Genomic DNA, 56,680 nt, shown 5'->3' on the forward strand with positions numbered 1-56,680 from the left:
GCAGTCAGCGCCACCTTTGTCGGGATCTGTCAGGCGATCCTGTTCAATTCCGCCCAGGTCTCCGGTGGCATGAGCTTTATCTTCAACGCCATCGTGTCCGTGGTCGTGGGCGGCGTGCTGCTGACCGGCGGTTTCGGATCGGTGGTGGGTATCTTCGTCGGCACCATCACCTTCGCCATCGTCAGCCAGGGCATCTACTTCACCCAGATTGACCGGAACTGGTCGAACCTGATCATCGGCGTGATGCTTCTGGTGGCGGTGATGATGAACCAGTCCTTCCGCGACCTGGCTCTGTATTTCAGGCCGCGGAGCGAGCGAAGCGTGCCGCGGGAGCCAGCAAACCCATGAAAAATGATCTGCTACAGCAGCCAAGCAATGGGCTCGCATCGATCGACGAGCATCGACCTTCAATTTCCTCGCCGAACAACAGTGTCAGGCCAGCCGGATCGCAGATGGGAGATGTGCCCGCCATGAACGACAAACCTGCCATTCTCGAACTGAGAAACGTCAACAAGTCCTTCGGACCAATCGACGTCCTGCACGATATTTCGCTGACGGTGCGCGCTGGCGAAGTTCTTTGTCTGCTCGGTGACAACGGCGCCGGCAAGTCGACCCTCATCAAAACGCTCGCCGGTGTCCACAAACCCACCAGCGGCCAGATACTGATGGACGGTCAGCCGGTTACCTTCTCTGGACCTCGGGAGGCCCAGGCACAAGGAATCGCTACAGTGCACCAGTTCGGCGGCACCTTCCCGCTGATGAGCATCGGGCGGTCCTTCTTCGTCGGCGTAGAGCCGACCAAAGGCTGGGGACCGTTCAAGATCTACGACCGCAAGCGCGCCAACGAAATCGCGGTGAAAGCGGTACGCGATTTCGGAATCACCCGCATCGATGACGGTGACCGCCTGGTAGGGGGACTGTCCGGCGGCGAACGCCAGTCGCTCGCCATTGCCCGTGCTGTGTATTTTGGAGCGCGCGTACTGATCCTGGACGAACCGACCGCGGCGCTCGGCGTCAAGCAGGCATCGCACGTGTTGCGTATCGTCAACGAGGCGAAGCGGCGCGGCCTGGCCGTGGTCTTCATCACCCACCAGGTCATGCACGCCATGGCCGTCGGCGATCATTTCGCGGTGCTGATCCGCGGCGCCATCGCCGCCGATTTCCGCAAAGGCCAACGGTCCCGCGAGGAGATCACAGATCTGATGGCAGGCGGCGAGACCATGGCCGACCTCGAAGCCCAGGTCGAGGGTTACATGGAAACGCATGAGGGGCACCCGCCGTCCCTCCAGGTGGTGGAGGGATCAGCCGCCCCGTAGACCCTTCCCTGGAGGCCCAGCAAGTCGGCTGCGCATCATGGCGCGCCGCTGCCCGTAAATTCGAAACGCAAGGAATAGGACTGAGATGACAATCCGCATTGCGGTGATCGGCGCCGGCTTAATGGGCGCAGATCATGCCAAGATAGTCGCCGAGGAGCTGCCCGGCGCAAAGCTCCAATTGGTCTGCGACATGGATGAGCAGCGCGCTCGTCTGGTCGCCGATGCATTTGGTGCCTTCGACATTGCCACTGACCCCCAGGGCGCCATCACGCGGCAAGACGTGGACGCCGTGATCATTGCGAGTCCCGATTTCACGCATGCGCCGCTTTCGATGGCCTGCATCGCCGCCGGCAAGCGGGTTCTATGCGAAAAACCGCTGTCACAAGCATCAGCTGACTGCATCGCCGTGATGGAAGCCGAACAGAAAGCGGGGGCGAAATTCGTCCAGCTCGGCTTCATGCGGCGTTACGACCGCTCCTATCAGGAAATGAAGCAAGCGCTTGATGATGGTCATCTCGGCCGGGCGCTGATCATGCACAATTTTCACCGCAATGTTGAAACGCCTGCGGCCGACTTCTCCGGCGCGATGGCTATCACCAATTCGGCCCCGCACGAATTCGATGTCGTGCGATATGTGCTCGGCACCGAATATGCTGCCATCTCCGCATTCCAGCCAAGCCGCTCTGACGCGCGTGTCGCACCTGTCTTCATGGTGTTGGAAACGGTGGACGGGCAGCTCGTCAATATCGAGATCAACAACAACGCCGCCTATGGCTATGACGTTCGTGCCGAGCTGATTGGCGAGAACGGCGCCGTGGCGACGAACAACGTTGCCTACACCCGCAGGGAGTCGGCGCTTGCCCAAAGCACAACCTACGACGCCGACTGGCGGACGCGCTATTACGACGCCTATCGCCGCCAGAACCGCGACTTCCTTCGCTTTGTCATGACTGGCGCGTTCCCCGCGACCGCCTCGGATTGCTGGGACGGCTATTGCGCCGCCGTCGTTGCCGAGGCCGGCGTGGTGGCGCTGAAAGAAGCCCGTCGTACGCCTGTGCAGATGATTGCAAAGCCGGAGTTCTACGCGTGAAGCTGGGTTTCGTATCAGACAGTCTCGGCGGTCTGCCTTTCGACGCGGTGTTGGACCATGCAAAGCGCATGGCGGTATCTGGCATCGAGGTGAATACCTGCGGTTGGTCGACCGCCCCGCATTTCCGGCTTTCGTCCATGCTGGGCGACAGCGAAGCGCAGAAGCGGTTTGCTGGAGCGTTCGAAGAACGTGGGCTGGAGATCATCAGCCTCAACGCCAACGGCAATCCGCTGCACCCGACGGATCCGGCCCAGGGCCAAGGGTTGAAAGACACGATCCGCGTCGCCGGCGAGATGGGCATTCGCACTGTCTGCACCATGAGCGGTCTGCCGGCAGGCAGCGCCAGCGATGTCATGCCGAACTGGGTCGTCTCGTCCTGGCCGCCGGAAACGCAGACCATGCTTAGATATCAATGGGAGGATAAGCTGATACCCTTCTGGACCGAGATCGCGGCGCTGGCGAAGGAAAACGGTGTCGATCGCATCGCGCTCGAACTCCACGGCAATCAGTGCGTATACAACGTGCCCTCGCTCCTGAAGCTTCGAGCAGCGGTAGGACCTGTCCTAGGCGCCAACCTGGACCCCTCGCACTTATTCTGGATGGGTGCTGATCCCCTCGCTGCCGCCGAAGCGCTAGGCGCGGCCGTTTATCATGTCCATGCCAAGGACACGATGCTGAACCGGCCCGTTCAGGCAACGACGTCGCTGCTTGAGAATGGCAGCCTGATGGACATTCCGGCCCGCTCGTGGAGCTACATCACGCTCGGCTTCGGCCATGGTGAGGAGTGGTGGCGTCAGTTCTGCTACCGGCTCAAGATGGCTGGCTACGACGGCTGGCTTTCCATCGAGCACGAGGACGTCCTTCTGAACTCGCTGGAGGGGCTCGAAAAGTCCGTCGCGCTGCTCCAGGGCGTGATGCCGTCAGCTCCCGCAGACTTCAAGCCGCAAGATATCTGAGGAGAGACGCATATGCCCTGGGTTGACGCTTGTGCCGCTGATGAAATCGAAGCCGAGGAAGCCAAACGCTTCGACAGTGGCGGCCGCACCTTCGCCATTTTCCGCAACGACGCGGATGAATACTATTGCACAGACGGGCTTTGCACGCATGAGAAGATCCACCTCGCGGACGGTCTCGTCATGGGGAATACGGTGGAGTGCCCCAAGCACGCTTCCGTTTTTGACTTCACGACCGGCGAAGTAGAGACGCCCCCGGCCTGCGAGAACCTCAAGACTTACAAGACAAAGGTCGAGAATGGCCGCGTCATGGTCGAGGTTTGAGTCATCATGGGCCAAATCTTTCAACTCGCCGCTTGCGCCGAAATGCTCTGGCGCGACAAGCCCATCGAATGGCGCGCCGCTCGCCTGCACGAGATGGGGTTCGAGGTCGGCCTCTGGAATTGGCCCGACCATGATCTGACGAAGCTGGAGAAATCAGGAGCGACCTTCTCCATCATGAACGGCTACCTGCGCGGGCGCCTGACCGATGAGGAGGGGGCTGCGGAGTTGCTGGAAACGGCGCGACAGACCGCCCAGGTGGGAAAACGCCTCGGCGTCGCGCGGTTGAACCTCCACGGAACGGGCCTCGGCGAGGGTGGCTTGCCGGTCATGCCGGTCGAGATGGTCACCGGTGCCATGTGGCTGAAAGCGCGCGATACGCTGCACCGCGTTGCGGAAATGGCCGAGAAGGAGGACGTGACCTTCACGCTGGAAAACCTCAATCTTCCTGTCGATCACCCCGGCGTGCCCTTCGGACGCGCGGAAGACACGCTGGCGCTGGTTTCGTCGATCGACCATCCGCGCTTGCGCCTCAACTTGGATCTCTACCATGCGCAGATCGGCGAAGGGAACTTGATCGAACTCTGCCGGGCCTGCCTGCCGTGGATCGGCGAGGTCCAGGTCGCGGATGTACCGGGCCGCATGGAGCCGGGCACAGGCGAAGTGAACTGGCATGCCATCGCCAAGGCGCTGAGTGCGATGGGCTATGCCGGCCCCATCGGGATGGAAGCCTTTGCCTCGGGCGACCCGGAAGCCGCACTCGAAGCATTCCGCAACGCGTTCACGGTGTAAGACAATGGTCCACAGGAACACACGTCCCACAGTCGCCGACATCCGAGCCATGAAGGCGCGCGGGCAGAAAATCTCGATGCTCTACGTGACGACGCTCGAAGAGGCGGCAGCCGCCGATGCGGCTGGCATCGACATGCTCTCCATCGAGGGCCGTTTCTTCTCCCCCGAAATGCGCGAGGCGGCTGGGCGTTGCTTCGTCCAGGTGGGACTGCCATACGGCGGCTGGGGGACCTTCAACGGCCGCCCCCTGGCGACCGCGGAGGATTATCTGCGCGCAGCCTTCCATTTTGCCGCGATCGGCGGCGACTGCTTTTATTGCGCGGCCGCCTACGACATTCAGAAGGCACTCTGTGACAACCACGTGCCGATCGTCGCGCATGTCGGGCTTGTCCCTTCATACATCACCTGGACCGGGTTCCGCGCCGTGGGCAAGACCGCTCAGGAAGCTCTTAAGGTCTGGCAGCAGGTAAAGCAGCTTGAAGCTATAGGTTGCTTCGGGGCTGAGCTCGAAGTCGTGCCGGACCGGATCGGCGAGTTCATTTCGAAGAACACGTCGATGATCATGCTCGGTATGGGGGCCGGTCCGGGAGCCGATGCGCAATACCTGTTCGCGGAGGACGTGCTGGGCCACACCGACGGCCACAAGCCACGCCACGCCAAGACCTATCGCAATTTCGCGGCTGAGTTTGCGCGGCTCCAACAAGAGCGGATTGCCGCGTTCAAGGAATTCATCGCCGACGTCGGCTCCGGCGCCTACCCGCAGCCGCAGCACAATGTTTCGATCGCGGAGGCGGAATACGGCCAATTCCTGGAACAGGCGAAAGCCTGAACCAGCTCCAGAGCCATCCCTCAAATGGGGAGGGGACGGCCTCGTCCCCATCAGCGGGCAAGCACCTTCAAAGCTTTCTCGCCGATTTGAAGCTTAACCAGACACAGCAAAGCCAGAGGACAACCATGCTCAAAATCGCCCGTCCCTGGTGGCGTCGGCCCAATGACGATCGCCTGCCTGCTTCCAACGCGCTGACAGCGTTTCGTCGCAGCCTTCAGGCGTAGTCCGCTCAGGAAGAGAGCCAATGTTGAACTTTGCACTTCGCGTCAAATGCCGCTCCACCAGGGGGATCGTCGCTGCGATCTCGACCTTTCTCGCCGACCAGACCTGCAACATTACCGACAGCGCGCAGTTCGACGACGCCGACACCTGCAACTTCTTCATGCGGGTGAGCTTCCGCTCCGAAGGCGGGTGGGGGCTGGAAGAACTCCGTTCGGGCTTCAAAACAATCGCCTCGCACTTCGGCATGGAGTGGGAGTTCTTCGACGAGAGCGTCAAGCGCAGGGTCATCATAATGGTTTCGCGCTTTGGCCATTGCCTCAACGATCTTCTCTATCGCTGGCGTATCGGAGCGCTTCCGATCGACATCGTCGCAGTGATCTCCAATCACAAGGATTACCAGAAAGTCGTCGTGAACCACGACATCCCGTTTCACCTCATCAAGGTGACGAAAGAGAACAAGGCCGAGGCAGAGGCACAGCAGATGCGCGTCGTCGAGGACACAGGCGCCGAGTTGGTTGTCCTGGCGCGGTACATGCAGGTTCTCTCGGAAGAGATGTGCCGGAAAATGTCAGGCCGGATCATCAACATCCACCATTCCTTCCTGCCCTCGTTCAAGGGCGCCAATCCCTACAAACAGGCCTACGAGCGAGGTGTAAAGCTGATCGGAGCCACTTCACACTACGTGACGACCGATCTGGACGAGGGCCCGATCATCGAGCAGGACACGATCCGTGTGACGCATGCGCAGTCCAATGAGGACTATGTCAGCCTCGGCCGCGACGTCGAGGCACAGGTGCTCTCCCGGGCTATTCACGCCCATATCCACCGACGGGTTTTCCTCAACGGCAACAAGACCGTCGTTTTCCCTGCCTCGCCCGGATCGTTCGCCTCCGAGCGCTTGGGCTGAGGTGGCTCTTGAAAGCCTTGCCGTCATGGGCTGGATCTCAGGACCGTCTGGCTGCCGGTTCTTCGAAGTTCTGGAGGTTTTCGGATGAAATCGCCTGTACTTGCACACAGACCGAAATGTCTTGATGAGATCAAAACTGCGATCGCGAAGCGCGAGCTTCGATTGACCCCCGCTCTCGAGAAGGTAGCTCGGCAGGCACTCGACAAACCGGAGATCATTGCATTTGAAAGCGCTGAGGCAATCGCCCGCCGTTGTGGCGTCGGCACTACCGCGCTGACAAGGCTTGCCCGCTGTTTTGGATTCACTGCTTTTCGAGAGATGAAGAAGTTTTTTCAGGATAATATGCGCGCTCGAGGCGGGCGCTCTTTGCCGCCAAGCCACCAACGTGGTCGACCAGCGTGAAAATCTTCGACACGCGTGCAGAGCTAGCGTTGGTCGTCAGATTGCTAGGCCGAGTAATCAAATCGCATTGAGTAGCGGGGCGGCATGATCGGGTTGCGCTTACGCCGCAGACCGGCTGGAACTCAATGCCAGAACAGGTCAGGTGGTGGCGAAGTCCACCCCAACCTACGGTCCGCTCTCTAAGGTCAGTAGCACGAGAGCTGCCATTCCGCTCCGGCCCCAAAACTGCCTGACCGGAATGCGCCTCAGTGCGGTCGAAGAGCAATTTGCCGCTGGCCGAAGCTGCCTCTCAGCCGACCTTGACGGTGATGGCCCCTGACCGCTCCCGGGCGGCATGCCGGCTTAGCTAGTACCTCAAGTCGCTGTCTCCCTGCTGACTAGAGTCCCCGTTCGACGGATGCATTCGTCCTAGACCTTCGCATCGCATGACAGATGCTTCCGGTCGATAGCCTGGACCGGCAGCCCGGTGCACTGTCTCGAAGCGATGCGACGGCCAATTGGCCGCTCGATCAGAAAATCGAACCTGAATCACGGACCGAGGAAGTACGTCATGAAGATCGTTGTTATTGGTGGAACCGGACTGATCGGCTCGAAGACAGTCGAGAGGCTGCGTAAGAAGGGCCATGATGTGCTCGCAGCGTCACCTAACGGCGGCGTCAACACGATCACCGGCGAGGGTCTCTCCGAAGCGCTTGCGGGAGCGCAGGTCGTCATCGACCTGGCGAATTCGCCCTCTTTCGAGGACAAGGCCGTTCTGGAGTTCTTCGAAACCTCTGGCCGGAACTTGCTCGCAGCAGAAAAAACCGCCGGCGTGAAGCACCACATCGCCCTTTCGATCGTGGGCGCCGAGCGTCTGCCTGAAAGCGGCTACATGCGCGCCAAGATGGCCCAGGAAAGGCTGATCCGAGGCTCCGCAATCCCATACACGATTGTCCACTCGACGCAGTTTTTCGAATTTCTGAGCGGCATTGCCCAGTCGGGTACTGTCGGAGACGTCACGACAGTTCCGAATGCCTATTTTCAACCAATCGCGTCTGACGACGTCGCGGACATCATGACGGATGTGGCGCTTTCGCCACCGGTCAATGGCGTGATCGAGATTGCAGGCCCAGAGCCGATCCGCATGAGCGACCTCGTTGCTAGATTTCTGAAGGCAACGAACGATCCGCGTAAAGTAACAGCGGATCCCCAGGCACGCTATTTTGGCACGGAACTTAACGATCGCTCCCTCGTGCCAGGCGATCATCCGCGCATCGGTGCAACGGACTTCGAAGACTGGTTCGGCCACGCCCAGCTCCAGCGGAACTGATCTGTGATTTGCGTGCCGCTCGACGGCGGGACACTGAAGGTTTCTGAGAGTGTTCCGCACGTACGTCATGTCACGGCCCAGCGCGACATAGCCAAACTGATCTGCTCGCCTTCATCAGGTCATAGGCTCACGCCGCTCCCCCCGGCAAGAGCCTGATCGCCGGCCGCCCCTCCCATCGGCCGGCGATCCCTTCTTCACCTCATCGCAAACAAGGAACCCAAACCATGATTAAGACCATCCTCTGTACCGCTGCTCTTGCAGCTGTTTTTGCAACCGCGGCCAAGGCCGACGATTCTTCAGGCGCAAAGGTGACCATGGTCTACGACCACCAACTCCCGAATGTGCCCGGCAAGAGCATGCGTGCCGTGCTGGTCGAGTATGGGCCTGGCGGCAGCTCCCCGTCACATACTCACGCGAAGTCGGCCTTTATCTTCGCAACGGTTCTGGAAGGCGCGATCCGCAGTCAGGTCAATAATGGGCCAGTGACCACCTATCGGACTGGCGACAGTTGGTCCGAGTTCCCCGGTGATCATCACGGCGTCAGCGGAAATGCCAGCACCACCGAGCCTGCTCGATTGCTTGCCGTGTTCGTCGTCGATACGGACGACACAAACCTGACGACATTCGAAAAGTGAGGTCGACAGAAGGTAGGGCGATCTCGGAGGACTTTGATGCACATCGAACAACTCAACGCGCCGACAAAGGCTCGCCTTATGGTGATCGAGGCCAACTCGGCGGCGCAAGCCGCGGCGCTTTCGCTTTCGAAGCCTGGCATTGGCCTTGTCGTTGTATGCGGCGAAAACGGAGCGGCGGCTGGCGTGCTAAGCGAAACCGACCTCATCCGCCCACCTCACCAGCCCGATATCGCATCCGCCCTAATGACCAGCCCAGTCGTGTCGTGCGGTCCGGGAGATGATCTCCGCTGGCGGCGCGCAGGGCGCGCGCGAGCCGCTCGTCCCCCAGACGCAGTGATTCCTGCGCGCGGACCTCGTCGTCGATGTCGAAATTGACGCCGTACAAGCGAAGGATTGTTCTGTCTTCGTCGCGCAACGGTTGAACGCGAATCGACGCAGCGATATTCGCCATCCTTGCTGCACAGCCGACCTTTGTGCTGGAGTGGCTCTCCCCGGGCAAATGACTTCTGAAACACGGCCTTGACGCCCGCCTGGTCATTCGGATGAAACAACTCCACATGCGAGGCGAACTGCCGCGTGCCTCGCGGTTCCTCCTTGGCTGAACTGATGCCCGCCCAGTCTGCGAACCGTTTGTTGAAATAGTACGGCAATCCCGCCGGCGTCATCTGCCAGATCATCGTGGGCACCGTATCGATCAGCAGCCTGAGTTCCCTCTCGCTGCTGCGCAGCGCGGTCTCCGCTTTGCGCCGGTCGTCTATGTCCTCGGTATGGCCATGCCAGCCGACGATTCGTCCCTGGTCATCGCGCGAGGCAACACTGGTATCGCCAAACCACTGATAGGTGCCATCAAGCCGGCGCAAACGCTTTTCTTCGATCATAGGCTCGCCCATCTCTAGGCTGTGGCGCCATTGCGCCATGCTCGCCTCGACATCGTCGGGGTGGACAAATCTCCGCCACCGAGACAAGTCGTCGGCATCCATGATCTCGCGCATTTCCTCGACCGTGACGCCAATGTACCCAAAGGGCTGCGGGAGTGAGAAACCGAAGGCGTCCGTCCGGACAGGCGGATCAGGCGATGCCCGGAATATCGGCGATGCCCGACCCGGCACTCTGGTAAAGCCTGTTATAGAAGCTGATGGTCCCGAAGATTCTTACCACCAGCCAAAGTGCAAACGCCCCGAAACAAACGCCGCGAACCGAGCAAGACCGTTCTCTGTGACGTATTCCGGCGACAGCAGGATCGCCGCTGACACCAAGCTCACGGCTGCTACGGCATCCGATCCCGCCTTCCCGCCCATGCAGACGCAGACAATTGCGACCACGACCAACAGGTCAGATGGCTCATGGGTTAAAAGCGTAACCAAAACGCATCCAACGCCAATCGCGGCAGGCCATGGCGTGGCGCTGCCGCAATGAGGTTAGTTCCATCTGAGACCCTCTAGATCCGCTTCCCCGGCCGACCTGTCATCGTGGCCGCGTCTACTCAGTTCGCAAAGCGCCCCGTTTTTTACCGATTCTGCGACTGCTTTCCCGGCAGCCGAAGCCATCTTCAACTGGCACTGAAATAGGTTGGAGGCGGCTGACAATCGTTGAATGGATGTGAGACGGACCGCCAATTTTTTCACAGTCACTCACTTCGCTAAACCCAAGATCGAACGCAATCTCCTTCATCGCACCGGAGACCACGAATTCTGGGCTGAGGAAAACGACAACTTCTCCTCAATATCTGACATGACAGAAGCATTGAGGCCAGTGCAACACGACGAACGATGTAGGCATGGAGGTTTGTTTAGACAGACTTAGCCTGAGTATAGGGCCCCATCTGGTTTGAGCGCTGCAGCCGCGCAGCAGCGTTGGAGGCGCCGAGGCAGCAGGAGGCACAGGAGGCACAGGAGGCAAGCCGAAACTCCCGTTGCCGCGCCGCGGCGCCCTCCGGGCAACAGAGTTAGTTGGAGCTCGAATGAGCTTGCGTCCTGCGACTTGCCACAAGTTGCGCCGCAGCTGTTGTCGCTACGCAAACCCCGACCAGGACATGCGTCCACATCGGCCCCTGCGCAGATCCGAAGCCGAGCAGAAACGGAGCGACCACCGCCCAGCACCCCAAGGTGAGGTTGGACCATTCCGTCCAGTCCCCGTACCGGTAGAGGGCCACGGCAGAGCTGCACACAATCAGCGCGCCCACGACCCCAGCGTCCCAAGCCGCAGCAGGTAGCCCGACGAACATGATTGCGGCGCAGGCCAAGCCTGCGCCGAGAATAAGGTTGGTCCATTCCAACCCCTTGCTTGGTACATCATTTCTCATTTTCATCTCCTTCTTCAGCCGTGCCACGGAGGTGGCCGGTACGCGGAGAATGGGGCAGTCCCAGGTACCCGCCAATTCTACGCAGGCACCTGTTCGTCGATGCTAAAGTCTAGGGCGGCCAGGCGATGATTGTAGAAGACAGCGATGCGCTCGATCATAGTTCGTCAGGGATGTGCGATCCCCGGCATACATGCCAAGTGGCATTCCTCCGCTCCGAGGAGCAAAGACGTTGCCCGGCCAATAGCATTTAGCAGATCGTGTAAGTTGACGTCTGTCCTTACTCTCAAAGCAATCCGTGAGGAGAGCCGGGAACAACCTCGTCCAGCGCGAGAACAGGCTGCTTGCCCTTCTATTCGGGACAGCAGGTCTCAAGTTTCTCGTTGGTCAGGCCCATCGGCATTGTCGCCGACTTCAATGGGCTTTTCCATGTCGTGCACCACGTCGGTCTTATTCAGCGCGATGCGAAAATCGGCAACACGCATCAGCGTGGCGCGCCAGTCGGCGATGCTGCCTACGTTGTTGATGAACCAGCGCAGCGAAGAATTCATCTGGTTAAACGCGCCGACTGCCACCATCAGTCCGCCGAAGCCTATCTGGCCCGAGAAATACACAGGTGCCGCGATAAGGATTGGGACCACGATGCCAATCCAGCCGTAAGTGTTGGTCACCCATGACAGGTTGATCTGGGCGGTGTAGATGCGCCGCATCGCTGCCAGCACCGCACTGAGGTCCATTTCGAGCCGTCGCTTCGCGTCGGCCTCGCCATGGTAGAGCGCGATGGCATCGACATTTTCGTTGATGCGCACCATGGAGGAGCGCAGTTCCGCTTCCCGTGTGTAACGATCACCGTCGAGATTGACCAGCGGGCGCCCCACCAGCCAACTCAGCCACGATGCTATGCCGGCATAAAGCAGCGCCGCCCACACCATGTAACCTGGTATCGCCAAGGGATAACCGCCAATGTGGAAGACGAAGCCAGAAGAAACCCGCCAGAGCACCTCAACAAAAGACGCCAGCAGGATGAACGACTGCAGCAGCCCGATCCCAAGGTCCGTCGACAGATCGGAAAGATGCGCGGCGTCCTGCTGCATGCGCTGATCGGGATTGACGCCGATAGCACCGGCATTTGTCAATCGCAACGCCCACGCCGGGTGCATCCATTGCTCGATCAGGTCGAGCGTCAACGCCTCGCGCAGCTTCAGCCGGATCATCTGGTTAAGCCAGGCCTGGCTAATATTGAGCACCAGAAGGCTGCCGGCAATAAGGGCAAAGATCACAAGCTGATATAGGAGAACCGGCAAGTCGCGGCGCGCCAGCGCGTCGTAGAAGGGCTGGTTCCAGCTGTTGAGCACGACCTGGCCGATCGATGTCGCGCCAATGACTGCCACGATCCCAACCGACGTCCAGAGCAGCCACTTGCGGACCGGCGATGCCTTCAAACCCAGATGGATGGTCGCCAATTGGTCGCCGAGGCTGCTGGCCTCGACCGAGACGGCGGCCATATTGACACCGGGGTTGTCGTCCGCTTGGTCAACCATACATGAGATCCATGCTTACGAGGCGGGTCACGTCGGCGCCAGAGCCGTGCCGCTAACTCGGGATTGCGAGCGGGTTCGTCGCGGTTACCGTGCTGGCCAGGGTTGGGAATACCGTTTGCCGGTTGAGACGGCGGAAAGACCGAGGCCTCGCCCGGTCCTGAAATGAATGCCGTCAGGGTCAATGGCCCCAGTTGCCCCGGCCAGATTCTTCCTTGGGCCGGATCGGCCTGCGGACGGTCTGCGGTACGCCGGCATTTTTGTCTGCTTTTTTGCTCGATGCCGTATGGACGGCGTCGGTCGCAGGCAACTGCGGATCGGTCGGACCCATAATGGTCATCTCCGGCATGATGATGACTCCTGGCTTTGGAAAAAACTGCTTCATTTCGTCGGCGGCACTTCGCGCAAATCCACGCTTCGGTTTTCGCGCCGCATGTCAGCTTGAAATATGCCAACCAAGGCAGGATGTGAGCCATCGTGCCAAGGCCACGCGCTTCCAATACCTTCGTCTATGGTCTCCCGAGCGAAGGACTGGTCGGACTGTCGAGCACGCCATGTCCAGGAGGGCGGGGGGTCTGGTTCCTGCTGACCCATTCCTGATGTGAGCTGAGACGCTCGGCGTTGAGCGTGCGGCAACCACGAACAATTGTTTCAGCTCGACCATACCTCGGCATAGGCGCGCCTAGCTGTCGGTGTCGTAGCCATCCCCACCGCCAAGTGCGAGTTCTCTGGAGCGTCGTTGGCTGCCGACGGCGTGGATGCCGCCGGCAATGATGACCGGCGCATCGCGATGAGCAGTCTCGCGCCCGACGACGGCCAAATTTTCGAAACGTCATCGAGGGTCCAGAAAGGGAAAGACCGTGAAACTCTACTATAGCCCTCTCGCCTGCAGCCTGGCCGACCACATCGCCTTGGAGGAGGCTGGTGCTTCCTTCGAGCGCGAAACTGTCAATCTCAAAACCAAGCGGACCGGTTCCGGGGAGGATTTCACCACCGTGACGCGCAAGGGGTATGTTCCAGCCCTCGTACTGGATAGCGGTGAAACGCTGACAGAAAACATCGCCGTGCTCGATTGGGTCGCATCACAATACCCGGCACTGGGAGTGGAAGGGCCAATGGGCCGTACGCGCGTTCTCGAAGCGCTGACCTACGTCTCCACGGAAATACACCGAAGCTTCAAGCCCATGTGGCACCAAGGCAGCGATGCTGAAAAGGCCAAGGCGCGCGCGACGATTACGACGCAACTCGGCCTGTTCTCGGACGAACTCAAGACCGACTATCTGTTCGGCGACAAACCCAGCGTCGCGGATTTCTATCTTTTCGTGATGCTGCTCTGGGCCGCCCGTTTCCAAGTCGCTGTTCCCGCGCCTTTGGAAGCGCTCCGCGCCCGAATTGCGGCCCGTCCGGCCGTTCGCGCCGCGATGGTTCGCGAGGGTCTCGTCTAACTGCGAAGTTGGCCGGTCGCCCGTCCTAACGCCCCTGAGCCAAGGCATACAACAGAGGAGCTATTCATGCTTGCGTTGCTGCAGAACCTCCACCTGATCGCTGCCAAGCGCGGCGATGGGTTACGCCCCGAATTTCTAAAGACGGAAGCCGAGGCGCCACTCAGCATCGTCTTCCCGCACGTACAAACGCAGCCTCCTACGTTGCCCGGCAAGGGCGTCAAACTTCAGGTGGTGGCGTCACTCACGCCCGGCCGTCCTGAACGATTGCCAGGGCATGCAGCCTGGCACTGCCAAGTCGATGAATGAAGGTGATGCCAAAGCTGCGTCAAACAGCAAGGCATCCGATCTTGCCCTGGAAAGAGGTTGCAACAATGGAAAATGCAGAACCGCCGAAAGAGATCGATCGATATCGCAGGGCCTTTGTCGGCGCCGCGGCAATCGGTCTGGCTGCTACGCAGTTCACGACAGTTCTCACAGCTCAGGCACGACCTGTTTCAGGGTTGGATGGAGCAACGACAGAGCGGTCGACGGCCGCTTCCTTCGCAGTGCTCAGGCAAGCCGACGCTGGCGTCCTGAATGTCGGTTACGCCGAGGCGGGTCCGCCCGACGGTCCCGTGGTTATCCTCCTTCATGGCTGGCCCTACGACATCCACAGCTTTGTCGAAGTCGCTCCGTTATTGGCGATGGCGGGCTATCGCGTGATCATTCCGTATGCACGCGGCCATGGCACGACGCACTTTCTTTCCAGTCAGACGGTCCGCAACGGCCAGCAGTCTGTGCTGGCTGTCGATGTCATCGAGTTGATGGATGCGCTGAAGATCAGCCATGCGATCATCGCCGGCTATGACTGGGGCGCGCGCACGGCCTGCATCGTCGCGGCGCTCTGGCCCGAGCGTTGCAAAGCCCTTGTCTCGGTCAGCGGCTATCTGATCGGCAGCCTCGCGGCAAACAGAATGCCGTTGCCGCCGAAAGCAGAGCTCCAATGGTGGTACCAATACTATTTCGCCACGGAACGCGGGCGGGCTGGCTACGAACGATACCGGCGGGACTTCGCGAATCTTATCTGGCGGATCGCCTCGCCGAAATGGGACTTTGACGACGCCACATTCGATCGCAGTGCAGCGTGCCTCGACAACCCGGATCACGTCAGCATCGTCATCCACAATTACCGCTGGAGGCTCGGCCTGGCACAAGGCGAGCCGGAATTTGACGGCCTGGAAAAACGGCTGGCCGAAAGTCCCCTGATCCCGGTGCCCACCATCACCCTGGAAGGTGATGCCAATGGCGCACCCCATCCCGACAGCAGCGCCTACGCCAAGAAATTTTCAGGCAGATACGACCACCGGCTCATCACCGGCGGTATCGGCCATAACTTGCCGCAGGAAGCCCCACAGGCCTTCGCCCAGGCTATTATCGAAGTCGGGGAATACTAACGAGGCAAGCTGATACCTCGGCTGATGCGAAACTGATCCTGCGCAGCTCGTATCGAACAAATCGCAACTCCGCCTTGCTGCGCCTTGCCCGTCGACCAGCCTCGTACCGAGTGACATATCGGAAGGATCTATTGTGGACTCAACTGTGCCATCTGCTGTTTCGCAACCGGTCGTCGCGCAGCTGACGCGGGCCGCAATATTTCTCGTCGTGACGATCAAATCCGGGCCCGAACATGACGCGGCGGTGCGCGCCTTGTGTGGCGATCTTTCCGCGCTTCTACGCGCAATCGGGTTCCGTGACCTCGAGGGTCGGTTGTCATGTGTCATGGCGTTTGGGTCTGAAGCCTGGGACCGCTTCTTTGGAGCGCCCAGGCCGAAGGACTTGCATCCATTTCGCGAGATCCATGGCCAGCATCACGCTGTCTCGACGCCGGGCGACATCCTCTTTCACATCCGTGCGGCGCATATGGATCTTTGCTTCGAACTGGCGACACAGATCATGTCGCGGCTCGATGGCGCGGTTTCGGTGGCGGATGAGGTGCACGGCTTCAATTACTTCGATGACCGCGACCTGATCGGTTTCGTCGATGGGACCGAAAACCCGATGGATCACGACGCAGTCAAGGCCACGATCATCGGTGAGGAGGACCCCTCCTTTGCGGGAGGAAGCTACGTGATTGTGCAGAAGTACCTGCATGATCTGAAAGCCTGGAACACGCTTCCCATCGAGCAGCAGGAGGGAATTGTCGGCAGAAAAAAACTCTCTGATATCGAACTCGACGATGCCGTGAAACCGATCTTCGCGCACAATGCGCTGACCACGATCGTCGAGGACGGAGAGCAGTTGCAGATCGTGCGCGACAACATGCCGTTCGGCGACGTCGGCAAGGGTGAATTCGGCACGTATTTCATCGGCTACGCCCGCTCGCCGCGCAGAATAGAGCAGATGCTGGAGAACATGTTCGTTGGCCGGCCGCCAGGCAACTACGACCGGCTGCTGGATTTCAGCCGCGCCATCACCGGCACTCTGTTCTTCGTGCCGCCGGCGACATTCCTCGAGAATATTGCGACGGAGTAAGCGGTCACCTCGCTGGCCCGGTCCGTCGGGCGGAGCTCATTCTACGTCGTCTAGATTCGCGGATAGTCTGCGAAAGCATGGGATTCCCCAACAGCTGAATTTCGTCAATGAAATCGCTCTCTAAAGCTGCCATTCCGCTCCCGGCATCGTGAGATAATCCGCGACGATCGCCTCATTCTGCTCTTCGCTCCAGTCACCGGCCATGGATGCCTCAGACAAGGGTAGAGTGGGGAGGGCCCGCTTCATGTCAGCAACCGCGTCGGCACGCCGAGCGCCGGACCGGCCTTGCCGAGGCGCTGGTCGAGCGTGTGCACCGTGGCGCCATGCTCCGATGCAATGGCGAGATGCAGCGCATCGCCGGCCCGAAGCCCAAGCATGTGCTGATCGGCAAACTTCGCCGCGGTCCGGAATTGCCCGCCAGTCACGCCGAGCACGGTGAAGCTCTCGGCGACCAGCTTGTTGAACATGGCGAGCGCCCCGGCGCGCTGTTCAAGGCTGATCTGGCTGGTCCGCAGCTTGATCGCCATGACCGAAGACATCTCGGTGATGGTCCAGTCGCTGATCAGAAGCTGCGCCGCATCCTGCTCCGCCATCCAAGTCTGGACGCGCGGCGTCATCGCTTCATTGGAGAGCGCCGCGACGATCAGCGACGTGTCGAGATAAAGCATCAGTAGCGGTCGCCGTCCCGCATCGCGCGCACCAGATCAGCAGCGCTTTCAGTCTGCGGCGGCACAATCGCCGTCAGAGACCGGAGCAGGGCAGCGTCGATTGGTTTGCGAGGATTGGCCACGGCGGTGAGCCGTGCAACCGGCTTGCCGCGCCGAGTGATGTCGATTGAATGGCCTGCCTCGACCCGGTCGACCAACTCGCTCAGATGGGCCTTGGCTTCTGCCAAATTGATTACATCCATGACATTCTCCTGACCATGTAGGTGGTCATATAGCGGGTTCAACTTAAGAATTCCAGAGCGAACTCCCGACGTCCGTCGTGGCGAGTACTCCTGTAGAACCGGGCGTCGGTTGGTGCGCTTGCAATGCGGGCTTCAACCAGATGCGAATTCCGCGAGTTCGTCGGCCGCTTCACTGATACCGCAGGTAGCCGCGCGCTCGAGCCATAGTCGACCCGCCACCAGGTCAGGCTCGCCGCTGGAACCAGGGGCTGTCGTTGCCACGTTCGGGTTTGGCGGCAGCTTTGCTGCTATATCCCGTGATCAAACTTTGTTCCCTTCTATCGAAGCAGAATTGACTGCCGCTTCTCTTTCTGTCGGGACCATAAAGCCCTCCGCCGCGCAGGGCGCTTGATTTGGGTCAGACGTTCCTTGGTATGTCTTGTGGGGCTTGACCAGCTCGGGTGCCGGTTTCAGCCGGAACAAGGTCGGTCGATCGAGTGGCGCATACCTTTGTATGCCAGTGCCAGACTCAGATCCGAAAGGCGTCGCGAAATCTTCCATTCGACCCTGGCTAGGCGTGGGGTGGGAGTTGAGACCCGCTGGCCTTTGCCCGCAGCCAGTCCGAGACGCGATAGTACCGTAACATCGCGGCGGGAGCGAACGACATGAAGAAGGGTGCCCGCCGGAGTGGTTCGAGCTTCAGCGACAGGTCTTTTTCAGGGACGCCCTTCGCCCATTCGCCGAGTATGCCGCCGAGCATGCTTCCGGTCGGCACGCCACGACCGGACAGTCCTGTCAGGGCGACGACGCCCGGCGCGAGCTCATAGAATCGCGGAATGGTGCGCTTCTGCATGTCCAGCTCGCCGAACCAGAAATACTCCCATCTCAGGTCGCTGCTGATCTGCGGATGAAGCCAGCGCAGGCGATCGGACATGAGGCGGTGTGTGAACGCCATGTCCCTTCCACGACGGCCCATCGGGAACATCGAAGCGACGATGCGTCCCTCGGCGTTGTACTTGTAGACGAAGATGTCGCCGCGGCCGTCATGCATCGTCGTGTTGCGCGGCAAAATGGTTTGGCGTTCGCTGGCCGTCAGCGGTTGGGTGGCGGCGACGAACACCCTCTGGATCTTGTAGGTCCGGTCGAGGCCTGGCCATCCGTCGACGGTGTAGGCGCCAGTCGCAAAGATGACCTTGTCGGCGACGACGGTTCCTTCGCCGGCATGCACTGCCCAGGCACCGTCCTGCCGCACGACGTCGCGGACCCGCGACCCGGTGTGGATTGTACCACCTTCCTTCATGAGAGCACGGGCGAGGCCCCTTGCATATCCCAATGGATTGAGGTGACCAGCCTCGGAATGAAACCAGCCGCCATGATATCGCGGGCTGCCGGTGATTTCCTCGGTCGCCTGTCTGTCGAGCACCCGCGTCTTGGCGCCGACGGCATTGTATTGCTGCGCCTTTAGCTCGAGCTTGGCGACGGCGCCTGGCGTCAGCGCGCCCATGACGTAGCCGTTCTGCTGCCATTCGCAATCGATGCCGTAGCGCTCGATCATCCCGGCGACTTGTCCGTTGGCTCCTGTCTGCCGGGCGATCAGCCTTTCGGCCCACGGGTCGCCCAGCATGGCACGCAGTTCGGGCAGGCTGTAATGGGTGAAGGTTGGCGTACAGTGGCCGGCATTGCGCCCCGAGCCGCCGAACCCGATCTCCTGCGCTTCGAGCAGAACGACGTCTATGCCGTCACGGGCGAGATCGAGTGCGGTGGTCAACCCGGTGTAGCCACCGCCGACGATACAGACGTCCGCCCGCCTGCGTCCTTGCAGAGGGCCGGTCTTTGGCGGCGGCGCTGCGGTCGCATACCAGAGCGAGACTTCAAACGGCGAAAACCTTGCCATTCCGGGCGGCTTCACAGCATGTCGCTTCGAGCGTCGAGCGCATCGCGCAAGCCGTCGCCGATGAAGTTGAAACTGGTGACTGCCAGGGTAATGGCGGCACCGGGAACGATTGCCAGCCACGGCGCGCTGTCGAGATACTGCTGGGCGCCGTTCAGCATGTTGCCCCAACTCGGCAGCGGAGGCTGGATGCCGTAGCCGAGGAAGCTGACATAGGCTTCCAGAAGGATGGCGCGGGCTACGGTAAGCGTGGCCGCGACGATGATCGGGCCGATCGCATTGGGCAACAGTTCGCGAAACATGATGTGGCTGTTGCTCAAGCCCAGCATGCGGGCGGCGACGACGAAGTCGCGTTCGCGCAGCGATCGCACTTCCGCCTCGACGATGCGCGCGATTTCCATCCAGCTCGTTGCTGCGATGATCAGAGTGATCATGATCGGGCTCGGCTTGATGAAGGCCGCCATCGCCAGCAGTAGGAAGATGTTGGGAAAGGACAGCATCGCGTCGACGAAACGCATCAGCACCGTGCCGATGCGGCCGCCGAAGAAGCCGGCAGCGATACCGAGCACGGTTCCAAAGACTGTGCTGATGACCATCGCAGCGAAGCCGACCAGGAGCGAAATGCGTCCAGCCATGAAGAGCCGCGCCGCGATGTCACGGCCAAGCGGATCGGTGCCGAAGAAATGATAGCCCGTGAACGGCGGCGAGAACCGGCCACGCAGGTCGATGTAGAGATCGTCAAAGGGCAGCAGCAAGGGGCCGAAGACGCAGGCCAGCACCAGAACGACGATCATCACCAGGCCGAACATCGCCAGTCGGTGACGGGCAAATCGGCGCACGGAGCGGCTTTGCCACCAGCGGTGCCTGGCGTGGATGGGGATGAGGAAATCCGACTGGGTCATCTATTCGTCCTCAGCTCAATCGAATGCGCGGATCGACGAATGCGACGGTGAGGTCCGCGGCTAGATTGCCGACCAGGACCAGAACCGCAGACATCATCAGCAGACCCATCACGACGGGGTAGTCGCTGTAACCGAGGCTATCGAGGAACAGCCGTCCCATGCCGGGCCAGGTAAAGACCGTTTCCGTCACCAGCGCTCCACCCAGTATTGTTGGCAGCTGCAGCCCCAGCAGGGTGATCATCGGCAGCAGGGCGTTTCGGAGGATGTGGCGGATCAATACGCGCCGGGAACTCAGCCCCTTGGCCCGGGCCGTTCGGACAAAATCCTGACTGATGACGTCGAGCGTGGCGGTGCGCATGTAGCGGCTCCACACGGCGACATTAACCAGCGCAAGAACGATGCTCGGCATGATGAGATGGATCGCGTAGTCGCCGAGCGAGCCATTGCCGATCGTGTACATGTTGCCGGCCGGCAGCCATCTGAGCCGCAGCGAGAATATGTAAATCGCGATCAACCCGAACCAGAAGGTCGGGATCGACAGTGCCACCATCGCGCCGACCGTCGCTGCGTAGTCGAAGATCGAGTATCGTCTAAGCGCGCCCAGGACACCTATCCACGTGCCTACAAAGATGGCGATCGCGGTCGATACGCCCATCAGCAGCAATGTCGCGACAAGGTGCTCCCAGATGATATCAAGCACGGGCCTGCCGTCCCGGTAGGAATGACCCCAGTCACCGCGAAGCAGGTGGCTCAGCCAGTCGAGGTACTGGATGGGAAGGGGGCGATTGAGTCCCATTTGCGTGGCGATCCGGTCAAGATCGGCCTGCGTCATTCCTGGCGTGAGAGTGAATTGCGAGAGCGGTCCGCCCGGAGCCAGGTTCAGGACGGCAAAGCCGATAGCCGAGACCAGCAGGAGCAGGACGAGACTTTGCCAGAAGCGTCCCAGCAGATAGCCAAGCATGCCGGTTGTCTCCGTTTGGTGTCCGTAGATACAGTCGCGCCAGAGGCGCCTTGTCGGCTATGCAGGCCGAGCCGGTGATGGCCGGCTCGGCCTATTCCGGCACTATGCCCAGTGCCAGGTGGCCACGTCCCAGGAGTCGATGCGTACATTGATGTTCGGCTCGACGCCTTCGACACCGGACTTGTGTCCGCGCACCGTCGCGTATTGGAACATCGGCAGGAATGGCAGGTCGTTGCGTACGGTCTCCTGGATTTTCAGGTAGGCTTGCTTGCGCTTCTCCGGCACGAATTCAACGCCACCGGATTCGAGCAGCTTATCCACCTCCGGGCTGGCATACTGCCAGGTGTTCTGGCCGGCGCCACCCTTGGCCGGAATCGACTTCGAGCTGAGATAGTCCGAAGTGTCGGGATCGGAGCCCGTCAGAAAGTTGATGCCGACGACGACAGAATCGAATTCCGACTTCATCCAGTAGTCGCCCCACATCACGGCCGGCGGCAGATTGGAGATCACCACCTCGACGCCGATGTCGCGATATGATTGCTGGATGAACTGCTGCGCCTGCTCGCGGATATGATTGCCCGCCGTGGTCGAATTCCTGAACGAGAGGCGGACACCGTCCTTGACGCGGATGCCGTCCGCACCGGGGACCCACCCCGCGTCGTCCAGCAGTTTCTTTGCCTTGCCCACGTCGTATTCCTGCTTCGGCAAATCCGGATTGTAGTAGAAGGACTGCTGCGGCATGTAGGTTTCGGTCGGGGCCGGCAGCCCATAGTAGAGGGCGTCGATGATCGTTTTCTTGTCCAACGCATGGTACAGCGCCTGGCGAACGGCGAGTTCCTTGAACTGCGGGCGCTCCATGTTGAAGCTGAGCGATTCGACCGTGGCGGCGGGAATGACGGCGACCGACGTTCCGCTCAATGCCTTGGCTTCCTCATAGTGGTCGGCTGTGATCCACTGTAGTCCGATGACGTCGATATCACCGGTCTTGAACTGGGTGTAGAGAACGGTCAGATCCGGAATGTACTTGTAGATCAGGCTCTTCAGGTAGGGGCCGTCGGCGAAGTAGTCGGTGTTGGCGGCCAGTTCGATATGGTCGCCGGCCATGCGTTCCACCCATTTGAACGGGCCAGTGCCAATCGGGGCATTGTTGAACGGCGCGCTGTTCTTGTCCTCCGCCGCACCGAGCACATGTTTGGGAACGATGAAGGTCGCGGCCAGGATCGACGGGTAGGGCGCGTAAGGCTCCTTCATCTTCCATTTGATCTCGGTTGGCGAGACGACAGTCAGGTCCTGGACAAGTTCGTGGCCGGCGCGTCGCCAGCTGCGAAACTTCGGGTCGACCAGCAGTTCGAGCGTGAACTTAACATCCTCGGCGGTGAACGGCTGTCCGTCATGCCACTTCACGTCGTCGCGCAGCTTGACGTGCCACTCGAGCCCGTCGGCGGAGATGCCGCCGTTTTCGACGGTCGGCACCTCCTTGGCGAGCGCGGGGAAGAAATTGCCCTTGGGATCGACACCAAACAGCGGATCGAAGACGCTGAAGTGTATGCCCTCGTCGACCTCGATATGGGGCAAATGCGGGTTGAAGACGGTGGGCTCCTGGGAAAAGCCGACGATCACCTGTCCCTTGGGTTCGCTCGGCGGGGTTGCCGCAAGGGCCCTGCCTGCTCCCGTCAGGTTGGGCATGGTGAGGCCGGCGGCACCGGCGATTGCCATTCCAAGCGCCTGACGACGCGTCGGTCGAAAGATTATGCTGCTGCTGCTCTTGTCTGACATTGGAGGCTCCTTTTCATAGTGTTCCACTTTCGCTGCGTCATGCTCTCTTGTCGGAGCGCTTATAATCCAGTGATCGGCGCGACCTTCGATCCGTCCGAGAACCGCGACCACCGGAAGTCCTTGGGATCGACGATCGGCGGCCGTCCGGTGACGATATCGGCCATCAGCCTGCCTGCCGCGGGGCCGATGCCGAAACCATGGCCCGAGAAACCGGTCGCCACGTGAAAGCCGGGAATGCTGTCGACCGCCGAAATGACGGGAATGGCGTCGGGCGTGACGTCGATATAGCCGGCCCAGCGCTGCGCCACCTGTGCCTTTTCCAGAACCGGAAATGCTTTGCGGGCATTTGCAAGGACGCGCTCCGAGCTTTTCTTGGAAGGCTTTGGATCGAGCACGCGGCAGTATTCGAAGGGGCTCGCCTCATCCATCGCCCAGCGGGTCGGCATCCTTGCCTCGTCTAGGAAACGACCGCCCAGGCGGAATTGCAGCGATCGCCACTCTGTCTTCCAGGCCGGAAGAAAATCGCGCGCATAGCGAAAGGAGTTCGGCACGAGGTCGACGACATTGCTCATGCTGGAGGCGACGGTGTAGCCACCGTCCTGGCGCTTGCGTATGGCGAAGTTGTTTGCCCATACGGCCTGGTCCGGCCCGTTCTCGACCGGCGTCGTGCGAAGAACCGTGTTCATGACCTTCAACTGCGGCAGGTTGAGACCAAGCGTTCCGCAAAACAGGTTCGACCAGGCCCCTCCGGCAAGGACGACCGCCTTGCAGGCAATGAAGCCGCGTTCGGTCACCACGCCCGAGACGGCACCATTCGTCGTCTCCACGCCGCGCACGGCGCATTCCGTCAGTATGGCGGCGCCGCGGTCGCGTGCGGCTTCGGCAATTGCAGGCGCGGCCTTCTGGGGCTCGGCGCGACCGTCGGCGGGCGTGTAGAGCGCCCCTTTGACGTCGAGATTGGAGCCGGGGAGGAGGTCACGCAGTTCACCCGGGCCGATCATTCGCGACTCGAACTGATAGCCTTCGAGATGGCGTCCCCAGCGCTCGTGCTGTTCGTATTCCTTGTCGTCCGCGCATGTGAACACAATTCCGGCCCGGGCATAGCCAGTGTCTCGTCCGGTCCGTTCGGAGAGCCTCGCCCATATGCGCAAGGCCTCCGCCATCAGCGGAACCTCGCGTGGATCCCGCCGGGAAATGCGAACCCAGCCCCAGTTGCGACTGGACTGCTCCTGTCCGATCCCGCCCTTCTCGCACAGGGCGACCCGCAAGCCTGTCTCGGCCAGTTCAAGTGCCGTCGCGGTGCCGATGATGCCGCCGCCGACGACGACACAGTCGACCTCCTTTGGCAGCTCGGTATCTCCATGGACGGGGACGACGAACGGTCCGGGCATGCTCAGTAGGACTCCTCGAGCTGGCAATTGATAGAAAATTCCGCGACGCTCGCATGATCGGGCAGATCGAGAAGCAACCCGATGATCCGTGCGAGGTCGTCCGGATCGGTCATCAGCGCATCGGAGCGATCGGTGATGCCGCGGGCCATGTCGGTGGCGACGAAACCTGGACAGACGGCAGTGGCCCGAATTCCGAGGTCCCACCCCGCCTGCCGGATGCCGTGGGCCAGCGCGACTGCGGCAAATTTGGAGATCGAGTAGGATCCCGCGGTCACGGACTTGACCCGCTTGCCAGACAACGAGGCCAGTATGATCACCCGGCCCGCGGGGCTCGCCGCAAGCGACGCCCATGACGCGCGCACCAGACGGCGCGGAGCCTTGACGTTGATCTCGAACATCAGATCGAGATCAACGTCGTCGATGTCGATGACCGACTTCGGAATCATGATGCCGGCGCTGGCGACAACCGCGTCGATCCGGTTGAAGGCATCAATGGTGCCGTCGACCCACGTTTGTTCACTGCCGGCTTCCGCGGCATCGTACGGGAACACGCGGACGCGTTCGCTATCGGCCCAGTCGGGCTGCACCGATGCGCGCATGCCAAGCGACAATGTCCAGCCCCTCTCGAACAGGTGCCGGGCGCAAGCCGCACCAATGCCGCGGCTGGCACCGGACACGAGTGCCACACGCTGGCCGGCTCGGATTCCCGCGGGTTTCCTCATTGGTCGAGTCCCGCGGTGCGGCGATAGACACGCCGCAATATGTCCAGCAGACGCTTCTGGTCTTTCTCAGGCACATCGACGAAGAAATCGCTGGATTGCTTGGTGGCGATCTTGCGCACCTTGCGGGCGAGGTCTGCCCCCTTTTGGGTGATGTGGAGCTCCTGTGCGCGTCCATCGTCCGGCGCAGCCTGACGCGTGATCAGTTCGTGATCGATCATCTGGTCGACCAGCCTGCCCATGGCGGAGCGATCGCGCATAATGAGCTGCGCGATGACCGATGGCCGTATTCCTGGATGGCTGTCGACAAGGAGCAGGGTGGTGATCTTGCCCGTTCCCCGGGCAACATCGAGACCTTCCAGGCGGTCATCGAGATCGCGAGAAAGCGCTATGTTGATGCTGCGGATATAAAAGCTCAACGTGTCTTCGAGGACATCCAGCCCGACAGTCTCGACAGGATAAGGCGGACCTTTGTTCTTCTTCACCGGCATCGAACACTCTCCAGAGGCTGTCGTGGACAGCCTTCATCGAGATCGCCGCAGCCCCATCCGGGGTTGTCGAGGGTCTTCCAGGGTATGATTGAGCGAGTAGTGGATAAATGCAACTACTTTTAGTGGACAAACGCAACTATTCCGCTCAGCAGGAGACCGGCGCGGCACGCATCGGCAGCCTGATCAAGGAGCAGACATGCGGCCGCGCCTTTGTCGGCACGGTCATTTATTGTTCAGGGGAGGAGAGCTTCAGGGTGGCCGCGGCTCAAGCCGCCGGGATCCAATCCTTGCCGGGAATGGCGGAGATCAGTTGCCTCGTATAGGGGTGATGTGGCGACCGGAATATCTGCGACGGCGGGCCACACTCCACGACTTCGCCGCGGTTCATCACCAGAATTTCGTCGCAGATCCGGCTTGCCACCCGCAGGTCGTGAGTGATGAAGATCATGGCGATCTTTATTTCTTCCTGGATGCTCGCCAGCAGATCGAGAATCTGCGCCTGGATGGAGACATCGAGAGCCGAGACCGCTTCGTCGGCGACCAGGACCTTGGGGTCCATCATCAGGGCTCGTGCGATGCCGATCCGCTGACGCTGGCCGCCAGAGAATTCGTGCGGAAAGCGGTCGTAGGCACCCTCGTCGAGGCCGACCAGACGCAGCAGCCGCAGCGCCTTCGCGCGCGCTTCCGGGGCGGACAGGCCGTGCGCCATCGGGCCGACGGTGAGGATCTTGGCGATCGTCTGGCGCGGATTGAGCGAGGCGAACGGATCCTGGAAGATCATCTGGATGTGCGGCCGCATCGGTCGGAACTCGGAGTCCGAAAGCGCCGCGATATCCTTGCCGTCGAACAGGATGCTGCCTCCGTCGCTGTCCAGGAGTTTCAGCAGGACGCGGCCCAGCGACGATTTCCCCGAGCCGGACTCGCCGACGATGCCGAGCGTTCTGCCCTGGCGAACCTCAAAGCTGACCTGCTTGACGGCGTGCACGATGCGGGACCTCGAGAAGAAACCGATGCCCGGCCGATATGTCTTGTCGAGTTTCTGCACCTCCAGCACGATCGGAGTATCCTCACGCGCCTTCGTTTCGCTCTCGATCATATGCGGGACGGCGGCGATCAGCCGCCTGGTGTAGGGATGGCTTGGATTGCCCAGAACGGCGGCGGCGGCGCCTTGTTCGACCATCGCGCCTTTCTCCATGACGATGACGCGATCGGCGATTTCCGCGACGACGCCAAAATCGTGCGTGATGAACATGACGCTCATGTTCCTTTCGCGCTGCAGCCGCCGGATCAGGGCAAGTATCTGCGCCTGGGTGGTTACGTCGAGAGCGGTGGTCGGCTCGTCGGCGATCAAAAGATCAGGCTTGAGCGCCAACGCCATGGCGATCATGACGCGCTGGCGTTGCCCGCCAGAGAGCTGGAACGGATACTGGTGGCGCAAGACCTCCGGTTCCGGCAGGCCGACTTCGCCAAGCAGGTCGACAACCGCCTTGGCGCGGGTCGCCGAGGTGCCGGACCGGTGTGCTTCCATGACCTCCGCCACCTGCTGGCCGACAGTCATCAGCGGATTGAGCGCGGAAAGCGGATCCTGGAAGATGATGGAGACCGAACGGCCACGCAGACTGCGCATCACGTCTTCCGCGGCGCTGGCGAGATCGTGACCCTTGAAGCGGATGCTTCCCTGCGCGATCCGCACCGAAGACGGCAGCAGGCCCATGATCGCGTTTGCGGTGACGGACTTGCCGGAGCCGGATTCGCCGACGATGCAGAGCATCTCACCCTTCCGCATGTCGAAGGATATGTTTTCGACCGCGTTCTGCCGCTCCATGTTCTTTGGCAGGCGGACGGTCAGATTTCGAACAGAGAGAACAGTTTGCTCGCTCGGCTCGTGGGTGGTCATTTCGCTCGGCGGCATTGCTTGGCCCTTCAAAGTCCAATGATCTGACAGCATACTAGCCGCACGCCCTGCCATCAGCGCAAGCCCCGACGTGAAGTCGCGTGGTAAGCGGTCTAATACTACAGTTGCGGCAGGGCAATCGGGTGAGTTAACGCGTGACAAGGGGTTTAGGAGCTGAATCTGTCGAGAGCATCTGATTCTTTGGAGGATGCACTGGATGGACGATGTAGCTTGCGATGCCGGTGCGTTGGCGGAAACGGTTGTTTTTCTGGGTCATTTCAGGATCTGCCTGATGGTCGGCAGAGTGCCGTCGACCTTCATCGGCTTGTGGATCATCAACCGCTTCGGCAGGTGCTCCGGATGGATCTCAAGCAGCGTGATCTTGATTTCTGGCTTGCACTGGCTGCAATCGAATTTCAGTTTTAGAGGATCGACACCGCCCCATAGACCATCATCAGGTCGGCCGAACGGCAATAACGGACATTGCCGCAACTGCACTCCGCCTTGACGAGCATATTGTGCCGGGTCGCCTTTCCCAGCGTGTCGATCGGATCGTGCCCCATGAGAACGAATAGAGAACATTTCTCTTGATCGTCAAGGCGCCTGTGGAATCCTTTCGTCATGAGCCACGAGCCCATGGGAGTGCCGCGTGAGCAGCAGCATGCAGCCTTCGTCAAATCAAGGCGACCGTTCCCATTGGTTCTGCCAGCGACGTCGAACTCTTTGCCGCCGAGCAAAAAGCCCGCAATTTCAAGGACACCACCGTGAGCCGCGCCAGCACGGTCGATGGCGATCACGGTCGCATCGAGACCCGAGACATCACGGTTATCCACGATATCGACTGGCTTCAAAGGAGCCATCAATGGCCTGGCCTCAAGAGTGTCGTCATGGTCCAGAGCACCCGTGAGGCCGGCGGCAGGATCGTTTGGCACACAGAGCGATTTCTAGGGTAACTATTTCCTATGGCTAAGGGCTGGCTCCAGGGGGATCGGGTGAGTTGATTATCGTGAGATGACGCTTACGAGGAATTCGTCGTCCCAGGCCGCCACTTTTCGTGTCAATCGCAACGAATCCTTCCCATGCGCTCGTCGTATGAGATTGAGAGCCATGTGTTTTATGGTGGTGAAGTTTGCGGGGGCATGGTCTGTTCGCAGGCGGCACTCGTCATCGCGGAAGACCATGTCGAGTTTTCGACGGCCCAATGGTCGCGGATGAGAGGGCCAATCAGATTGGCCACGAGAACTAGCGAGGTGATGTAGAAACGCGTCTCGCGTTCGATCCTGCCACGTCAGCGAGCCGCGAGGGTCCGATCTCTTATCTTGCCCCAGTTGCGGGGTTTCTGACATATTCGCTCGGTCCGCGCGTCATCCTGTTGCGCGCGCGCAGCGGAAAGCGAAAGCAAACCTGCCTCACTGGGTCACAACTCGGCGCAGCGCCGCCCAAGGCACTTTGCATCGACTGCGGCCAATCCCAGGAGCGTCTTCGATACCTAGATAGCTATCCGCATGGCGTTGAGGACGCGACGTAGACTTACCGAAGGCCAAAAAAGCTCAGTATCAATAATACGACGACCACCGCTCCAACGAGCCAGATGATATTATTCATGATCTGCCTCCTATTGCTTCCGAAAGCTCGTGCTTAGCTAATAGCTGATTGGAATGGGCCAGATGCTTGCGCTGCTTCTTCTTCGAGCTTCACAACCTTTTCCCTGATCTCCTCCGGGTCGGCATGCTCCAGCCCGACAACGTCGTTTCTGGTTTCCTCAAGTGCAACGATGATCTCATCGAGTTTGGCGTGGATGGCGGCGGTGTCGCGATAGCCCTGTATCAGGACAACACCAGTGATCACGATGGCCGCGACCGACAGGGCATACGTAACCGTGTTTGTCAGGCCAAAAGGTACCAGCGCTGTGCAAAGCACCATGGCTATGAGCATCACATAAAACCCGGGGGGCCGGGAAAGAAAGTCGGCCGCGACGAAAAGGAAGCGGTTCATGCGAACCATTGTCCGTCAAAAGGCCATAGCGATCAGCGCCGTGACCGCCACGCAGAACGGCACTGCCAGGAGCATGCCTGCCTCTAGAGACCGGGTTTCTTTGTCGCTTAACATTAGGGTCGCCTCATACGCATCGTTGAAGATAGAGGGTTCGCACGCCTCTCGGCAGAAGCGAGCGAACCCTTATCGGCGCAGGAAGAGACGTAGCTGCGCCGATCTACAAGATTGTCATCCAGCGATCGCGAGAAAAAGGTGACGGTCCCAAATAGCGGCGAGAGCACCCAGCGCGCTTGACTGACACTTCTATCCATCTGATTTCTCCGACTTTTCCGAGAAACAACACCCGCGAAAGTAAGCTGTTCCACGCAACGTCATGGGTAAGACTATTGCGTTTTGCTATCAGACTTTGGCCCCATGTCCCGTGGGACCGAAGCCCTGTCGGGGAACGCCTGCACCTGCTCGAAGTTTGGTTGGCTGGCGCGGAGTTCTGCGTCGATCTCATAGGAGGAAAACATGAGAATGCACCTTACCGGCGCCGTTGCGGCGTTTCTGCTCCTCGCAGGTATCGGCGCGGCCGCAGCCGAAGACGTGGTCATTACGCCTGAGCAGGACACGGTCGTCCACGAGTATGTGAAGAAGCAGCCTTTGGCATCGATGAAGGTTCCCGGCGTGGAACTCAACATCGGCTCATCGCTGCCAGACACCGTCGAGCTTCACGAAGTTCCGAACGTTAAATACCGCTATGTCGTGATCGACAATCGGACGGTTCTTGTCGATCCTGGCACTCGCAAGATTGTCAAGGTCTACGACTGAACCAGCCCTCCGGCCCGCCGCTGGCGGCGAGCCGACCCAACAAACCGTTCCAACAGGCGCAAAAGCCCGCCACCTCCGGGAGAGGTGACGGGCCTCTTAGATACCAGCGAGGGGGACTATGAAATGCTGGCGATCCATAAACGTAAAAAAGCCGACCGAGTTTCCTGAAATATTAGACGGTACGAAAATGGACAAACCGTCGTGATCGTCTCGATCCGCACCTTGTCGCCAATTTCTTTGGCCATCCAAAGCCATGGTCGGTCTTTGCATCTCCTGTGCAATTGAGCCCGCGCCACTTGCGGGAGGCGCGGGCCGATCGGGCCGGTGAAATCCCGATCTTCGGCAGTGATGGGGTGAGCATCGCTTGCCGTAATCACAAATAGTTAGAGGTTGCTAATGTTTGGTCAAGCCGTATCGAACGTCGGCTTCCAGTCGCGGTTGTCGCTTCTGCGGTATTGTAGCGGAACCTCACGGCCATAGACCGTTTTTCCAACGAGGTCGCCACCATGGATTGGAACCGCGTCGAAGGAAATTGGAAGCAGGTCAAAGGTAAGGTCAAGGAACAGTGGGGCAAACTCACTGATGATGATCTCGACCGCATCGCCGGTAAGCGCGATCAGCTCGAAGGCAAAATCCAGGAGCGCTATGGCATTGAGAAGGATCGCGTACACCGCGACATCGACGACTGGTATGCTCGACAAGGCTGGTAGGGAAGCGTTGAACCCGTCAATTCAGGGCGCCGTCACGGACCGCGCCCTTTTTTTAGCGGTCGAATGATGTTGGCTTCCAAGTCGCGGTTGCGCTCCCGCTTCTGACCCTCGTAGTCAGGAATGCGGAAGAAGACTAGCCGGCGGTCGCGTCCCGCTGGATCTGGACCCGCTTCTGATCACTGTTGGCGCATTCGTGGAGCGCACGCCACCATGCGCTTCTCATGGTTGACGATATCCTTCGCCGTGATGGCGTCGCATTCGGCCGGCGTCTAGCGCTTACCGGGAAACGATATTCGTGATCCCGGTATGGCCGCGACACACGGTAAGGACAAGGCCGACATCGTAGTAAGGGACATACCTCGTCCCCTCCCACGACCCGGTGTAAGCGGTGGCGGCGGCCAGCAAAGCAAGTCCCGCTGCGCCGGTCTGGAGATAACGACTTTTCATTGGTTTGATCCTTTGGTTGTTGCGCCACAAAGGGGCGATGAGCGCCGCGCCGATCGTGACGAACAGAAGGGAGGCGAAGACGTTTGGCGGGAACCGATCGCTGTAGAGCGGCAAGACCGCTTCAGCGCCGGAGAGAATGCCGGCAATCGCAAGGATGCGAACCGACCAAGCCCGCTTCAGGACATCGGGCCAGTTGTCGATGATCCTGATTTCGGTCGCACGAAGTGGCCTCCAGACGGCTTTCGCCGACAGAGGGAGGGCAGACATAGCGATGGTCCTTGGTTTGGGATCATTTTCCCGGCGTCGGGAAAATGGTCAGGCCGGCGACAAAAATGCCCCGACCGACGTTGCAGTGGATGAACGACGCTCGACGGAAGTCTAAGGTCGATCTAGCCCGCGCCGAATTGACGAAGGTTCTTCGTGACCGGCCGCCAGCAAGGAACATCGCGGTCCGCCACAAAGGGACCGACCATGACGCGCCTTACAAGCCTGAAGCGGAGCATTTCGTGATTTGCCCCATATGCGGCCAAGAGATCGACATGGGGGAGTTAGGCGAAGTGCTTCACCACGCCGAACCCGACCACAAGCCGTTGCAGTACTGCGACTAGCCGGTGATGCCGTCCGGAGCCGGCGTGATGACGATCAGCTTGACAGCCTCCGCCTCGGCGAAGGTCCTGCCGCGAAGGTTGCTTGCAGACGGCGCGCGAGAATATTAGCGATCGGGAACATACGGTTCCTGCTGGCGTTTATCGGGTGATCGGCCTTCTGGGAGGTTGCTATGAGAAAACTGTTACTTGCTTCGGTGATTGCCATCGCCTCCGCCGCTGCCACGGTCGTGCCTGCGGATGCACAATTCTTCGGTCCTGGCATCGGCTTTTTTGGTCCGTTCGGCGGCCTCGGCCCGTTCGGTGGTGGCCCCTTCTACGGCGGCGGCCCGTTTTACGACTATGGCGGCCGCTATTACGGCCCCCGCTATTATCGCGATTATTATCCCGGCTACGTGGCGCGCTACCCGCATCGCTACTATTACCGGCATCGTCACTATAACCGCTGTCACGTGAAGTGGGTGAGGCACTGGCACCATCACCACCGGGTGCTGGAACGCGTTCGGGTTTGCCGGTACTGACAAGGCCCGATTTGCTGCGGTTGCGCGGTAGGCGTGGAAGGTGCTGCGGCCGTTCATAGGAACACCTTCCAAGCGACTAAGGGGGTGAAGGCGACGCCGACGACGAAGCCGCCGGCCGCCCACAAGAGCCGATCAATCCACGGAGCGACCAAGGCTTTAGCTGCATGATGTGCCTCCTATGCCACGGCCGCTGAAGGGTCATCGACGTAGTCGTTGATGGCGTTCGGGTCGACGTTGTCCGTGGCGTCTTCCTCTGCGCCCATCCCGGTTGCTTCAGACGCGAGCGCATCGGCTTCCTTAACGGCATCGAACGAAGACGAAAGCTCGCCACGGCGCTGCAATTCGCTCCAGAACGTTTCGCGGGTGATCTCGCCAGCGACGCGGACCTTCAAGAGGCTGTCGACCGACTGGCTGTCTTTGCCCGTCTCGTGGTCATACTCCGTCGCGACATTGACCGAGGGCGCCCGAAACGTGTCGGCCGCACCGCGATAGCGCTCCGCGAACACGAAAGCCCTCTCCAGCGCATCCTTCAGGTTGAGCGCCATGTTCTTGATCGCCAAGTTCTCGCGGTTCTCCCCGGCCTTGACAGAGGTCGCCGTGATGACGCCGGAACCCTTTTGGTGCGGCTTCATCGACAGTTCGTCCATTTCGGCCACAAGCCGATCAAGGTCTTTCTGACCGGCCTCGATCGCCTTGCCCTCCGCCTCGACGAAATACCACTTGCCTTGGTCTTCCGTGATCAGCAGCGAGTTGGGGCCGAGTGTGGCGATCGGCTCTTGATCCCGGCCAGGTTTCTTCGCCGGCATCTTCACGCCGGAGCCTGCCAGCATCGGGAAGCGGGCATATTTCAGAATGTTGCGCTGATCAGAACCCGACTGCCAATGCTCGACGTTCTTCCATGCGAGATCGAGGAAGGGCGGCTTGACCGCGAACCCGGTCTTCGTGGTGCGGCGGCCAGTGAAGTAGATGGACGATCGAGACTTCGCCGAGAGTGTTCGGGCCGGATTGGATGATGCCCCACTTGCCTTCATTGCCCTTGTCGTCGGTCGCCAGTTCCCACAAATCCCATCCGTCGGAACGCCAATGGCGAACCCGCTTGACCGTGACCTCCGCAAAGCCGACGACGCGCTTGGTGTTCTCCCAAATGCGAGCGTCGATACATTGCGGCTTGCCCGACGCCGTGGTGATCGTGCAGGACAGCACTTCTTCAGCCCGGTAGTGAATGAAGTAGGGCCGAATGTTGCGGACTCGTAGCGATCTGCTGGCGGCGAGTTTGGCCGCAACGTCTCCGTTGCCAATCCGTCCCAAGAGCGCTCCAAACGGCCTCTTCAATGGGCTGATATGATCTGGGCGAAGGACGACTGAAGCCTCGACCGCCTAGGCCGCAACGGCGCGTCTCGACTTCCCTGCCGGCCCCCACCCCGTGCGGCAAGCCGAATGGGGACCCCGGGCGCCGCGATTCTTCGCGAGACAAGAAAGTCGTTCCTGCGCCGTCCTCCGCTTTGCTTTGGTCGCAAGCGATGCGTCGTCGGTCGCCTCCGGCCAACCGATCGCTATCGAGGCCGCATGGTGCGGGCTCGGGAACAGAAAACGGAGACTTACAATGGCTACCATCGGCACCTTCAAGAAGACCACCGCGAACGAATTCACCGGCGAAATCGTCAGATGCAGCAGCGCACCACTAGCACTCGATTTTGCATAACTTCGGGGCGACTTAAAACGAACTCTGCTTCGCTAGCCAATCTCTGACAACTGCCACATGCCCGGTAACTTCCTGAGACTTGGACCAGGCGACGTTGAATGATTTTCCGGTACGATGAACATGGTTGGTTACCCGAACCAGGCTCCCATTGCTTACCAGTCGGTCGGTTAGATGTGCCCAGCCGAGGGCAATGCCCTGACCTTCCAGGACCGACTGAATCACCGAGACATAGTCGTTGATGCGAAGGCCCTGGGGGGCGAGGGCGCCGTCAACCCCGGCCGCGGCCAGCCAGTCTGGCCAAGTTACCGCCGGCCGATGCGGCTCATCCAGGTGGATCAGTCGATGCTTGCATAAGTCCTCGATCGTTTGCGGCGTTCCGTGGCGATCGAGATACAAGGGGCTGCACAGAGGATATATTTCCTCTGGCGCCATCGGTAGCAGCCCGTAATCCGGCATGTCATCAGCGTCACCGCCCCTGATGCCGAGGGGTATGCCTTCAGCGGCAAGATCGAGATCGCGATCGCTGGTTTGGATGCGCAACTCTATTCCCGGCAACTCTTCCCGAAAACGCTGCAGTCTAGGAACGATCCATAACGTAGCGAACGCGGTCGATGCCGACAGCGTGACGTGGTTGCCACCGGCAGATGCCTTGAGGCGTTCCGCAGACTTCTGAATATGAGAAAGCCCAAGTGTCACGTCGGCAAAGAAGCGGGCCCCCGGTTCGGTGAGTTCGACTTTTCGATGCCGGCGGACAAAAAGCTTCGTACCGAACTGCTCCTCGAGGCGTATGATCGAGAGTGAAACCGCTGCCTGGGACATGCCAAGTTCCTTGCCGGCTGCTGTGAAATTGAGCAGACGGCCAGCTGCCTCAAAAGCGATTAGCCCATTCGCGGAGGGCAAGAGATGTCGCAAGCTACCCATAATCAGAGCTTATCGCATTGATTAGAATTTTCCAGCGTCACAGCCGAATTTCGTCTCGCTAAGATAACTGAATCTGGGAGGATGGAGTTTCCATGAACGCACCGGCCGCTGAAATAACCGAACCTGCCAACCGTCGAGCGGGTGGCCGCGTGGGGCGCAAGACGCTGCGCGGAATTCCCATGGCCTCTTTTCCGACCCTGGTCCGCAAGATCCCTGTGTATGAAATGGTCCCGGATGAGGCGGTGGAGTTGATCCATCAGGAGTCGCTCTCGATCCTCGAAGAGGTTGGTTGCGAATTCCGCGACGACGAGGCGATTGCCCTGTGGAAGGCCGCCGGAGCCGATGTTTCCGAGACGCGCGTCCGTATCGACCGTGCGCTGCTGATGGAACTGGTATCGAAAGTCCCGTCAGAGTTTACGCTCAATGCGAGGAATCCGCAGCGTACGGTGCGGGTAGGCGGCAACAACTCCATCTTCGTGCCGATGTACGGCGCGCCCTACGTGCGCGACCTCGACAACAACAGGCGTTACGGCTCGCTCGCCGACCTCAACAATTTCCACAAGCTCGCCTACATGGCGCCGGCACTGCACTCGTCGAGCTCGGTCATCTGCGAGCCGATGGAAATTGCGGTGCCGAAGCGTCACCTCCACATCATCCATTCGGCGCTGAAGCATTCCGACAAGCCTTTCATGGGCATCGTTACGTCGAAGGAACGCGCTGAAGACACGATGGCGATGGCGGGCATCGTGTTCGGCGAGGATTTCGTCCGCGACAATCCGGTGCTGGTGTCGATTACCAACTGCAATTCGCCGCTGGTCTGGGACGCCACCATGCTGGACGCGATGAAGGTCTATGCGCGGAGCAACCAGCCGGTGATCCTGGCGCCCTTCGCGCTGTGCGGCGCCTCGACCTCGGCCTCCGCCGTGGGGGCGGTCGCGCAAGTCAACGCGGAAGCGCTGGCGGGTGTCGCCTTCACCCAGCTGTTGCGACCAGGGTCGCCGCAGATCTACGGCCAGTTCATGGTCACCGTCGACATGAAGACCGGCGCCCCCATGGGCGGCACGCCGGAGGCCGCGCAGATGATGTATCTGATGGGTGCGCTGGCCAGGAAATACAAACTGCCGTGGCGCACCTCAGGCTTCCATGTCGGCTCGAAGCTGAACGACGCCCAGGCGGGCTACGAGGCGAACATGCTGATGCATGCCGCCATCCTCTCCGGCGCCAACTACATCTGGCATTCCGCCGGATGGCTCGAGGCCGGTCTGAGCTGCGGCTATTCAAAATTCGCGACCGACTGCGAACAGCTTGTCGGCTGGTACAAATACGCCGGCGGGCTTCCGTTCGACGATTTCAAGGAGGCGATGGCGGCAGTCCGCGAGGTGGGCCCGCAGGGCCATTTCCTCGGCACCAAACACACGCTCGAACATTTCGAGTCGGCCTTCTTCATACCCAGCATCATGGACTTCAATTCGTACGAACAATGGAAGGCTGAAGGGGCGAAGGACCACGACACGCGCGGTCGCGAGAAGGCGCGCAACATGCTCGCCGACTATGAGGAACCGAAGCTTGACGAGGGCATCGCCGACGGCCTGACGGATTTCATCGCGCGGCGCGAGGAGCGGCTGCCGGACAGCGTCAGTTAAAGACGTAACGGGAACAAAAGGGAGGAAAAAATGACACTCTTCAGAAGCAATGGCGACCGCGTCCCGGGCGCTATCGAGGCAATGGCGAAAGAGACGCGTGCAGGCCATATGGACCGGCGCGAATTCCTGGCGCTGGCCAGCGCCTTCGGCGCGTCGACGGCTTTCGCCTACAGCATGATCGGCCTTGCCGAGCCGACCAAAGCCCTGGCTGATGAACCGAAAAAGGGCGGAACGCTGCGTGTCGCGATGTCGGTCAAGGCGCAGAAGGATCCGCGCACCTATGACTGGACCGAGATGGCAAACGTCACCCGCAGCTGGCTGGAGCCGCTCGTCCGCTACACGCACGAGTTCACCTTCGAGCCGGTCCTGCTCGAAAGCTGGGACGTCAATGACGACGCCACCGAATACACACTGCATCTGCGCAAAGGCGTCACCTGGAACAATGGCGATGCCTTCAACGCCGATGACGTGGTCGCCAATCTGAACCGCTGGTGCGAGAAGGGTGCGTCCGGCAATTCCATGGCGGCACGCGTCGGCGCGCTGATCGACACAAAGACCGGCAAGGCCAAGGATGGCGCCATCACCAAGGTCGATGACCTCACGGTCAAGCTGAAGCTGACCGAACCCGACATCGCGATCATACCGGGCTTCACCGACTATCCGGCGCTGGTCGTGCATCGCGACTTCGACAAGGATGGCGCCGACCCGATCAAGAAGCCAATCGGCACCGGACCTTTCGAACTGGTGTCTTATGCGGTGGGTACGAAGGCGGTCGTCAAGCGTCGCGAGAACAGCAAGTGGTGGGGTGGCGAAACGCCGCTCGACGGGGTCGAGTTCATCGACTACGGCACCGACTTCAACGCCACGCTAAATGCCTTCGAGTCCGGCGAGATCGACCTCGATTTCGAAACGCCGGCCGACTTCATCGACGCCCTCGACAAGATGGATCTGGTAAAGTCCGAGGTCGCGACAGCGACCACGCTCGTTGCCCGCACCAACATCACCCACAAGCCCTATGACGACCAGCGGGTGCGCAATGCGCTGCAGATGGCCGTCGACAACAATGCCGTCATGCAGCTCGGCTACGCCGGGCTCGGCACGGTCGGCGAGAACCACCACGTCGCCCCGATCCATCCCGAATACTATCCGCTGCCCAAGAAGACACGCGATGCCGCCGCCGCCAAGAAGCTGATGGCGGATGCGGGGCAGGCCGACTTCGAGCACGAACTGATCACCGTCGAGGACGAATGGCAGAAGAACACCGGCGATGCGATCGCCGGCCAATTGCGCGATGCCGGCATCAAGGTCAAGCGTACGGTGCTGCCGGGCTCGACCTTCTGGAATGACTGGACGAAATATCCGTACTCGATGACCATCTGGTACATGCGGCCGCTGGGCGTCCAGGTGCTGGCACTCGGCTATCGCACCGGCGAAGCCTGGAACGAAACGGCCTACGCCAACCCGGATTTCGACGCCAAGCTCAAGCAGGCGCTCTCGCTGGCCGATCCTGCCAAGCGCAAGGAAGTGATGAAGGACGTCGAGCAGATCTTGCAGGATTCCGGCGTCATCATCCAGCCGTTCTGGCAGAAGCTCTACTGCCACATGAGCAAGAAGGTGAAGAACTACGGAATGCACCAGACCTACGAAATGGACTTCCAGAACGTCTGGCTGGACGCCTGATTTAACTCCCGCGACTTGCAAGCAAATGCTGCCGGCACCTATGACAAAGGTGCCGGCAGCCCGTAAATCACTGACAAGCAATTGGCGTAGGCAAAATGTCCGACGACGAGATCATCCTTTCCGAACTTTCCGACGACGAGTTGGTGCAGCAGATGCACGACGATCTCTATGACGGGTTGAAGGAAGAGATCGAGGAAGGCACCAACATCCTGCTCGAGCGCGGCTGGGCGCCCTACAAGGTGCTCACCGAGGCGCTGGTCGAAGGCATGCGCATTGTCGGCGAGGATTTTCGCGACGGCATCCTGTTCGTTCCCGAAGTGCTGCTGTCGGCCAATGCCATGAAGGCCGGCATGTTCATCCTGCGTCCGCTGCTCGCCGCCACTGGTGCGCCGAAGCAGGGCAAGATGGTGATCGGCACCGTCAAGGGCGACATCCACGACATTGGCAAGAACCTCGTCGGCATGATGATGGAGGGCGCCGGCTTCGACGTCATCGACCTCGGCATCAACAATGCGGTCGAGAAATATCTCGATGCGATCGAGAAGCATCAGCCAGACATCATCGGCATGTCGGCACTGCTGACCACGACCATGCCCTACATGAAGGTCGTCATCGACACGATGAAGGAAAAGGGCATCCGCGACGACTATGTCGTGCTGGTCGGTGGCGCCCCGCTGAACGAGGAATTCGGCAAGGCCGTCGGCGCCGATGCCTACTGCCGCGACGCGGCGGTCGCCGTCGAGACCGCCAAGGATTACATGAAGCGCAAGCACAACGTGCGCGCTTCATAGCCCCAAGGCAATTTTCCGTCCTTCGTGGAAGGCGTAGGGCGCCTGGCGCGGGGCGACGGCGTCGCCGACCTCCACGAAAGGCTGGGACGTATTTTCCAACTCTTTCGCCAGCCAATTCGCCGCCACATTGGTGGTTGCGAGAACAAGGCAATCGCCGGGCACAAAGCTCTCTTCACTGGTGTTGTGGTCAACGATGGTCGCGCCATCCCCGTGCCATTCCAGCACGCTGACATCCACCAACCAAGTGACGCCGAGCTGGCGCAATGTCCGCCGCAGCGGGAAATCGGCAGCCGTGCGCTGCAGTTCCTTGCCGATCAGCGGATCGGGCGTGAGAATGGTCACCTGATGACCATCCTCGGCAAGTTTCCAGGCTGTACCGCCACCGCGCCAACCGCCTCCCTCGTCCAGCAAAAGCACGCGCTTGCCTGGTCGCGCAACGCGAGCCATGACGGATTCGATCGAGAAGACGTTGCCTCTTTCGATGCCGGGCAGGCTCGGCATTGCCGGCAGCGCCTTCTGAAAGCCGGTTTCAGGAGACACGGACCCCGTGGCCAGGATGACGGCATCAGCCTGGAATGAGGGGATTTCCGACGCCTCGACATAGGTGTTCAGTCGCACGTCGACATTCAGTTTGCTGAGCTGGCGCTCATACCACCCAAGGAGGTCGAGGATTTGGCCGCGGCGCGGTTGCAGTCCGGCAAGCAGAAAGTTCCCGCCCAATCTGCTGGAAGCTTCGGCCAGCACGACGTCGTGACCCCGCTCGGCGGCAACCCGAGCCGCTTCGAGGCCGGCGGGGCCGCCGCCGACGACAAGTACCCGTTTCTTGATAACAGCGGAGGTGAACCGGTCACCGCCCCATTCAAACTCGCGCCCTGCAGAGGGATTGATAAGGCAGCTGATCCAGTAGTCGCGCGAACGACGGCCCCAGCACATTTGGTTGCAGGATATGCATCCCCGCACGTCCTCTGGCCGGTCTGCCGCAGCCTTGCGTGACAGATGCGGGTCGGCGATCTGGCCTCGGACGATCGAAACCAGATCGGCAGCTTTCTCGCCGAGCACGGTTTCGGCGTTTTCAGGCGTCCTGATATGGCTCTCGGCCACCACGAGGGCCGTCTTGACCACGCCCTTGAGGGTCGCCGCAAGATCGGCGCCAAGCTTCTCCGGGTAGAGAAAGGTCGGCATTATCTTGTAGAAATCGAGGTAGCTGCCGGTTCCGCAGGTCACGTAGTCGATCAGCTCCTGCTTATCATGCAGCCGAACGATCTCCGCCAGCTCCTGGCGACTGAGCGCGACAGTGTAGTCTGGCTCATCGCTGACCGAGAGCCCAACGATAAAATCTCGGCCGCAAGTTTCGCGGATGCGGGTCAGGATCTCGCGGGAGATCCGCGTGCGGTTTTCGAGCGAGCCTCCCCACTGGTCCTGGCGTTGGTTTGTCCAGGGTGTCCAGAACTGATCGACCAGTCCAAGATAGGAGGCCCAGACTTCGACGCCATCGAAGCCGGCCTCCCGGCAGCGGCGCGCGGCCTGGACAAAGCCGTCGATGGTCTCCCAAATCTCATTCTCGGACATAGCGTGGGAACCGTCGCTGTCATGGTAGCTTGGAAGGCCCGAGGGCGACCAATGTGCATGAAACGAGTTGTCCGAATCGCCATGCGCACCGACATGATAGAGCTGCTGGATGGCGATCGCCCCGTGGTCCTTGATCGCGCGCGTGACCTGCTGGAAATGAGGAATGACGCTATCATCGCCAGGTCGAAAATTGCCGCGTGTCAGTACGGCGGCCTGATGGACGGGCATGGGCTCGACAACAATCATGCCGGCCCCGCCGATAGCTCGTTCAGCATAGTAGGCAACGTGTCGTTCGGTCGGCACGCCATTTTCGGCCATGTTGGCCGTATGAGCCCCGAACACGATCCGGTTTCGCAGCGTGCGGCTGCCCAGCTTTACCGGCGAGAAGAGATGCGGAAAGAGTTTTGACATAGTATCTCACCAGCGGTCGGAGGGAGGCACGGCTCGTGCGGCTTGTCCCATAGCCACAGATTTCTGAAGCGCTGCAGCAAGGCCGCCTCGCACGGCTGCTTCAAATCCGGCTGCGCGCATGGCCTCGATCGCTGCCGCGGTAGTGCCGCGGTAGTTGACGAAAGTCTGGACGATATCTTTGGGGTTTTCTGCGCGAGCCGCGAGGAGTTTGCCGGTTCCAATCAGCACCGCGCTGACGCCCCGCCGGGCAATATCTGGGTTCATTCCTCGGCTGACCGCATCGTCGATCATCGCTGCCGCCAAAAGCGCCGGAAAGGCTGGGCCGGAGCCTGTAAGGCCCGTCATATAGTCGATATCTGCTTCGCTTTTGACCTCATCGGCAGCACCACAGGCCTCCAGAATACGGCGAACGACATTGCGGTCATCCGCGGTGACCTCCTGGGAGCCTATCCAGGGACTATAGGAATACCGCACCTCTGCCGCTGCATTCGGAAGCGTGCGGACGACACGATCGGTCTTGAGACGTTTAGCCAATTGGTCGAGAGGGATTCCGGCCATGACCGACATGACGAGCTTGCCATACGCAGAAATCTCGATAGCAGGCCAATCCTGGGGGCGGACCGATACGATGATGACATCAGATCGATCCGCCAGCTCCTGATTGTCCCTGGTCCATGTTGCGCTTGGCTGAAAGCCGGGTTGCCCGCTTCTATGAGAGAGAGTGAGTTGCTCGGGGGACACTATTTGCGCATCGATGATGGCCTCGGCGAAGGCGCGTCCAAGCCAGCCACCTCCGCCGATTATTCCGATGCTCAAGGGTTCGCCCATTGTCAAACCTGCCTCACCCCCCCGAATAGCCATGTCTGGCGAAGAACCGGTCTAGCTCGCGCTTCTGCGGGGCCTCACCTGTAAAGATCTCTACGTACCCGGGAATGCGGTTCATGCGGTTCGCGAGATCTTCCTTGGTCTGCATTGAGATGTAGCCAATCTGCACAAGGTAGATTGTGCGCGCTCGAACATCGGCTGAGCTTTCCTCGTAACCGAAGCGGACGAACATTTGGCTCATTGCATCGAGACGCGCCTGGTCGGCTTTATGCACCTCTGCCAGAATGTCAGGAGATTGAAGCGCCCAGCTTCTGACTGCGAACTCGAACTGTGAATCGAACAAGGACTTGTCGAGCCAGCAGTCGAAAACGTTTAGCATCGCTTCGGCGACCGTCTCGGCATAGGCCTCAGCCTGCTTTACGAGGTTGCCAGTGTTCTTGTCCCGCCAGCGGGTCACGAGGGAAGCCAACAGTTCTTCTCTATCCTTGAAGAACCAATAGAAGCTGGTGCGCGACAAGCCCAACTTCTTGGCCAATGGCGAAATTCTCACAGAGTCGACGCCGGATTCCAGAAGCAAGTCGTAGGCGGCTTCAAGCCACCCCTCCGGTGATCCGCGCCATCCGCTGTCGTTCGAAATTTGCTCCATGAGCGACGAACCTAACAAACTGTCAAAGTGAAAACCAGAAAAATGTACATCGATGTCTATTTAGTCGACGCCTCGGCTTCGAAACTTGACATATATGTACATTTTCGAATAGCGTTCGCATATACCGTCCCATCCCGGAGTCCGCCAGATGTCGAACGATCCCCTTCTGCAGCCGTACAAACTCAAGCATTTGACCCTGCGCAATCGCATCATCGTGACGTCCCACGAGCCGGCTTATCCGGAAGACGGGATGCCGAAGCAGCGCTATCTTGCCTACACGGTGGAAAGGGCTAAGGGCGGTGTGGCGATGACGATGACAGCCGGGTCCGCGGCGGTTTCGAAGGACAGCCCCCCGGTCTTCAATAACCTGCTCGCCTACAAGGACGAGATCGTGCCGTGGATCAGGCAGATGACCGATGCGGTGCACGAAGAGGGTGCCGCCATCATGATCCAGCTAACCCATCTTGGACGGCGTACACGCTGGGACAAAGGCGATTGGCTTCCGGTTGTGGCGCCGTCCCATCATCGAGAAGCCTCACACCGCTCATTTCCCAAGAAAATTGAAGACTGGGATATCGAACGCATCATCAAGGACTTCGCGGACGCAGCGGAGCGAATGAAAGCAGGCGGGATGGATGGCGTCGAGCTCGAGGCCTACGGCCACTTGCTCGACCAGTTCACGTCTCCTCTCACGAACGAACTTGACGGTCCTTATGGCGGTGCGCTTGATAACCGCATGCGCTTCTGCATGGATGTCTTGAAGGCGATCCGGTCACGGGTCGGCGAGGACTTCATCCTGGGCGTGCGATATACTGCGGATGAATGTCTTTCCGGCGGCAATGGCGTGTCGGAGGGCATTGAAATCTCCAAGCGCCTCAAGGAAAGCGGACTTATCGACTACCTCAACGTGATCCGCGGCCACATCGACACCGATGCGGGCCTGACCGACGTCATTCCGATTCAGGGAATGGCGAATGCGCCGCATCTTGATTTTGCCGGCGAGATTCGTGCCGCGACCAACTTCCCAACCTTCCATGCAGCGAAAATACCGGATGTGGCGACTGCGCGCCACGCGATTGCATCGGGCAAAGTTGACATGATCGGCATGACGCGCGCCCACATGACTGACCCACACATCGTGCGGAAGATCATCGAAAAGCGCGAAGACGAAATCAGGCCCTGCGTGGGTGCCAACTATTGCCTTGACCGCATCTATCAGGGCGGAGCGGCATACTGCATTCACAACGCCGCGACCGGCCGCGAACTGACCATGCCGCACATCGTCCCCAAGGCAGAAACCCGCAGGAAGATTGTCGTGGTCGGCGCAGGTCCGGCTGGCCTCGAGGCCGCCCGCGTGGCGGGTGAGCGCGGACACGAGGTCGTGGTCTTCGAGGCCGCCAGCGACCCTGGCGGGCAGATCCGCCTGACAGCGCTGAGCCCGCGCCGCAAGGAGATGATGAGCATCATCGACTGGCGCATGGCCCAGTGCGAAAAGCATGGAGTGACCATCAAGTTCAATAGCTGGGCGGAAGCAGAAACCATCGAGGCGGAAAATCCCGACGTCGTCATCATAGCGACGGGCGGGGTGGCGCATACCGACGTCCTTTCCAAGGGTAACGAGTTCGTGGTGTCGTCATGGGACATCATTTCCGGAGACGTGAAGCCGGGAAGCAACGTCCTTATCTTCGACGACGCCGGTGACCACGCGGCACTCCAGGCCGCGGAATTCCTCGCTGGCGCGGGAGCCAAGGTTGAGATCATGACACCGGACCGGTCCTTCTCCCCCGAGGTCATGGCGATGAACCTTGTGCCCTACATGAGATCTCTTCAAAAACTCGATGTGACCTTCACCGTTACCTATCGACTCGAGTCTGTTGAAAAGAATGGCAATCGGCTCATTGCAAACGTCGGCAGCGACTACGGCGGTATTTCCAGGCAGCGCGTCGTGGACCAGGTTGTCGTCAACCACGGCACCATTCCGCTCGATGACATCTATTTCGACCTCAAACCGAAATCGACCAATCACGGCGAGGTTTCGCATGATGAGCTCATTGCCGGACAAGCGCAGTCGGTGGTGCGGAATCCGCAAGGCCTATTCCAGCTCTTCCGCATCGGAGATGCCGTTTCAGCTCGCAACACCCACGCTGCGATCTACGACGCACTTCGCTTGGCGAAAGATATCTGATTGCCGGGCGGCGGACGACAACGTTCGCTCTTCATAACAAGGGTTCGGTCATGGTCAGAAGTGACGCGCTGCAATATTTTGTAGACACCGCATTCGTGGCATTCGACCGGTTCTCCCACGACCTGCGGTCGCGCCGATCGATCATCCAGCTCTTCGCCCAAGCGGAGGTTCCCGGGCCTGAAAGGACCACGGCTGGGAGCCGTTTGCCAGTCTGTTCCTATCTCGGCCCGGCGTTGGCAGAAGAGACGGTTCCGTCCACACTTCGCAATCTGGTCGAACGCTTCAAGGCGATCGAGCCGTTGCTCGAATGGCGGCTGAAATCGAACCCCGACCCGTCTGCAAGCAGCAATTTCCGCGACGGTCATGCCAACGCGATGATACTTGGCCCAGGCGGCATTGAGGACAGAAACGATCTGTGGCTCGGCGTCACGTTGATGGCGCCTCGCGTCCGCTATCCCGACCACGATCATCCGCCGGAAGAGACCTACCTCGTGCTTTCGCATGGCGAGTTCAAGCAAGCCGACAAGGATTGGTTTTCGCCGGGCACCGCAGGTTCATTCTACAATCCGCCGGGCATCAAACACGCCATGAGATCGCTGGATGCGCCGCTGTTCGCTTTCTGGGCGCTGTTGGTGGATCAAACTCATCACTGAGCTTGGCCGAAACCCGGCCGCGGCTCGAGGAAGCAGCCAATCAAGGTTGCCCTGTCGGTGAAGCGCGTTTCATCAATAGCTTCGCCTATCGACTTGGGTTGACCGCGGACCGTCAAGGCGCCGCCGCGCCTGAAGAGGCACCTTGATCAAAGATCGCGGAATGGTTGCTATACGTCGACTTTCACATGGCCGACCGGGTTCGAACAGCAAGCAAGGATATAACCGTCGGCAATCTCTTCGTCGCTGTGTCAATTACCACCGAATCGGACCCTGGTTTGTCGCGCAAAAGGAATTTTGTACGCCGATCCACACATTGCGCAGCCTGACTGCTCCTTTGCCTGCATACCGGTTGGATGACGCGCGAGACGGCGACGCACTTCAAGCTGTCGGCGGAGCCGCAATTTTCCCGTAACCGCCCGATTGTCACCGCCTGCCTGACATCGTCGTGATGGCGTCGTTTGCGGCGTGTCTTGTGCGAGGTTTGCGATGCGTGTCGAGATTCTTGGTGCTGAACGGCGGCGTCGCTGGGGTGATAAGAAGAAGCTCGACATCGTCATGTCGGTTGGAATTGAGGGGGCGACCGTGACTGAGGTTGCCGAGCGGCATGATGTGACGCGGCAGCAGATTTACATCTGGCGGCGAGAGCTGAGGAGGAAGGGGCTCTTGTTGCCGTCGGCGGGTCCCATGTTCCTTCCCGTGGACATGCCCGTGGCGCAGAGCGAACCCCGTATGGGCAACGGCACTGACAGATTGTCAGCGTCGCTGGTTGAGTTGCAACTATGCTGTGGGCGGAACCTGCGCTTTGACAGAGAGATCGATCTTGCCACTCTGACCCGGCGAACAATCGCGGCCGGATCGAGAGCGAGCTTGCCAAGCGGCGCGGTGAATTGGAGCGGATGATCGACCTCGGATCAAAAGGCGTGATCTCGGCCGATCGCGTGGTCGAGCGCAAGGCTCCGCTCGACGCCGAGATTGCTTGGCTTGAGGCCGAGCTTGTCGTCGCGCCGCCGATCAGTGCCGTGGAACTTCATCCGGGCGGGCGCCTTCGCCTTTGAAGGAGAGGTTCTGGCGCGGGCGTTCCAGACGACCTTCGAGCGCCGTGAAACGCCGCTTCCCACCGAGACGCCATTGGCGCTGACGACGGGCTTCGCCGAGGCAAAGCAAGTCCAGTGGGCGGTGTTTCTGAGACGGACCGAGGTCGCCCTCGCACAAGAACCACTTCGAAAATCCAGGCGCGCATCGCCGAGCTTGTCATGCCGCCCACGATCGCAACGACGGAGGCTGCGCCTTTCAATGCGCGTTGGGCGGCAGGCGGTCCCTGGGTCGACAGATAAACATTTGCGCAACATCAATGCAGCCAGTGCCGAGACCTGCCGAGACCCCGATGGCATTGGTTTTCTAAGCGCGATATGGTTTGATGACGCTGGTTTTAGGGGCAGATTCGGGCGCGTCGCCAGAGGACGAGAAGGGCATAAATCGTCCGACTGGTCCCGATAGTTGGCGAAACCTCATAAAAATTTTCATGGCGATTTTCTTTTTAATACTGTAACTTTTTGACGGGCCCAGCGTCGGAATCTTCTCACCGTCAGAATAAATTTGTCAGCAATTTCAGTTGGTGCATGCTGTTTAAACAATTGAGTGGGAATGCTTGCCGGGCACTTCTGCGGCGATCCTGCCTCAGGTGAGCCCGTGCCGGACGAGATGGCGAACGACCGGCGAAAACATCTGCTGGCCGATATAAGATCCGGTGTTCGCCTGCTCGAAGAGTGTTTCGGCGGCTGCCGCATCCTCAACTATGGGGATACCTGCCTGGCGCGCTTGAGCCATTATCTCGTGGGCGGCGCGGCCCTGACCCTTGCCGACGACCGTCGGCACAGGCGTTTCGCCCTTAACGTAGCGCAACGCCACGGCGCGGTCGGCGGACGCGAAAACGATGACGGCATTTTTCACGCCCAGCTTCGCAGGTTGCATCACCGTTTCGCGCCGCTGTCGCTGCTGTTCATGGCGGATCAATGGATCTCCTTCGAGATCCTTGTGCTCGCGCTTGTATTCAGTTGTCGTCATGCGCATGTCGCGAAGGAACAGCCAGCGCTGAATGGGAACATCGATCAAGCCGATAACGACAAAGGCCAGGGCAGCGGCAACTCCAAGGGGCGTCAGCACCGCCTTGATAATCGGCTCCAGACATGACTGACCGCAGCCTGGCGCATCGAAGAGCGGCTGCAGCCATTCGGCCAAGACGAATACGAACAGGCTTGCCAGCAACACCACCTTGATCAGGCCCTTGATGAACTCGACGACGTTGCGGAGCGACAGGACTTTCTGAAGGCCCTTCGCCGGGTTTATGTGATCGAACTGCGGCTTGAGCTGCTCAAACGAGAAGACCGGCCCGAATGTCCCCAGCATGCCGAAGGCCATGGTGAAAACGACAACGATCCCGACCAGCGGCAATGTCGCAAGCATCAGCAACGAAAACGAATGGCGGATGGCCCGCAAACTGACCTCCCCGAACGAGCCGCCGGGCACCGTCACGGTCTGCACGAGTTCCGAAAGGCGGCTGAAGAGCATCGGCCAGGAAAAATAAAGATCCGCGAGCGCTGCGAAAAGCGTGAAGCCGGAGACCAGGTCGCGGCTTTGCGAAACCTGGCCTTTGCGGCGGGCGTCACGAAGCTTCTTGTCGGACGCTGGTAATTTCTTTTCCTCAGCTTCTTCGGCCATGTTGCAATCTTATCGCACTGTCGTGGTTCCAGTGGGCCGCGCTGGCCTGTGTAAGGTGGGGCGGGCTTGAATACGGAGAGGTGGATATGCGGTTGCATGCCGTATTCTTGCCCGTCGTCATCGCGCTGGCGCCGGCGAGAATGTCCGGGCGACATTGTCGAGATCCCCTGCCTCGTCGACGCCGCGTGCCTCGCCCATCGCAACAATGCGGGTTCCGAAAATATGGAGATTTGTCGCCGAGTTCGGCTGCATTGCATGCTTCGCTTCATTGGCGGGCGTGACATCGGGCGTGACGCGGGATTGGGCCGTTGCCTCGATCTGCTCATCGGTGGCGATCGCGATGAGGTTGGTCAGGCCGGGTTTGAGGCCGAACACATAGACCATGCTCGGCGACACGACTTGAAGGTCTGCAATCGTGGTGTCGGCGATGAGGACGGATTCGACCGGTTCGTAGATCCGCAGCAAGCGTCCTTGCCCGACCGGCAGGTCGAGCGCTGGCTTGCTCGACAAGGGCGAAACCTTCTGCGCCGACGCGTCGGCAAATGTGAACAAGACTGCCAGCAGGAAGCCAAACGTCGCGATAGCGAGCCGGCGCAAATCCGTCCGCCTGGCGACAGCGGCTGATCGAACGCCTGCTGCGCTATCGTGGATTGTCATGCCGTTCCTCTCCTGATTCCCCAAATGTCCCCGTCCGTCCGGCTGGCGTCATGAGGTTGCCTCTTGCCCGGCCTTCGGCTGAGCCGATGGCAACGACTGGGAGACGCTGCGCGCGCCGGCTTTGCCCGAGCGGCCCGAGATCGTGGCCAGCGGCTGGACGTTGAATTCTTGCGCGAGTTCCTGGAAGGACAGAACCGGAAGCTCGATGGCATTGTGCATGAGCAGGCTACGCATATGACGCCGCACATCCATCGCGGCGAGGACCACCGGCGAGACATCGGTGGAGTTCTGCGCCAGCGCCCGCTCGATTTCGGTGACCAGGGCCTGCGCATCATCGTCGGAAAGATTCAGGAATGTCCCGGTCGAAGTGCTTTGCACTGCGTTTCGCAGGATATCCTCGGCCGACCGCTGCAGGACATAGGCGGCGATGATGTTGGTGCGGCCGGCGGAGCGGAAGCTGATCTGGCGTTTCAGGGATGTGCGAACATATTCCGTCAGCAGGACGACGTCCTGCTCGCGCTGGCCCCATTCGATCAGGGCTTCGAGGATCAGGCGCAGATTGCGGATCGGCACGTTTTCACCGACGAGCCGGCGAAGCACTTCCGCGATCTTCTGCAGTGGCACGATCTCCTGTGCCTGCCTGACCAGGTCTGCATAATCCGGCTCCATGTCCGACAGAAGCCTGCGTGTTTCCTGAATCCCGACGAAATGGCCGGCATAAAGCCGAAGCGAATTTCCGGTCCATCTGGCCGCTGTTTCGGCCGGTGTGGAGAAGGCGAAGCCGGCTTCCTTCAGCACCGATATGTCGCTGTCATCGACCCACACGAATTTGCGCTGACCGGCAACCGAAGGACCTTTTTCGTAGGTCACTTCGAGCAGATCGAGATGCGTTGCGTCCGCTTCGACAAGAACGCGGTCGGCTGGAATTTCGGCATCCAGGATGGGTGCTCCTTCCAGATCGATGCGGATGCTTCGTGGTGAAAGCATCTCGTCGACCTGCGTGCCGATAGCCGGAACGTCGATACCGAGATCGCCAAAGAGTTCGCGGCGCACGCCGTCGGCGAGCGCGGCGAATTCGGGCTCGGGAATCGAGCGTCCGAGTTCTGTTCCGAGGCGTACCACGACGCGATAGGAAGGAGGCAGTATTCCGGTGGGGATTGCTGAAAGCGAGGCGGAATTCCCCGACCGTTCGGGCAGCTGGCCGATGTCCTTGGGCTCGGATTCCTGGGCTGTGCGCCGATTGACTGCATAGGCGCCCGCTCCGAAGCAGGCACCAAGCATCAGGAACACGATAAAGGGGAAGCCCGGCACCATGGCAAGGCCGACCATGATCACCGCGGCCAGCGCGAGCGCTCGGGAATCCCGCAGGAGCTGGCTGGTTATTTGCTGGCCAAGATCGCCAGTTCCGTCGGCGCTGCCGACGCGCGTCACCATCGTACCGGCGGCCACGGCGACGAGCAGTGCCGGTATCTGCGCCACCAGCCCGTCACCCACGGTGAGCAGCGAGTAGGTGGCAGCCGCGTCCCCCAGGGACATATCGTGCTGCAGCGTTCCGACGGCGAACCCACCGACAAGGTTGACCAGAATGATCACGATCCCGGCGATGACGTCGCCCTTGACGAATTTCATGGCGCCGTCCATCGCGCCGAACAGCTGGCTCTCGCGCTCCAACTGCTGGCGCAGACGGCGTGCCTCCGCCTGGTCAATGTCGCCGTTGCGCAACTCGGCATCGATACTCATCTGCTTGCCCGGCAGCGCATCGAGCGTGAAGCGCGCGGCCACCTCGGCGACGCGTTCGGCACCCCGTGCAACCACGATGAACTGCGCGACGGTGATGATCAGGAAGATGACCAAGCCCACCGCAATACTGCCGCCGACGACGAAGGTACCGAAAGCGGTAATGATATCCCCGGCGTCGGCCTGGAGCAGGATCAGTCGCGTGGTCGTGATCGTGATGGCCAGCCGGAACAAGGTGGCGATGAGGATGACCGACGGCAGCGACGAGAACTGGAGCGGATGAGAAACGTAAAACGAAGCCAGCAAGATAAGCACGCTAATGGCGATATTGGCGGTGATGAGAATGTCGACGAGGAATGTCGGCAACGGGATAAGCATCATCACCACTGCGACGAGCAGCAGGACGGCAATGACCAGGTCGCTGCGGCGTGAAAGCCTGGCCAGGAATCGCAGAAGTCGCTCCGATATGGTCATTTAACACCTCGGTGCGACAGGAAGCTCAGCAAGGCACTGCGCGCCTCGGTCTTGCGCCCGGCCACGAGCAAGGCGCGGCTCTTCAGCAATGCAAGCGCCGGGTGGTCCATTCCGTCCAAGGTCTCCAGCCTGGCGATCGTGGCAAGCGCCTTTTCCGCCTCGCCATCGAGTATGAGCAGGTGCGCCAATGTCCGCAGCACGCCGGCATTTCCCGGCGAGAGCTGTGCAGCGATAAGCAGGTACGCCGCGCCCCGCTTTGCCTGCCCGTGACACCCATAGAGATAGCCCAGGACATGCAGCAGGTGCACGGTGTCATGCGGGTCGGTCAGATTTCGATTCCTTCCTGCATGCGACCAAGCAGATCGCGATGACGCTCGATTTCATCCTCCATCAGCGTTCTGGCGAGTGTCTTGAGTTGCTCGCCGCCCTCAAGGTCAGGGACCAGGTGCGTTACAAAATGCTGGAGAATTGGCACGGAGCGCCGCAGGATGGCTGGCTCGGGAATATTGGGCATGACGAAGTTGACGAGTATCTCATCGAGCGATTCCCCGGCGGCACCCTGAGAGCGCTGGAATTCCGCAGTTTCTGACATTTCCGTGCCAGCGGCTGACTTCGTTCCCTGGGCACGGTTTGTGGCTTTGTCGGCACCATTCATCCGTCGCCGGTGGATGGATTGCCCGCGTACGCTTTCGGCCTGCCGGACCTCGCGGCCGGGTGTGTCAACCCTTGCCGTGTCGAACCGCGGCCCTTCAAGCCGGCGGTTCACGGATATTTCAGCGCGACCGTGGCGCCGCCCTTGGTCAGGAGAAGTTCCGTCTCGCCGATGTGCTTTATGGTCCAGCCGTCATTCGTGAATGCGCCTTCGTGATAGCGTGCGCCGTCGGCGGTAATGACGTATGGCCGCTCGCCATACCAGATTGCCTGCAGCGTCAGGCGCGGAGCCTGCTCCGCGTTGCCGATCATGACGTTGGAGACGAGGGCAATATGCGCGCCAAACGCCTGGTCGAACCAGGATTGCGTTTCCGTCCAGACACCACTTTTGTCATTGGGGATCATCCCCGAGACCACGAGGCGTCCCGATGATCGCTGAACGGTCAATGTACTTATGCCGGATTGCTCGAGATGCTGCTTGAGCTGGCTTTCCGCGTCGGCGGCACTTTGGATTTGCGCCGGCGATGAATCGTCCAGGACTTCTTGCCCTGCGTCACCCGCAAAGGCCATCCTGACCGGTTCGCCGTCTTGTGAGGCCAGCTTCTGGCCAATATCGGGCTTGGCGAAGGAGAACCCGTTCGCCGCGACGGAAACAGCGAATACAGCGAGCAGAACGCTGCCTGCAACCAGGAGAGGGCGATTGGAAACAGCCCACCGATTCGATGGGCGTTCGGAGTTGACCAACTGGATGCCGGCGTCACCGACGCTTAGAGTGAACGGCAGCCTGCAGCGGCTGCCATGTCCCTCGTGGATGGTCTCGCCTGTGGCCAGTGCGACATCGCCGCCAACGGCTTCGATTTCAAACTGGCTGCCCTGGCGCCGCAGCCTTGCATGGATCGGCGCGATGCCGGCATCCCTGAGGACGATGTCCGACTCCGTGCTGGAACCGATCGTAAAGACTGGGTCGACCAGACTGATTTCGGCCCCGGCGTGAAATCCGTGGGTTACGCTGAGCGCGACGGAATGTCCGGCTGCCGGGGAGGGAGCGACAATCGAGCGGAACCGGCGCGCCGCCGGCGCCGGATCCAGATATCTGCCGATAGGGCTAGCGGTCATGCCACTTCATCTCCCGCCGATGACGATTTCAAATGCAGCCAGACGACGGCGTTGAAAGGCCGTGCAGTACGCCGCCGATTGCTTGCGGCGGCGTATGGGTTCGAGAATCCGCTGGCTCAGGCCTTTTCAGCCGATTGGCCGAGCGTCTTCGCGGTGCTCATCAGCATGTCATGTTGGGATTTCGCGATCTCTTTCGTGATCTCCAGCCCAAACATGCGCTCCTGTTGCTTGATCATCTTGTCCAGGTTCTGTTCCGGCGACCCGGTAGAGCCGGAGGTAATGGGAGGGGTAGCAGCCATCATTGTCTCCTTGAGGGACTATTCAAGTTACAAACTCCGGATTCACACGCTGCGATCCGGCAGGTTGCCAACGCACTCTAAGGCAGCATGGTCGAAATTGAAAGTCCATTTGGAATATATGAGCCACTCAAGTTCCAAGTGTTGCATTGCCAACGTGTGAGGAGTAATCTGCCAGGCGGGTGAATGGGGTATTTCAGGATGGAAAAAGGTCCTTTGGCCGAGTTGTTGGTCGAACGGTTTGAGAATATGCCGCCTCAACTGCGGGTCGCCGCGCGTTTCGTGCTGGATCATCCCAAGGATGTCGCACTGATGTCGATGCGCGAGCAGGCGAACCAGGCCGGTGTTTCGCACAGCACGATGATGCGGCTGGCGCGATGGCTTGGGCTTGAAGGCTACGAGGATATGCGCAGCCTTTATGCGCGCGCTCTGCGTGAGACGATCGCCGGGGAGCCGGCGCGACAGGGTATCGAACAGCGTGGCGATCCGGGATATTCGACGGCCGGCGTCGTTGCCGACACGCTTGCGGCCCAGATTTCAAGTCTTGGTGAATACGGCAATGCCATGCAGTTCATTGCCGCCGCCGATCTGCTTGCAAGATCGCGCGATCTTTTCGGTCTCGGCTCACGCTCCGCCTACCCGGTCGCAAGCCACTTCGTTCACGTCATGTCGTTTCTGGCTGGCGGTGGCCGCAAGGTGACGCTTGTCGGCGAGATGGCCGGACAAGGCCTGAATGCCCTGCAGCACGCGGGACGTGGCGACGTGCTGCTGGCTGTGGGCATGGCGCCTTATGAACGCACGACCATCGACGTGGCGCGCCAGGCGGCTCGGCAGGGCGTCGGCGTGGTGGCAATCACTGACAGCAGCGTGTCTCCGCTGACGCGGATCGCGCGGGAGACAATCATCGTCACGTCGAATTCGCAGTCGTTCTTCCGAAGCATGGCGCCAGCGTTTGCCGCCGTCGAACTTCTGGCGGCACTGACGGCAGCGCGGTCCGAAACGGATGCCGCAGAACGGGTAAAACAGTCGGAAGAGCAGCTTGCCGCTTTCGGCATTTATTGGAAGCCCCCTCGATAACATCCGAAAGGGTGCGATCGGGCGGGCGTGCCGGCGGCCAGGCTGCCGGCAACAGTGATTCCGGAGGTCGTCCAGATGGTTCGCCTGGTAACGCTCAACAAGCCGCCCGTCCAGCCGCAAAAGGTCAATGCCACGGCAAACGCCGAGCAGATAGCGCGGCTGGAGGCGCAGGCGGCGAAACTCCGGGAGCAGATCAGGCTCGCCAACCGGATGGGTGAGCGCGACTGGGCGGCGCAGGCCCGCCAGGAACTGGCGCAGGTGAACACGCAACTGAGTTCCCTTCAGCCGCCGCCGGCTGCGGCTCCGGCAGCGCCGGCGTTGAACGCCAGCACCGGCATATCCGGCAACGGCACGACGGTGACGCCGGCGCTCTATGTGCGGACTGATCTCGCGGCACCCACGCTGATGCCGGTGAAACTTGACGCAAGCAAGCCCGACGACAACGCCGCGGAAGCGACGACTGCCCGCAACATCGTCAACGACGTCACCGGTGGCAAAAGCATCGACCAGATTGCGTCTGCCCGCGGCATGACGCGCGACCAGGTCATCGCCGCGCTCAGGTCTGGCGGGATGACCGTGTCGACCGCCGACCCCAGCGGCAATGGTGACGTGCAGACAACGAAAATCACGGATGCCAGCGGCCGCACCGTCACGCAATATTACGACTATCAACACGACAGCTACTATACGAGCGTCGAGCAACCCAACGGCACCGCGACCACCACACCGATCCGGGATGGGCTCGGGCGCAAGGAAACCAGCAACTACAATCCCGATACCGGCGCCATCACGACGCGTTACGAAGACGATCTCGGCAAGGGCACCGTCACCGAGCGAACGTCGCTGCCCAACGGTGCTTCGGTGGAAACGGTGACGCCAGGCGCCGGTCCGTCCCTTCCCGTGACCACCGTCACCGGTCCTGACGGCCACAAAACCATATTGGCGGCCGCGCAGGATCCGGGTGGGAAAAGCACGCAGAACATCAAGCAAGGTCTGGCCGACGGGAAAAGCATCGAGCAGATCGCGCAGGACAACGGCCTCACCAGCGAGCATGTGATGGCCGAACTGCAGGCCGCCGGCTATCAGGTCAAGACGCAGGCAGCGGCAAGCGGCAATGGCGACGTGCAGTCGGTGGAGCTCGTTGACCCGCACACCGGCGACAAGACCGTCTACTCGCACGACTATCAGCACGACGAACGCTCCGTCGTGACCACGGCCGACGGCAAGGAAACCTCGCAATCCGTCGATGGCAACGGCAAGACCCGCAACAGTGTGCACAACACCAAAACGGGCGAGACCACGACCACGATCGTCGATCCGAAAACGGGGACCGAAACCAAGATCGTCACCGACAAGGACGGCCGGGTGACGACGACCATCACCGAGAAGATCAATGGCGGCAAGCCCGTCGAGCACGAGGTCAAGCCCGGCGACAATTTGACCCTTATCGCGCAGCAATATGGCGTATCGCTGGATGATCTCAGACGGACGAATCCTGAGCTTTTCGATTCGTCCCGAGATCCGGACATCATCAAGCCCGGAGAAAAGGTCACCATCGAAAACGGGACGCGCACTACCGTGGAGGTCACCTTCAACGGCTATACGCTGACCACTAAGCCCGATGGCAGCATGACGCTGCACAACAACACCACCGGCACCGACCTGAAGATCGAGGCAGGAAGCACGCAGGCCGCTTTGGCCAGGACGCTATTGGCGGTGAACCCCAACAGCAGCAATTTCGAGGAGGCAAGGGAAGGCCAGGTCGTGAAGACCTTTGTCGAAGGGCTGTTGGCCGGTGAGACCTTGCCCAGCCTCATCGACGCCGCGGAGAAGGCCGGACAGGACAAACAGGCCTTGATCGACAAATACGGTTTGGGCACGGCCGCCAAGCCCAAGCTGGATGGGCAAAACAGGGTTGTCGATCCGTTCGGCGATCCGCCACAGGGCAACGCACCTTCCGGCGGGAAGTGGACGCCGATGAAGATCGACGGCGTCTGGACCTGGGTCGATCCCCAGGTCGCCCAGGCCATCATTTCCGAGAACATCGCCCTGTCGCGCATCACCGAGACGCGAGCTCTGGCCGGCCAGCAGCAGGAGCAGTTCAACGTCGATATGCTCGATCCCGCCTACAAAGATGCCGTTGATGGCGCGCAGACCATCATAAACAGGGCACTGGCGCCTAACGGTCTGCAATGGACCGCGCAGAAACCGAAGGGCACGCTCGCCGATGCGCGGGAGCGGCTGACCAAGGCCAACACCTTGCTACAGAACGCACGCGATGCCCGTGGCGAATATGAGAATGCCGCACGCGTCCTCAAGGATGCCATTGCCGGGCAGAGCAAGCTGACGCCGCT

Annotated in this window: 55 protein-coding genes and 2 pseudogenes (2 of these 57 cut by a window edge); 28 read left to right on the plus strand and 29 right to left on the minus strand. The window is 60.4% G+C overall.

Annotated elements, in window-relative coordinates:
• The 11 genes from NKJ89_RS06835 to NKJ89_RS06885 form a co-directional block, all read left to right on the plus strand.
• Positions 1-348, plus strand: partial view of an ABC transporter permease gene (locus NKJ89_RS06835; protein WP_352601157.1) — the 3' portion only. The gene continues 672 nt to the left of window position 1, outside the view; the window shows 348 of its 1,020 coding nt (coding positions 673-1,020); its start codon lies beyond the left edge, outside the window; it ends in the stop codon at positions 346-348.
• 122 nt (positions 349-470) lie between these two features.
• Complete coding sequence (locus tag NKJ89_RS06840; protein WP_352601022.1) at positions 471-1,316, plus strand: ATP-binding cassette domain-containing protein; 846 nt, start codon at positions 471-473, stop codon at positions 1,314-1,316.
• A gap of 85 nt (positions 1,317-1,401) precedes the next feature.
• A complete protein-coding gene (locus NKJ89_RS06845) occupies positions 1,402-2,406 on the plus strand; it encodes a Gfo/Idh/MocA family oxidoreductase (RefSeq protein WP_352601024.1) in 1,005 nt (334 codons plus the stop codon).
• Positions 2,403-3,362, plus strand: coding sequence for a sugar phosphate isomerase/epimerase family protein (locus tag NKJ89_RS06850; protein WP_352601026.1), 960 nt, complete (start codon positions 2,403-2,405; stop codon positions 3,360-3,362). The genes NKJ89_RS06845 and NKJ89_RS06850 overlap by 4 nt, the downstream gene beginning before the upstream one ends.
• Before the next feature lie 12 nt (positions 3,363-3,374).
• Positions 3,375-3,683 carry a MocE family 2Fe-2S type ferredoxin gene (locus NKJ89_RS06855; protein ID WP_352601028.1) on the plus strand — a complete coding sequence of 103 codons (309 nt, stop codon included), beginning with the start codon at positions 3,375-3,377 and terminating at the stop codon, positions 3,681-3,683.
• A 6-nt stretch (positions 3,684-3,689) separates the two neighbouring features.
• The gene (locus NKJ89_RS06860; RefSeq protein ID WP_352601030.1) at positions 3,690-4,472 is read left to right on the plus strand and encodes a TIM barrel protein; all 783 of its coding nucleotides are present in this window, start codon (positions 3,690-3,692) and stop codon (positions 4,470-4,472) included.
• 4 nt (positions 4,473-4,476) lie between these two features.
• Positions 4,477-5,301: a 3-methyl-2-oxobutanoate hydroxymethyltransferase gene (locus tag NKJ89_RS06865; RefSeq protein ID WP_352601032.1), complete on the plus strand. Its 825-nt coding sequence runs from the start codon at positions 4,477-4,479 to the stop codon at positions 5,299-5,301.
• 244 nt (positions 5,302-5,545) lie between these two features.
• On the plus strand, positions 5,546-6,430 hold the full coding sequence (purU, locus tag NKJ89_RS06870; RefSeq protein WP_352601034.1) for a formyltetrahydrofolate deformylase: 885 nt from the start codon (positions 5,546-5,548) through the stop codon (positions 6,428-6,430).
• A gap of 84 nt (positions 6,431-6,514) precedes the next feature.
• Positions 6,515-6,832 carry a MurR/RpiR family transcriptional regulator gene (locus NKJ89_RS06875; protein WP_352601036.1) on the plus strand — a complete coding sequence of 106 codons (318 nt, stop codon included), beginning with the start codon at positions 6,515-6,517 and terminating at the stop codon, positions 6,830-6,832.
• 550 nt (positions 6,833-7,382) lie between these two features.
• A complete protein-coding gene (locus NKJ89_RS06880) occupies positions 7,383-8,141 on the plus strand; it encodes an SDR family oxidoreductase (protein WP_352601038.1) in 759 nt (252 codons plus the stop codon).
• Positions 8,142-8,365: 224 nt separating this feature from the next.
• Positions 8,366-8,776 carry a cupin domain-containing protein gene (locus tag NKJ89_RS06885; RefSeq protein WP_352601040.1) on the plus strand — a complete coding sequence of 137 codons (411 nt, stop codon included), beginning with the start codon at positions 8,366-8,368 and terminating at the stop codon, positions 8,774-8,776.
• Between the two features lie 215 nt (positions 8,777-8,991).
• On the opposite strand, the gene NKJ89_RS06890 is transcribed toward NKJ89_RS06885, so the two are convergent.
• The 4 genes and pseudogenes from NKJ89_RS06890 to NKJ89_RS06905 all read right to left on the minus strand — a co-directional run bounded on the left by NKJ89_RS06890 (position 8,992) and on the right by NKJ89_RS06905 (position 12,962).
• A complete protein-coding gene (locus NKJ89_RS06890) occupies positions 8,992-9,756 on the minus strand; it encodes a PAS domain-containing protein (protein ID WP_352601042.1) in 765 nt (254 codons plus the stop codon).
• Positions 9,757-10,721: 965 nt separating this feature from the next.
• Complete coding sequence (locus NKJ89_RS06895) at positions 10,722-11,084, minus strand: SPW repeat protein (protein WP_352601159.1); 363 nt, start codon at positions 11,082-11,084, stop codon at positions 10,722-10,724.
• 346 nt (positions 11,085-11,430) lie between these two features.
• A pseudogene (locus NKJ89_RS06900) lies at positions 11,431-12,616 on the minus strand (ABC transporter ATP-binding protein/permease); the annotation flags it as partial.
• Positions 12,617-12,794: 178 nt separating this feature from the next.
• Positions 12,795-12,962, minus strand: coding sequence for a hypothetical protein (locus NKJ89_RS06905; protein ID WP_352601044.1), 168 nt, complete (start codon positions 12,960-12,962; stop codon positions 12,795-12,797).
• Between the two features lie 511 nt (positions 12,963-13,473).
• Between NKJ89_RS06905 and NKJ89_RS06910 the strand changes: the two genes are divergently transcribed.
• From NKJ89_RS06910 to NKJ89_RS06925, 4 genes are all read left to right on the plus strand, one after another.
• On the plus strand, positions 13,474-14,058 hold the full coding sequence (locus NKJ89_RS06910) for a glutathione binding-like protein (RefSeq protein WP_352601046.1): 585 nt from the start codon (positions 13,474-13,476) through the stop codon (positions 14,056-14,058).
• Between the two features lie 66 nt (positions 14,059-14,124).
• Positions 14,125-14,364: a hypothetical protein gene (locus tag NKJ89_RS06915; protein ID WP_352601048.1), complete on the plus strand. Its 240-nt coding sequence runs from the start codon at positions 14,125-14,127 to the stop codon at positions 14,362-14,364.
• Between the two features lie 65 nt (positions 14,365-14,429).
• Entirely contained in the window at positions 14,430-15,491 is a 1,062-nt protein-coding gene (locus NKJ89_RS06920) for an alpha/beta fold hydrolase (RefSeq protein ID WP_352601161.1), read from the plus strand.
• Positions 15,492-15,636: 145 nt separating this feature from the next.
• Positions 15,637-16,569, plus strand: coding sequence for a Dyp-type peroxidase (locus NKJ89_RS06925; RefSeq protein ID WP_352601050.1), 933 nt, complete (start codon positions 15,637-15,639; stop codon positions 16,567-16,569).
• A gap of 242 nt (positions 16,570-16,811) precedes the next feature.
• On the opposite strand, the gene NKJ89_RS06930 is transcribed toward NKJ89_RS06925, so the two are convergent.
• From NKJ89_RS06930 to NKJ89_RS06975, 10 genes are all read right to left on the minus strand, one after another.
• The gene (locus tag NKJ89_RS06930; RefSeq protein ID WP_352601052.1) at positions 16,812-17,237 is read right to left on the minus strand and encodes a type II toxin-antitoxin system VapC family toxin; all 426 of its coding nucleotides are present in this window, start codon (positions 17,235-17,237) and stop codon (positions 16,812-16,814) included.
• On the minus strand, positions 17,237-17,479 hold the full coding sequence (locus tag NKJ89_RS06935; protein WP_352601054.1) for a type II toxin-antitoxin system Phd/YefM family antitoxin: 243 nt from the start codon (positions 17,477-17,479) through the stop codon (positions 17,237-17,239). The genes NKJ89_RS06930 and NKJ89_RS06935 overlap by 1 nt, the downstream gene beginning before the upstream one ends.
• A gap of 550 nt (positions 17,480-18,029) precedes the next feature.
• Positions 18,030-19,352, minus strand: coding sequence for an NAD(P)/FAD-dependent oxidoreductase (locus NKJ89_RS06940; protein WP_352601056.1), 1,323 nt, complete (start codon positions 19,350-19,352; stop codon positions 18,030-18,032).
• Positions 19,353-19,363: 11 nt separating this feature from the next.
• Positions 19,364-20,251, minus strand: a complete 888-nt coding sequence (locus NKJ89_RS06945) for an ABC transporter permease (RefSeq protein WP_352485966.1) — start codon at positions 20,249-20,251, stop codon at positions 19,364-19,366.
• Positions 20,252-20,261: 10 nt separating this feature from the next.
• Positions 20,262-21,212, minus strand: coding sequence for an ABC transporter permease (locus NKJ89_RS06950; RefSeq protein WP_352601058.1), 951 nt, complete (start codon positions 21,210-21,212; stop codon positions 20,262-20,264).
• Between the two features lie 102 nt (positions 21,213-21,314).
• Complete coding sequence (locus NKJ89_RS06955) at positions 21,315-22,988, minus strand: peptide ABC transporter substrate-binding protein (RefSeq protein ID WP_352601060.1); 1,674 nt, start codon at positions 22,986-22,988, stop codon at positions 21,315-21,317.
• 59 nt (positions 22,989-23,047) lie between these two features.
• Positions 23,048-24,379: an NAD(P)/FAD-dependent oxidoreductase gene (locus tag NKJ89_RS06960; protein WP_352601062.1), complete on the minus strand. Its 1,332-nt coding sequence runs from the start codon at positions 24,377-24,379 to the stop codon at positions 23,048-23,050.
• Positions 24,380-24,381: 2 nt separating this feature from the next.
• A complete protein-coding gene (locus NKJ89_RS06965; RefSeq protein ID WP_352601064.1) occupies positions 24,382-25,101 on the minus strand; it encodes an SDR family NAD(P)-dependent oxidoreductase in 720 nt (239 codons plus the stop codon).
• A complete protein-coding gene (locus NKJ89_RS06970; RefSeq protein ID WP_352601066.1) occupies positions 25,098-25,589 on the minus strand; it encodes a MarR family winged helix-turn-helix transcriptional regulator in 492 nt (163 codons plus the stop codon). Before NKJ89_RS06970 ends, NKJ89_RS06965 begins: the two co-directional genes overlap by 4 nt.
• Positions 25,590-25,854: 265 nt before the next feature.
• Positions 25,855-27,486, minus strand: coding sequence for an ABC transporter ATP-binding protein (locus NKJ89_RS06975; RefSeq protein ID WP_031260060.1), 1,632 nt, complete (start codon positions 27,484-27,486; stop codon positions 25,855-25,857).
• A 707-nt stretch (positions 27,487-28,193) separates the two neighbouring features.
• Here NKJ89_RS06975 and NKJ89_RS06980 point away from each other — a divergent pair.
• A pseudogene (locus NKJ89_RS06980) lies at positions 28,194-28,379 on the plus strand (ISAs1 family transposase); the annotation flags it as partial.
• A gap of 742 nt (positions 28,380-29,121) precedes the next feature.
• Here NKJ89_RS06980 and NKJ89_RS06985 read toward each other — a convergent pair.
• The gene (locus NKJ89_RS06985) at positions 29,122-29,478 is read right to left on the minus strand and encodes a low affinity iron permease family protein (protein WP_352485960.1); all 357 of its coding nucleotides are present in this window, start codon (positions 29,476-29,478) and stop codon (positions 29,122-29,124) included.
• 513 nt (positions 29,479-29,991) lie between these two features.
• On the opposite strand from NKJ89_RS06985, the gene NKJ89_RS06990 reads away from it, so the two are divergent.
• Both NKJ89_RS06990 and NKJ89_RS06995 read left to right on the plus strand, forming a co-directional pair.
• On the plus strand, positions 29,992-30,291 hold the full coding sequence (locus NKJ89_RS06990) for a DUF1236 domain-containing protein (protein ID WP_352601068.1): 300 nt from the start codon (positions 29,992-29,994) through the stop codon (positions 30,289-30,291).
• Between the two features lie 506 nt (positions 30,292-30,797).
• On the plus strand, positions 30,798-31,001 hold the full coding sequence (locus NKJ89_RS06995; protein WP_352601070.1) for a CsbD family protein: 204 nt from the start codon (positions 30,798-30,800) through the stop codon (positions 30,999-31,001).
• A 276-nt stretch (positions 31,002-31,277) separates the two neighbouring features.
• Here NKJ89_RS06995 and NKJ89_RS07000 read toward each other — a convergent pair whose 3' ends face one another.
• On the minus strand, positions 31,278-31,715 hold the full coding sequence (locus tag NKJ89_RS07000) for a DUF7940 domain-containing protein (RefSeq protein WP_352601072.1): 438 nt from the start codon (positions 31,713-31,715) through the stop codon (positions 31,278-31,280).
• A gap of 511 nt (positions 31,716-32,226) precedes the next feature.
• On the opposite strand from NKJ89_RS07000, the gene NKJ89_RS07005 reads away from it, so the two are divergent.
• Positions 32,227-32,574, plus strand: coding sequence for a hypothetical protein (locus tag NKJ89_RS07005; protein WP_023758767.1), 348 nt, complete (start codon positions 32,227-32,229; stop codon positions 32,572-32,574).
• A 176-nt stretch (positions 32,575-32,750) separates the two neighbouring features.
• Here the strand turns inward: NKJ89_RS07005 and NKJ89_RS07010 are convergent, their stop codons facing one another.
• The 3 genes from NKJ89_RS07010 to NKJ89_RS07020 all read right to left on the minus strand — a co-directional run bounded on the left by NKJ89_RS07010 (position 32,751) and on the right by NKJ89_RS07020 (position 35,197).
• Positions 32,751-33,542, minus strand: a complete 792-nt coding sequence (locus NKJ89_RS07010) for a DUF4055 domain-containing protein (RefSeq protein WP_352601163.1) — start codon at positions 33,540-33,542, stop codon at positions 32,751-32,753.
• Positions 33,439-33,882: a hypothetical protein gene (locus tag NKJ89_RS07015; RefSeq protein ID WP_352601169.1), complete on the minus strand. Its 444-nt coding sequence runs from the start codon at positions 33,880-33,882 to the stop codon at positions 33,439-33,441. Before NKJ89_RS07015 ends, NKJ89_RS07010 begins: the two co-directional genes overlap by 104 nt.
• Before the next feature lie 406 nt (positions 33,883-34,288).
• Complete coding sequence (locus tag NKJ89_RS07020) at positions 34,289-35,197, minus strand: LysR substrate-binding domain-containing protein (RefSeq protein WP_023758764.1); 909 nt, start codon at positions 35,195-35,197, stop codon at positions 34,289-34,291.
• Positions 35,198-35,289: 92 nt separating this feature from the next.
• Between NKJ89_RS07020 and NKJ89_RS07025 the strand changes: the two genes are divergently transcribed.
• The 3 genes from NKJ89_RS07025 (at position 35,290) to NKJ89_RS07035 (ending at position 39,311) form a co-directional block, all read left to right on the plus strand.
• Complete coding sequence (locus tag NKJ89_RS07025) at positions 35,290-36,840, plus strand: trimethylamine methyltransferase family protein (RefSeq protein ID WP_031260047.1); 1,551 nt, start codon at positions 35,290-35,292, stop codon at positions 36,838-36,840.
• 30 nt (positions 36,841-36,870) lie between these two features.
• Positions 36,871-38,520, plus strand: a complete 1,650-nt coding sequence (locus NKJ89_RS07030; RefSeq protein WP_031260045.1) for an ABC transporter substrate-binding protein — start codon at positions 36,871-36,873, stop codon at positions 38,518-38,520.
• Positions 38,521-38,615: 95 nt separating this feature from the next.
• Entirely contained in the window at positions 38,616-39,311 is a 696-nt protein-coding gene (locus tag NKJ89_RS07035; RefSeq protein WP_352485956.1) for a cobalamin B12-binding domain-containing protein, read from the plus strand.
• Here the strand turns inward: NKJ89_RS07035 and NKJ89_RS07040 are convergent.
• From NKJ89_RS07040 to NKJ89_RS07050, 3 genes are read right to left on the minus strand one after another with little or no spacing between them, the layout of a single operon-like run.
• Positions 39,306-41,291, minus strand: a complete 1,986-nt coding sequence (locus NKJ89_RS07040) for an oxidoreductase (protein ID WP_352601075.1) — start codon at positions 41,289-41,291, stop codon at positions 39,306-39,308. The two genes, NKJ89_RS07035 and NKJ89_RS07040, sit on opposite strands and share 6 nt — an antisense overlap.
• Before the next feature lie 6 nt (positions 41,292-41,297).
• Positions 41,298-42,119: a pyrroline-5-carboxylate reductase family protein gene (locus NKJ89_RS07045; RefSeq protein ID WP_352601077.1), complete on the minus strand. Its 822-nt coding sequence runs from the start codon at positions 42,117-42,119 to the stop codon at positions 41,298-41,300.
• Positions 42,120-42,132: 13 nt separating this feature from the next.
• On the minus strand, positions 42,133-42,762 hold the full coding sequence (locus NKJ89_RS07050; RefSeq protein ID WP_352601079.1) for a TetR/AcrR family transcriptional regulator: 630 nt from the start codon (positions 42,760-42,762) through the stop codon (positions 42,133-42,135).
• A gap of 148 nt (positions 42,763-42,910) precedes the next feature.
• Here NKJ89_RS07050 and NKJ89_RS07055 point away from each other — a divergent pair, with 148 nt between their 5' ends.
• The 4 genes from NKJ89_RS07055 to NKJ89_RS07070 all read left to right on the plus strand — a co-directional run bounded on the left by NKJ89_RS07055 (position 42,911) and on the right by NKJ89_RS07070 (position 46,655).
• The gene (locus NKJ89_RS07055) at positions 42,911-44,947 is read left to right on the plus strand and encodes an oxidoreductase (RefSeq protein ID WP_352601081.1); all 2,037 of its coding nucleotides are present in this window, start codon (positions 42,911-42,913) and stop codon (positions 44,945-44,947) included.
• 50 nt (positions 44,948-44,997) lie between these two features.
• Positions 44,998-45,600 (plus strand): dimethylsulfoniopropionate lyase, encoded by a 603-nt coding sequence (locus NKJ89_RS07060; RefSeq protein WP_023758755.1) that lies wholly within the window; start codon positions 44,998-45,000, stop codon positions 45,598-45,600.
• Between the two features lie 486 nt (positions 45,601-46,086).
• Positions 46,087-46,500, plus strand: a complete 414-nt coding sequence (gene tnpA, locus NKJ89_RS07065) for an IS66-like element accessory protein TnpA (protein ID WP_352601083.1) — start codon at positions 46,087-46,089, stop codon at positions 46,498-46,500.
• Complete coding sequence (locus NKJ89_RS07070) at positions 46,497-46,655, plus strand: hypothetical protein (protein ID WP_352601085.1); 159 nt, start codon at positions 46,497-46,499, stop codon at positions 46,653-46,655. Before tnpA ends, NKJ89_RS07070 begins: the two co-directional genes overlap by 4 nt.
• Positions 46,656-47,277: 622 nt before the next feature.
• Here NKJ89_RS07070 and NKJ89_RS07075 read toward each other — a convergent pair.
• From NKJ89_RS07075 to NKJ89_RS07105, 7 genes are all read right to left on the minus strand, one after another.
• Positions 47,278-48,318: an EscU/YscU/HrcU family type III secretion system export apparatus switch protein gene (locus NKJ89_RS07075; RefSeq protein WP_352601087.1), complete on the minus strand. Its 1,041-nt coding sequence runs from the start codon at positions 48,316-48,318 to the stop codon at positions 47,278-47,280.
• A gap of 117 nt (positions 48,319-48,435) precedes the next feature.
• A complete protein-coding gene (locus NKJ89_RS07080; RefSeq protein ID WP_352601089.1) occupies positions 48,436-48,975 on the minus strand; it encodes a pilus assembly protein N-terminal domain-containing protein in 540 nt (179 codons plus the stop codon).
• A 48-nt stretch (positions 48,976-49,023) separates the two neighbouring features.
• Positions 49,024-51,186, minus strand: a complete 2,163-nt coding sequence (sctV, locus tag NKJ89_RS07085) for a type III secretion system export apparatus subunit SctV (protein WP_023758749.1) — start codon at positions 51,184-51,186, stop codon at positions 49,024-49,026.
• On the minus strand, positions 51,183-51,494 hold the full coding sequence (locus NKJ89_RS07090; RefSeq protein ID WP_352601092.1) for a tetratricopeptide repeat protein: 312 nt from the start codon (positions 51,492-51,494) through the stop codon (positions 51,183-51,185). The genes sctV and NKJ89_RS07090 overlap by 4 nt, the downstream gene beginning before the upstream one ends.
• Positions 51,495-51,511: 17 nt before the next feature.
• Positions 51,512-51,952 (minus strand): hypothetical protein, encoded by a 441-nt coding sequence (locus NKJ89_RS07095; protein ID WP_031260040.1) that lies wholly within the window; start codon positions 51,950-51,952, stop codon positions 51,512-51,514.
• Positions 51,949-52,953, minus strand: a complete 1,005-nt coding sequence (locus tag NKJ89_RS07100) for a SctD/MshK family protein (RefSeq protein WP_352601094.1) — start codon at positions 52,951-52,953, stop codon at positions 51,949-51,951. Before NKJ89_RS07100 ends, NKJ89_RS07095 begins: the two co-directional genes overlap by 4 nt.
• 116 nt (positions 52,954-53,069) lie before the next feature.
• Positions 53,070-53,255: a hypothetical protein gene (locus tag NKJ89_RS07105; protein ID WP_023758745.1), complete on the minus strand. Its 186-nt coding sequence runs from the start codon at positions 53,253-53,255 to the stop codon at positions 53,070-53,072.
• A 210-nt stretch (positions 53,256-53,465) separates the two neighbouring features.
• Between NKJ89_RS07105 and NKJ89_RS07110 the strand changes: the two genes are divergently transcribed.
• Positions 53,466-54,326 (plus strand): MurR/RpiR family transcriptional regulator, encoded by an 861-nt coding sequence (locus NKJ89_RS07110; protein ID WP_352601096.1) that lies wholly within the window; start codon positions 53,466-53,468, stop codon positions 54,324-54,326.
• Positions 54,327-54,401: 75 nt separating this feature from the next.
• Positions 54,402-56,680, plus strand: partial view of a LysM peptidoglycan-binding domain-containing protein gene (locus NKJ89_RS07115; RefSeq protein WP_352601098.1) — the beginning only. It continues 7,558 nt past the right edge of the window; only the first 2,279 of its 9,837 coding nucleotides appear in the window; the start codon lies at positions 54,402-54,404; its stop codon lies beyond the right edge, outside the window.

This window comes from Mesorhizobium sp. M0047 (assembly GCF_040323315.1).
Classification (GTDB): domain Bacteria; phylum Pseudomonadota; class Alphaproteobacteria; order Rhizobiales; family Rhizobiaceae; genus Mesorhizobium.

Excerpts from the sequence above, each read along its gene's own strand:
- NKJ89_RS06840 (WP_352601022.1), top strand. The coding sequence starts at position 471 with ATGAACGACAAACCTGCCATTCTCGAACTGAGAAACGTCAACAAGTCC.
- NKJ89_RS06845 (WP_352601024.1), top strand. The coding sequence starts at position 1,402 with ATGACAATCCGCATTGCGGTGATCGGCGCCGGCTTAATGGGCGCAGAT.
- NKJ89_RS06855 (WP_352601028.1), top strand. The coding sequence starts at position 3,375 with ATGCCCTGGGTTGACGCTTGTGCCGCTGATGAAATCGAAGCCGAGGAA.
- NKJ89_RS06860 (WP_352601030.1), top strand. The coding sequence starts at position 3,690 with ATGGGCCAAATCTTTCAACTCGCCGCTTGCGCCGAAATGCTCTGGCGC.
- NKJ89_RS06865 (WP_352601032.1), top strand. The coding sequence starts at position 4,477 with ATGGTCCACAGGAACACACGTCCCACAGTCGCCGACATCCGAGCCATG.
- purU (WP_352601034.1), top strand. The coding sequence starts at position 5,546 with ATGTTGAACTTTGCACTTCGCGTCAAATGCCGCTCCACCAGGGGGATC.
- NKJ89_RS06875 (WP_352601036.1), top strand. The coding sequence starts at position 6,515 with ATGAAATCGCCTGTACTTGCACACAGACCGAAATGTCTTGATGAGATC.
- NKJ89_RS06880 (WP_352601038.1), top strand. The coding sequence starts at position 7,383 with ATGAAGATCGTTGTTATTGGTGGAACCGGACTGATCGGCTCGAAGACA.
- NKJ89_RS06885 (WP_352601040.1), top strand. The coding sequence starts at position 8,366 with ATGATTAAGACCATCCTCTGTACCGCTGCTCTTGCAGCTGTTTTTGCA.
- NKJ89_RS06890 (WP_352601042.1), bottom strand. The coding sequence starts at position 9,756 with ATGGATGCCGACGACTTGTCTCGGTGGCGGAGATTTGTCCACCCCGAC.
- NKJ89_RS06895 (WP_352601159.1), bottom strand. The coding sequence starts at position 11,084 with ATGAAAATGAGAAATGATGTACCAAGCAAGGGGTTGGAATGGACCAAC.
- NKJ89_RS06905 (WP_352601044.1), bottom strand. The coding sequence starts at position 12,962 with ATGCCGGAGATGACCATTATGGGTCCGACCGATCCGCAGTTGCCTGCG.
- NKJ89_RS06915 (WP_352601048.1), top strand. The coding sequence starts at position 14,125 with ATGCTTGCGTTGCTGCAGAACCTCCACCTGATCGCTGCCAAGCGCGGC.
- NKJ89_RS06920 (WP_352601161.1), top strand. The coding sequence starts at position 14,430 with ATGGAAAATGCAGAACCGCCGAAAGAGATCGATCGATATCGCAGGGCC.
- NKJ89_RS06930 (WP_352601052.1), bottom strand. The coding sequence starts at position 17,237 with ATGCTTTATCTCGACACGTCGCTGATCGTCGCGGCGCTCTCCAATGAA.
- NKJ89_RS06935 (WP_352601054.1), bottom strand. The coding sequence starts at position 17,479 with ATGGATGTAATCAATTTGGCAGAAGCCAAGGCCCATCTGAGCGAGTTG.
- NKJ89_RS06940 (WP_352601056.1), bottom strand. The coding sequence starts at position 19,352 with ATGGCAAGGTTTTCGCCGTTTGAAGTCTCGCTCTGGTATGCGACCGCA.
- NKJ89_RS06945 (WP_352485966.1), bottom strand. The coding sequence starts at position 20,251 with ATGACCCAGTCGGATTTCCTCATCCCCATCCACGCCAGGCACCGCTGG.
- NKJ89_RS06950 (WP_352601058.1), bottom strand. The coding sequence starts at position 21,212 with ATGCTTGGCTATCTGCTGGGACGCTTCTGGCAAAGTCTCGTCCTGCTC.
- NKJ89_RS06955 (WP_352601060.1), bottom strand. The coding sequence starts at position 22,988 with ATGTCAGACAAGAGCAGCAGCAGCATAATCTTTCGACCGACGCGTCGT.
- NKJ89_RS06960 (WP_352601062.1), bottom strand. The coding sequence starts at position 24,379 with ATGCCCGGACCGTTCGTCGTCCCCGTCCATGGAGATACCGAGCTGCCA.
- NKJ89_RS06965 (WP_352601064.1), bottom strand. The coding sequence starts at position 25,101 with ATGAGGAAACCCGCGGGAATCCGAGCCGGCCAGCGTGTGGCACTCGTG.
- NKJ89_RS06970 (WP_352601066.1), bottom strand. The coding sequence starts at position 25,589 with ATGCCGGTGAAGAAGAACAAAGGTCCGCCTTATCCTGTCGAGACTGTC.
- NKJ89_RS06975 (WP_031260060.1), bottom strand. The coding sequence starts at position 27,486 with ATGACCACCCACGAGCCGAGCGAGCAAACTGTTCTCTCTGTTCGAAAT.
- NKJ89_RS06985 (WP_352485960.1), bottom strand. The coding sequence starts at position 29,478 with ATGAACCGCTTCCTTTTCGTCGCGGCCGACTTTCTTTCCCGGCCCCCC.
- NKJ89_RS06990 (WP_352601068.1), top strand. The coding sequence starts at position 29,992 with ATGAGAATGCACCTTACCGGCGCCGTTGCGGCGTTTCTGCTCCTCGCA.
- NKJ89_RS06995 (WP_352601070.1), top strand. The coding sequence starts at position 30,798 with ATGGATTGGAACCGCGTCGAAGGAAATTGGAAGCAGGTCAAAGGTAAG.
- NKJ89_RS07000 (WP_352601072.1), bottom strand. The coding sequence starts at position 31,715 with ATGTCTGCCCTCCCTCTGTCGGCGAAAGCCGTCTGGAGGCCACTTCGT.
- NKJ89_RS07005 (WP_023758767.1), top strand. The coding sequence starts at position 32,227 with ATGAGAAAACTGTTACTTGCTTCGGTGATTGCCATCGCCTCCGCCGCT.
- NKJ89_RS07020 (WP_023758764.1), bottom strand. The coding sequence starts at position 35,197 with ATGGGTAGCTTGCGACATCTCTTGCCCTCCGCGAATGGGCTAATCGCT.
- NKJ89_RS07025 (WP_031260047.1), top strand. The coding sequence starts at position 35,290 with ATGAACGCACCGGCCGCTGAAATAACCGAACCTGCCAACCGTCGAGCG.
- NKJ89_RS07030 (WP_031260045.1), top strand. The coding sequence starts at position 36,871 with ATGACACTCTTCAGAAGCAATGGCGACCGCGTCCCGGGCGCTATCGAG.
- NKJ89_RS07035 (WP_352485956.1), top strand. The coding sequence starts at position 38,616 with ATGTCCGACGACGAGATCATCCTTTCCGAACTTTCCGACGACGAGTTG.
- NKJ89_RS07040 (WP_352601075.1), bottom strand. The coding sequence starts at position 41,291 with ATGTCAAAACTCTTTCCGCATCTCTTCTCGCCGGTAAAGCTGGGCAGC.
- NKJ89_RS07045 (WP_352601077.1), bottom strand. The coding sequence starts at position 42,119 with ATGGGCGAACCCTTGAGCATCGGAATAATCGGCGGAGGTGGCTGGCTT.
- NKJ89_RS07050 (WP_352601079.1), bottom strand. The coding sequence starts at position 42,762 with ATGGAGCAAATTTCGAACGACAGCGGATGGCGCGGATCACCGGAGGGG.
- NKJ89_RS07055 (WP_352601081.1), top strand. The coding sequence starts at position 42,911 with ATGTCGAACGATCCCCTTCTGCAGCCGTACAAACTCAAGCATTTGACC.
- NKJ89_RS07060 (WP_023758755.1), top strand. The coding sequence starts at position 44,998 with ATGGTCAGAAGTGACGCGCTGCAATATTTTGTAGACACCGCATTCGTG.
- tnpA (WP_352601083.1), top strand. The coding sequence starts at position 46,087 with ATGCGTGTCGAGATTCTTGGTGCTGAACGGCGGCGTCGCTGGGGTGAT.
- NKJ89_RS07070 (WP_352601085.1), top strand. The coding sequence starts at position 46,497 with ATGATCGACCTCGGATCAAAAGGCGTGATCTCGGCCGATCGCGTGGTC.
- NKJ89_RS07075 (WP_352601087.1), bottom strand. The coding sequence starts at position 48,318 with ATGGCCGAAGAAGCTGAGGAAAAGAAATTACCAGCGTCCGACAAGAAG.
- NKJ89_RS07080 (WP_352601089.1), bottom strand. The coding sequence starts at position 48,975 with ATGACAATCCACGATAGCGCAGCAGGCGTTCGATCAGCCGCTGTCGCC.
- sctV (WP_023758749.1), bottom strand. The coding sequence starts at position 51,186 with ATGACCATATCGGAGCGACTTCTGCGATTCCTGGCCAGGCTTTCACGC.
- NKJ89_RS07100 (WP_352601094.1), bottom strand. The coding sequence starts at position 52,953 with ATGACCGCTAGCCCTATCGGCAGATATCTGGATCCGGCGCCGGCGGCG.
- NKJ89_RS07105 (WP_023758745.1), bottom strand. The coding sequence starts at position 53,255 with ATGATGGCTGCTACCCCTCCCATTACCTCCGGCTCTACCGGGTCGCCG.